Origin of the sequence: Kutzneria chonburiensis (assembly GCF_028622115.1) — a bacterium.
GTDB classification, from domain to species: Bacteria; Actinomycetota; Actinomycetes; order Mycobacteriales; family Pseudonocardiaceae; genus Kutzneria; species Kutzneria chonburiensis.
On the sequence record NZ_CP097263.1, the window covers coordinates 7122437 to 7177200 of the forward strand.

Genomic DNA, 54764 nt, shown 5'->3' on the forward strand with positions numbered 1-54764 from the left:
CCGCCGGGCCGCCTGGCGCGGATCGGGGTGTACCTCGATCAGGGCGTTGACCACGGCCCCGTCCACCACGGAGATCAACTGATCGATCCGCTCGTCGTCCATCCGGAACCCGCCGGCGGTGAGGATGTCCAGCAGCAGCTGGTGCAGCTCCTTGCCCAGCTGCCGCATCAGCGGCCGCAGGTAGGGCCGCCGGCTGGTGCCGACCAGCCGCTCGTAGCGCAGCATCACGGCCTGGCTGTCGGCGTCGCCGACCAGCAGGTCCAGCGCGAACTCGATCACGTCGACCGGCTCGCCGCCGTGCAGCCGGGCCAGCCGCTCCCGACCGGCCACCAGCTCGGCCCGGCCGGCGTGCTCTACGGCGGCCTCGATCAGCTCGTCCAGCGAGTCGAAGTAGTACGTGGTCGAGGCCAGCGGCAGGCCGGCCCGCTCGGCCACGGCCCGGTGCCGGATCGCGTCGAAGCCGCCCTCGGTGAGCAGGGCGGCGGCCGCGGCGACCAGTTCGTGGCGGCGTCGCTCCCCTTGGGGGTGCTGGCGGCGGTCATGCCCAGCGATGGTGCCAGTGGTCAGTAGCGGGCCGCGAGCCGGGCCGCGATGTCGCCGAGCTGGTTCACGTACGGACCGGCGGCCGAGCCGTTGATCGGCAGCGTGGCCAGCGTCAGCGCACCGCCGTTGTGGGTCGTCACGGTGACCGCGCTGCCCTTGGCCACCCGCACCGCCGGCTTGCCGCCGGTGCCCGGGTCATTCGGCACCGACGCCGGCACCAGGACCAGCTCCAGCTTGCCGGAATTGGCCCCGTCGGTGAGCTGGAAGGCCACTGCGGCCGCGCCGACCGGGCAGCTCACGTCGGCGGCCTGCGCCTCGCTGCCCGTGATGATCGGCAGTTCGGTGACCAGCGCGGCGGCCAGGCCCTGGTCGGGCTGGCCGCAGTTGGCGCTGCTGCCGGTGTCCGGGGTGTTGGGCTGGACCTTGGGGCCGCCGCCCTCGTTGGTGTTGAAGCCCGGGTTGAGCGACAGCGGGGAGGTCGCGTTGGGCGCGGCCGCGTCGCCGCCGGCAGACGTCATCGAGCCGTTGCTCTCGCTGAACGGCCTGACCAGCGTCAGTGCGCCGCCGATGAGCACCACGCCGATCGCCACGCCGGCACCGGCCTGCAAACGCTTGCGGGCGCGGGCCGTCGCCCGCTTCGAGGCCACCACGACGTCGTCGGTGTCGAAGGACGGCGGTGGCACGTCGCCGACCGCGTCCCGGAACTTCTCGGCTAGCTGCTTGTCATCCATCCGTTCTTCCACCTCCCCGTCACGGTCACGTCGCCGGCCGCAAGTCGTCCAGGACATCCCCCAGCTCCGTGCGCAGCGCCTCGAGGCCGCGCGCGGTCTGGGACTTCACGGTGCCCTCGGTGCACCGGAGCACCTTCGCCGCCGCGGCGACGTCCAGCCCCTCCAGGAACCGCAGCACCAGCACCGCCCGCTGGCGCGGCGGCACCTTGCGCAACCCGTCCAGCAGCACGTGCCGGGTGGCGACCGCGTCGCCGACCTCGGCCGTCGCCGTCGGGGTGTCGGGCAGCTGGTCGGTGAACCGCTCCCGGCGCCACGGGCGGCGCGACTCGTCGATGACCGCGCGGACCACCGTCCGGCGGACGTAGGCGTCGAGGGCCTCCCTGTCCCTGATCTTGTTCCACTTGCGGTGCAGCGCGACGAACGCGGTCTGGGCGAGATCGTCCGCGCGGTGCCAGTCGCCGCACATCAGGTACGCGGTACGGCGCACGGCATCGCGCCGGGCCGCGAAGTACTCCGCGAACTCCTGCTCGTCGCGCTGGTCCACGCGGGCTCTCTCTACTTCTCGTGTCGACGCCTACCGGACGGAAAGGCCGGCTCCTACGGTTGCATGCCCCACGTGACGTCCGCCATACGGGTGGGTGCAGGCCGGTCGCGGCCGGTGTGGTGTGATCCGACCGTGACCCAGCAGCCGCTGCTCGACTTCCGCTCGGACACCGTGACCAAGCCGGACGAGGCGATGCGCGCCGCGATGGCCTCCGCCGAGGTGGCCGATGACGTGCTCGAACACGACCCCACGATGCGTGCGCTCGAGGAGCGGGTGGCCGGCCTGCTCGGCACCGAGGCCGCGCTGTGGGTGCCCAGCGGCAGCATGGGCAACCTGATCGCGCTGTTCCTGCACCTGCGCCGGGGCGACCGCTTCCTGGCCGCGCACTCCTCGCACGTGCTGGACAACGAGCTCGGCACCGCGGCCTGGATCGCCGGCGGCATGCCGTACGCGATGGACTGGGACGCCGGCCCCGGCCGGATGTCGGCCGCGGCCATCCACGACGTCGCCGGCAGCGAGGCGCCGTACCACGGCCTCAGGACCACGTTGCTGTCGTTGGAGAACAGCCACAACGGCGCCGGCGGCACCGTGATGCCGTTGGGGGAGCACATGCAGCTCGTCGCGGCGGCGCGGGAATGCCGGCTGCGGGTGCATCTGGACGGCGCCCGGCTGTGGAACGCCTCGGTCGCACTCGGTGTCGCCCCGGCCGAGCTGGCCGTCGGCGTCGACACCGTGCAGGTCTGCCTGAGCAAGGGTTTGGGCGCGCCGGTCGGTTCGGTCGTCGCCGGCACCGAGGAGTTCGTCGCCGAGGCGCGACGGGTGCGCAAGATGCTGGGCGGCGGCGTGCGGCAGGGCGGCATCCTGGCCGCGGCGGGGCTGGTCGCGCTGGACCGTATCGACGACCTGGCCGACGACCACGCCAACGCCAAGCTGCTGGCCGAGGGCCTGACCGAGCTCGGCTGGAGCGTGCGGACGCCGGAGACCAACATCGTGCTGGCCGCGGTGCCCGACCTGCGCAACGCCATCAAGATGTTGGGGCGCCTGGGTATTCAGACCGGACCGATGTCGGGCCAGGTCCGCTTCGTCACCCACCGGGACGTCAGCACGGCCGACGTGAAGGACGCCCTGCACCGTGTCGGGAGCGCCAGTTGAGCTGGCTCGTCTTCGACTACGGCGGCGTGATCAGCCTGCACACCAAGGCAATTCCGGCGATGGCCGCCCGCGTCGGCGTCTCGGCGGAGGCTTTCGAACCGGGCTACTGGTCCGAGCGCGACGCCTACGACCGCGGCCTGCCGGACCTCGACTACTGGCAGGCCGTCTGCTCGCACGTGGGCGTCTCCGTGGACGCTGCGCTGTCCGAAGACCTGACGCGGCTGGACATCGAGGGCTGGCTGCCCACCGACGACCGCACCGTGAAGCTGCTCGGCCGGCTGGCCGGCGCCGGCGCCCGGCTGGCGCTGCTGTCCAACGCCCCCAGTTCGTTCGGCCGGGTCGCCGAGCGCCAGCCGTGGGCCGAGCACTTCACGCACCTGGTGTTCTCCGGCGACCTTGGTCTGGCCAAGCCCGACGTCGAGATCTACGCCGCCCTGGTCGGCAAACTGGGGGCCAGGGCGGCGGACTGCCTCTTCGTCGACGACCGTCAGGCCAATGTGGACGGTGCCGTCGCCGCCGGCTGGACCGCCCACCTGTGGACGTCGGCCGACGAGCTGGCCGACACCCTGGTCAGGTTCGCGACTTGTTCTTGATCGCGCCGTAGACCGCGGTGGCGACGAACAGGATCCCCCCGACGATCGCGAGCCAGAACAGGCCCTTGAGCAGCGCGCCGAGCACCGCGATCACGAGCCACGCGATCAGCAGGACACCGATGATTGCGACGAACACCATGACGGACTCCTTCATCAGCTTGCCTTGACCCAAGCCTGCCATCCGCCTGCTGAGAACGGCGGGGTTTCGGCGTCAGATCAGGGACAGATCAGGGTCGCCCTGAGTGGTCCTACGGGAGCCAGTCCCCGAGGCGGGCCAGGGCCCGCTGCATGTCCAGCATGGCGCCGGCGAAGGACAGCCGCACGAAGCGGTCGCCGTGCACCGGGTCGAAGTCGATGCCGGGCACGATGGCCAGCCCGGTCTCGGCCAGCAGACGCTTGCACCAGGCCATCGTGTCGTCGGTCAGGTGCGAGATGTCGGCGTAGACGTAGAACGCGCCGTCGGCCGGGGCCAGCTTGTCGATGCCCAGCTCGGCCAGGCCGCCGATCAGCAGGTCCCGGTTGGCCCGGTAGCGCCGCACGTGCGCGTCCACCTCGGCGTACGACTCGGGGGAGAAGGCCTCTACCGCGGCGTACTGGCTGGGCGCGGGCGGGCACAGCGTGAAGTTGCCGGTGAGCCGATCGACCGGCCGGGTCAGTTCCTGCGGGGCCAGCATCCAGCCCAGCCGCCAGCCGGTCATCGAGAAGTACTTGGAGAAGCTGTTCACCACGATCGCCTCGCGGGAGGTCCGCCAGGCGCAGTCCAGCGGCTCGCCGTAGCTGATGCCGTGGTAGATCTCGTCGCTGACCAGGCGGACGCCGTTCTCCTCGCACCAGGTGGCGATCTCCTTCAGGCGATCGGCCTCGAGGACCGTGCCGGTCGGGTTGGCCGGGCTGGCGATCACCACGCCGTCGATGTCGAGGCCTTGCAGCATCTCGACGCTCGGCTTGAAGTCGACCTCAGGGCCGCAGGGCAGGTCGACGACCTCGCAGCCGAGGGCGGCCAGGATGTTGCGGTAGGCCGGATAGCCCGGCCGGGGCAGCGCCACCCGGTCGCCGGCGTCGAACGCGGCCAGGAACGCCGACAGGAAGGCGCCCGAGGAGCCGGTGGTCACGATCACCGAGTCCGGCGACACGTCCAGGTCGTAGCGGGTCTTGTAGTGGCCGGCGATGGCCTCCCGCAGCTCCGGGATGCCCAGCTGCTCGGTGTAGCCGAACGGCTGCGTCTCCAGGGCGCGGTGCGCCGCCGCCAGCACCGGGGCCGGCGCCGGCGTGGACGGCTGGCCGGCGGCCAGCGACAAGACGTCACCGTGCGTCCGCTGGCGCTCGGCGGCGGCGGACACCACATCCATCACGTGAAACGGCGGCACATCCGCACGCTTGGCGACGACCATGGCAAGAGGCTATCCCGCGCCGACTTCCACAAGTGTGGTCGCCGGATCGCGGAAGTGTTGTCCTGACCGGTTCCGTTTGACATGGTGCGCGCTCCAGCCGCGAGGATGGGGCGGGTCGAGAGGGGCTCGCCATGACATCGCCCGACCGCGCCGTGCGCCGCGGCAGGTTCGATCCCAGCCCCGAGCAGATCGGCTTCGGTCCCCGGTTCGTCACCGCGGTGTCGCTCGGCTCGGTGCTCAACCCGATCAACTCCTCGATCATCGCCATCGCGCTGGTGTCCATCGGTCAGGCCTTCGGTGTCGGCACGGACACCACCGCCTGGCTGGTGTCGGGGCTGTACCTGGCGACCGCGATCGGCCAGCCGACCATGGGCAAGCTGGCCGACCGGCTCGGCCCGCGGCGGATCTACCTGGTCGGCCTGGCGCTGGTCGCGATCGGCGGCGTGCTCGGCTTCCTCGGCAACTCGATCTGGCTGCTGGTCGTCGCGCGGGTGGTCATCGGCGTCGGCACCTCGGCGGCCTATCCGGCGGCGATGGCCATGGTGCGCCGCCAGTCCGCGCGGCTGGACCGGCCGACGCCGGGTGGCGTGCTCGGCGCGCTGGCCATCGCCGGCCAGGCCAGCATGGCGATCGGCCCGCCGCTGGGCGGGCTGCTGATCGCGGTCGGCGGCTGGCCGTGGACCTTCCTGGTCAATCTGCCGCTCGCGCTGGTCGGCCTGGTGTTCGCGCTGCTCTGGCTGCCCCGCGACGAGCCGGGTTTCGACCACGGGCAGGGCGCGGCGTGGCACGCGCTCGACCCGCCCGGGCTCGCGCTGTTCACGGCGGCGATGAGCACCCTGCTGATCTTCCTGATGAGGCCGGCCGTTGCCGATCTGTACCTGCTGGGCATCGCGGTCGTGCTACTGGTCGTGTTGGTGTGGTGGGAACTGCGGGCCCGGCTGCCGTTCATCGACGTGCGGATGCTGGCCCGCAACCGCCCGCTGAGCGTCACCTACCTCCGCTACGCGGTCACCCTGCTCGTCACCTACGGGTTCATCTACGGCTGGACGCAGTGGCTGGAGCAGGCGGCAGGCCAGACCGCAGCGGTCACCGGCGGCGTGCTGACCGCGATGTTCGTGGTGGCCGTGCCGCTGTCGGCGCTCGGCTCCCGGGGCCGACAGGTGTTGCGGCCGTTGGTGATCGGCACCGTCGCCCTGGTCGTGGGCAGCTGCTGGCTGCTGCTGTTCGACGCGCACACGCCGATCTGGGCGTTCGTCGGGGTCAGCGCCGTGTTCGGGGTGTCCAACGGGCTCAACATCGTCGGCAACCAGGCCGCGATGTACGGCCAGGCGCCGGCCGACCAGATCGGCACCGCCGCCGGCCTGCTGCGCACCGCCCAGTATCTCGGCGCGATCCTGTCCACCAGCCTGATCAGCATCAGCTACGGTCAGCGGGCCACGGACGCCGGACTGCACACGCTGGCCGCGGTGCTGGCGGCCGCGTCGGCGCTGCTGCTGGTGGCGACCGTGTTCGACCGCGGCCTGCGACGCGACGGGACGGCATGACTTCGGAGCAAGCGGAGAAACGGGTCACCTGGGCGGAGCTGTTCTTCGACCTGGTGTTCGCCTTTGCCCTGACCGAGGTGTCGGCGCTGCTGCTGCACGACCACTCGCCGGCCGGCATCGGCCGCGCACTGGTCGTCTTCGTGCCGATCTACTGGGCGTGGGTGGGCACCTCGGTGCACGCCAACACGCACGACGTGGACAACCTGGCCGGCCGGCTCGGCATCTTCGCCGTCGGCCTGTGCAGCATGTTCATGGCGCTGGCGGTGCCCGGCGCCTACGGCGAGCGTGGCGCGTACTTCGGCGCCGCCTACTTCGCGCTCCGGATCATCCTGGCCGGCCTGGTGTTCTGGGGCGACCGGACGGTGATCACGCCGTACAGCGTGGCGCTGTACGTGACCGGCCCGCTGATGCTGGTCGGCGGGCTGCTCGACGGCCCGGCCCGGCTGGCGGTGTGGTCGGTCGCCGCCGCGGTGGACCTGGCCACGCCGCTGCTCACCCGCAGGCGGCTGACCGGCGTCCGATTCCACGCCGAGCACCTGCCCGAGCGGTTCGGACTGTTCCTCATCATCGCGCTGGGCGAGTCGATCGTGGCGGTCGGCGTGCCGGCCGCGGCGCAGCCGGACCTGAGCCCGGTCTCGATGGTCGCGGTCGCGGTGGCCTTCGTGCTGGCCTGCTCGCTGTGGTGGGTGTACTTCGTGTTCGCCGCCGACACCATGCGCCACCGGCTGGCGACCACGACCGTGCAGACCGACGTCATCCGGCAGATGCTGTCCTACGGCCACCTGGCGCTGATCGCCTCGATCCTGGCGGTGGCGGTCGGCCTCGAGGAAGTGGTCTCGCACCCGGGCCATGAGCTGTCCACCGGTGCGGCGGCACTGCTGTTCGGCGGTTGCGCGCTGTACCTGGCGACCTTCGGCCTGATCCAGTTCCACATGTCGCCGGGCCGGTCGATGACCCGATCGGCGGCGGCGGTGGTCGTGCTGGCCCTGCTGCCGGTGGCGTGGTCGGCGCCCGCCGTGCTGGCCCCGTGCTTGCTCGTCGTGGTGCTGGTGCCGCTCAACGCGGTGGAACACCTGGTCGACCGGCGGGCGCGGGCGGCTCGGAGTGAGCAGCCGGCGGCCGGCCAGTAGGTGCCCGCGACGCCCCATCTCGACAGTCGCGGGCACCGGGACGTGACTCAGACGGCGACGTGGTGGCCGTCGCCGGTGACCGGGGACAGGAAAAGGTTCCAGTTGGTCATCCCCTCGCCGAAAATGGCCGCGTAGCCCTCGACGACCCGGCCGTTCTCCCACTTGAGCACATCGACGCCCTCGAATCGCATCTGGTCATAGGGCGAGGTGCTGTCCGGCGCGGCGCCTACCCTGGTCGCGTGACAGCGATTCATATCGATCGAGTAACCGTCCTCGTTGACCAGTACGGAAAACATCTCCATCCTGATCGATCCACCAGACAGCTCGACCAGCTTGTTGTGGAACGACATGAACTCGTCGAGACCCTCCCGCCAGCCGGCGTAGGGGTGATTACCGGGAACGAGGAACCGAACGCCAGGATCCCAGTATTTGGCAATCTCGTCCCGATCGCGCGACCGCATGGCGGCCTGGGCCGCCTTCACCAACTCAGGCGTGAGCTGAAAGGTGGTCTGCGTCATGACACGTTTCCCCTATTCTGACGAACGGAGCGGTCGACAACACGATCACCGAGCCGCGGTTCGAGGGTCAACGGAATACGAGGGAGGGCGGCACGGTGCAGCGAGTGCCCCACCATTCCCCGTCAAGTCGGGAACAACACCTACGGCCTTATACCGACGCCACCCGAAGGTGTCAATCCGCCACCGTGGGCTACCCGTTCACAGGCCGGACCGGCCGTTCCTGGTCACCTGATGCGGCGCGACGATCGCCGCGACCGGAACGGGCACATCACATCGTTCCCCGAAGCAAATACCTCTCGACCGGGTAAGACAACGGGCGGCCCGTGATGATTGCCCGAACACAAAACCAGAGGCCTGACGCTTGACTCATCCGATGAGCGACTCCTATCCTGGCCAGGTCTCACCACTGCGAATAATTCAGGCACGGTACGTATCCGACCACTGGGCGGTGAACACCATGGCCACAATGACATTCGTCGTTGGATGCGGCCTTGTGGCGCCGAAACCGACGCCACCCATCGCACCGCAGGCGGATCCGACCGCCATTCAGCCGGGACTCGAGCACGGTCGATCGGCGAAACCGATCCTCGTGCTCTACGAGGCCGATCGACCCGCCCGCAGGGGACTCTGACCGCCGGCCGACTTTCTCCGCGCCAATACCAACGGTCCACAGTAGACCGGAATTGACGCGCGCGCCGGCCGTGACCACGGGGACCGACCGATAGAGAAATCCTTTTCTTCTCGATTCTCCCGCGGCCGCCGCCGCGGGATCCTGCGGAGGAGACTTCATGCCTCGCTGCGCCTGTGGTTCCAGTTGTGCCACCCATTCACCCGCGCTTCCCGTCCGATTGGACCGCTTTGTCGGGCGGGATTCGGAGGTGGCCGAGCTCAGGCGGCTGCTCGGCCGGTCGCGGCTGGTGACGCTGCTCGGCGCGGGCGGTGTCGGCAAGACCCGGCTGGCGGTCGAGCTGGCGCGCCGGCGCGAGGACGCGGTGTACGTCGATCTCGGCTCGGCGACCGATCCGGCGCGGCTGCCGCTGGTGCTCGCCGACGCGCTCTCGATCCGGCTGCCGTCGGCCGACTGCCCGCTCGACACGATCGCCGAGGAGCTGCTGGACCGGCGGGTGCTCATGCTGCTGGACGGCTGCGAACAGCTGGCCCAGCGCTGCGCCGAGATCGTGGACGAGCTGCTGCGGCGGTGCCGCGGCCTGCGGGTGCTGGCCACCAGCCAGGAGTCGCTGCGGGTGCCCGGCGAGATCACCATGGCCGTGTCGCCGTTGCCGGTGCCGGACAGCCACGCCGGCATGCTGCGGTCGGACGCGGTGCGCCTGTTCGTGGAACGGGCGCGTGAGCACGTCCCCGATTTCGAGCCGACCCCGGCCGTCGCCGACATCTGCACCCAGCTGGACGGGGTGCCGCTGGCGATCGAGTTCGCGGCCCGCTGGGTCCGCCTGCTGCCCGCCGATGAACTGCTGGCCCGGCTGGACGACCAGCTCGACCTGCTCACCGCCGGCCCGAGGACGGCGACCGGCCGACACCGCAGCCTGCGGGCCGCGATCACCTGGAGCGTGGGTCTGCTGACCGAGGTCGAACGGCGCGTGCTGCGCCGGCTCGCGGTGTTCGCCGGCGGGTTCGAGGTGGCGGCGGCCACCGCGGTCTGCGCCGACGTGCCGTCGGGTGCGGTGTTGGTGACGCTGGCCAGCCTGGAGGCGAAGTCCCTTGTGGTGCCGGTGAAAGCCCGACTCAGGCTGCTCGAGTCGATCCGCCTTTTCGGCCTCGAGGAGCTGACCGCGGCCGGCGAGCTGGAGGTCACAAGGGACCGGCTCGCGGACTGGCTCTGCGCCCTGGTCGACTCGTTGCCGGAACGGGTCTTCGCCTGCGCGGAGACGGTGCGAAGACTCGAGGACGAGCGGGCGAACCTGGCGCAGGCGATGCGCTGGGTCACCGGCGACCGGTGGGCGCAGCTGGCCACGACGGCGGCCCGGCACCTGTGGGAACGCGGCGAAACCGCGCAGGCGTGCGCGATGGCGGCGCACATCCTGGCCGACGACGATCTCGTGCCGGCCCACCGCAGCGTCGCGTTCCAGCAGGCGGCCTGGTTCGCCTGCTGGGAGGGACGGCACGAGCAGGCGCTGCGGCTGGCCGAGGTCGCCGTCGAACTGGAGCGCTCGCTGGACCGGCCGCTGGTGCTCGGTGAGGCGCTGGGCATTCTCGGCCTGGCCCGGCTCACCCGCGCGGAGTTCGCCGCCGCCGCCGCGTGCTACGAGGAGTGCCTGGTCATCGTGCAGCCGCTCGGCCAGCCGCGGCACATCGCCCGCTGGCTGCACGACCTGGCCTGGGCGACGTTGCGCGCCGGCGATCCGCAGCGGGCGGCCACGCTGCTGGCCGAGGCGCTGAAGGTGATCCGGATCCATGCGATTTCCGCGCTGCTCGCCGGCGCGTTGCACACCGCCGGCGCGCTCGACCTGGAACTGGACCGCACCGACCCGGCCGAGCACCGGTTCCGGGAGGCACTGCGCAGCGGCCGCATCACCCCGTACCTCACGCCGCGGGCGTTGGAGGGACTGGCAATCGTGGCGACCCGACGCGGCCAGCACGAACGGGCGTTGCGTCTGTTCGGGTCGGCCGCGGCGACCCGTCGCAACTTCGCCGAGCCCGACGGGAAGTGGCGGGAGGCTGTCCAGGAGGCCACCGAGCAGGCTCGGGCGCGGCTGCGGCGGCCGTTCGCCGAGTCGGCGCTGGCCGCCGGGCATCGCATGCGGCCAAAGGAGTTCATCCTCTACGCGTTGCACGACACCCCGCCGGCCGGCGCCGGCGGCGGGGTCGCCGAGCACAACCTGACCGACCGCGAATGGGAAGTGGCACGGCTGGTCTCCGGTGGCATGACGAATCGTCAGATCGCCTGTCGGCTCGCGGTGTCCGGCCGCACCGTCGACGCGCACCTCCAGCACGTCCGCGACAAACTCGGTCTGCGGTCACGGACCCAGGTCGCGGTGTGGGCGGCCGAGCACGTCCGTCAGGAGGCGACCAGCGCATCGACGAGTTCGCCGGCGTCGGTGGCCAGGATGAGATTGTCCAGGGATCCCGGCCCCATGAAGCCGTCCGCGATGGCGCGATCGACGTAGCCGAGCAGACCGTCGTAGAAGCCGAGCACGTTGAGCAGCGCGCAGGGCTTGCTGTGCAGGCCTTGTCGCAGCCAGGTCCAGGCCTCGAAGAACTCCTCGAGCGTGCCGATCCCGCCGGGCAGGGCGACGAAGGCGTCCGAGAGGTCGGCCATCATGGCCTTGCGCTCGTGCATGCCGTCGACGATGTGCAGCTGTGACAGGCCGTCGTGTCGGATGTCGTACTCCTGGAGGTATCGGGGCATCACGCCGATCACCTCGCCGAGCGCGCCGTCGGCGACCTCACCCATCAGCCCCACCCGCGCGCCGCCGTAGACCAGCCCGATTCCCTTGGCGGCCAACGCACGCCCCAGTTCCCGGGCGGCGTCACGGTAGGGCGCGGCCGGACCGGGTCGCACGCCGCAGAACACACAGACTCGCATGATCGAAGTCAAGCAGGGCCGAGGCGGCCGTGGCGAGACCGGGATTCTCAGCCGTGCCGGTGCGGACCGGCCAGCCCCTCGGCCACGCGCAGCGCGTGCGCCGACAGCTCGGGAACGTCGCTGGTCCGCGGCTCGGTGAGCCTGGCCATCAGCTGGTCGGCGAACTCCTCGGCGGCCCGCTCCTTGTCCTCGCTGTGACAGCTCCGCCCGGCGAGGATGGCCATCACGCCGCTCGGCAGGTGCGGCACGACCTGCCGCAGCCCGCGGCCGGTGTCCGACGCCACCGGCACGTGCCCGAGCGCGACGTGCGCCAACTCGTGCAACAGGATGCCGAGCCGGTGGTACCAGGACGAGGATTTCGCGCAGTAGACGACATAGCTGCCGTCCCGGTACCGCACGGTGGCACCGCTCAGGCCCGCGTCCCGCATGGAGACGAAGCGCAGCTCCACCGTGGCCTTGAGCAGTTCGCTCATGACCGCGCCCACCTGCCGGCAGGCGTCCCGGTAGGTCGCCTTGTCCGGCAGCGTGAACCGCTCGAACACCTCGGCCTCGTTCATGACTCACCGTCCGGAGCCGGGTAGACCCAGTTCGTCTCGCCGGACTCGACGGCCTGGGTGAAGGCACTGACGGCCTGGCGTCGCATCTCCGGGCTCCAGTGCGGCGCCCGCTCGGCCACCCTGGTGACCAGCTCGACCACGCCGGCCTCCCGGAGCGCGATGAAGTCGTCGAGCTCGGCGTCGAAGGTCGCGGCCACCCGGTCGTCAAGGAAGTACGTCGCCTGCGGGCCGTTGTCGTCGGCCAGGCCGAAGTGGTCGGCCAGGCCGAGCAGGTGCTTGAGCCGCGGGTTGGGCAGCGTGTCCGGCGCCGGGTTGAGCAGTTCTCGCAGATAGCTGGACGAGATCGAGCCGTACGTGCCGCGCTCGCTGACCGCCCGAGCCACTTCTTCCGGCGTGAACGGTCCTCGGCTGACCGGGTACACCTTGTCGAACAGGCGGCGCAGGCGGGCCGGGAACGACCGGCGCGGCCACTCCTGCCCCAGCCGCTCGGTGCGGCCACCGACGAACGCGGCCGGGCACACGTCCAGCGCGGCCGCGAGGTACTCGATCGTCTGGAGCGTGGGGTTGTCCCGAAGTCCCTTGCGCAGATGGGAGATGTAGCTGTTGGTCATGTCGCCGCCGAGCGCCGCGACGGCCTTCGCGAGGTCGGTGTTGGCGATCTTGCGTCGGCCGCAGAGGTCGTCGAGCGTCGCGGCGAAGGACCGCGTCATGGCCACCTCCGTGAGGCTTTACTGCCGTAGAAGCCTAACCGGCCCGCACGTCACACCAGTTGTACCTTACCGCGCCGCCCGCTACGCTGCGGAGAGTTGTACTGATGTGGTGAGAGAGGGGGAAAAATTTACACACAAGTACGAGCCATGGCCGTGGTGCTGGCGTTGCTCGGCACCGCCGCGCCCGTGGCCGCCGACCCCGTTCACCCGCCGGACGTCATCGTCGACACCGACATGAGCTTCGACGACGTGGCGGCCCTGTCCTATCTCGCCGAGGAAGCCTCGCGGCGGCTCGTCACGATCGACGCCGTCACGGTGAGCACCGCCGGGATCGCCTATCCGGGCCGCGGTCTCGGCCATGCCCGCTGCCTGCTGACCAGGTTGGGGCTCGACGTCCCGACCTCCGACGGCGACCTGCCGGCGCGATACCCCGTGCCGGACGCCGTCCGCGGCCCCAGTGACCAGCTCGTCGCCGACGCGCTGGGTGACTGCCCGTCGGCGCGGCCCGAAGGAGGCGCCGCGGATCTGCTGGTCTCCGCGCTGCTGGCCGCACCGGGCGAGGTCCAGCTGATCCTGCTCGGCCCACTGACCGATCTCGTCGAGGCCCTGCAACGAAATCCGGCCGTCGCCGACAAGATCGGCGGCGTTGTCCTGATGGGCGGCAGCACGACCCACGGCAACCTCGACTGGGATCCCGCCTTCGACGGCAGCCAGGAGTTCAACATCTGGGCGGACGCCCCGGCCGCGCAGGCGGCGTTCACGGCACTGTCCGGGCGGATCGCGCTCACCCCGCTCAATGCCACCGACTCGGTGCCCGTCACCGCCTCGTTCCGTGATCGGCTGGCCGGGGACCGCGAGACGGTGGCGGCCGAGATCGTGTACCGGATCGCGGCGGACCTCAGCACCGGCGGTGGGTCCACACCGCTGTACTGGTGGGACCCGCTGGCCGTGGTCGCCGCGACCGTCGACGGCGTGGAAACCTTTGCGCCGGCACAGCTTCGCGTCGTGCAGGGCGGTCGGGCCGACGGGCGCACCGAGGCCTGTTCCGCCGGGGCCACCGTGTGGTTCGGCGTCGCCGCGGCGACCGACCGGTTCGAGGATGCCTTCATCGACGGCCTCAACGGTCGCTTCGACGGTCGTAGGCGCGGGCAACCTGGAGCCACCAGCTGAGTTCGGCCTGGATGTCGGTGCCGTCACGGATGTCGCCGTCGGAGGTCGACGGCGCGGCGGCGCGGACGCCGCGGCGCCAGGCTTCCGCGGCGGCCTTGAGCTGGGCGGCCTCCCGGACCGCGCGCAGCCGCTCACCGGTGGCGCCGTCGGCGGCCGCCTCGGCCATGTCGGCCACCAGGGGGTCGAACAGCGGAGCGAGCAGCCACCGCCAGTCGCCGAGTTCCATCACCATCCGCCGCACCCGATGGTTCGAATCCAAACGAGACTTCCGGGCGACCAGCACGGCGCCGGGATCGATGTCAGCCAGGGCTTGGTGCAACGGCCGCAGGATCCACCAGGCGCGCCAGCGGGACAACCACGTGCGCAGCAGCGGCCAGCGCGGCCCCCAGGCTGGTAGCAGCAGCGCGGCGGCGAGGATGAAGTTCACGGCCAACGCAGCGACCACCGGCGACGCGGTGTCGAGCCCGTTCATGGTGGTGACGCCGAACCAGTTGGCGCACACCACGACGATGCGGAACAGGGTGAAGACGGCGTAGACCGCGCCGCTGAGACCGTAGAGCCGCAGCCCGAGCCGAAGCCATGGCAGCGCAGCGAAATCCGGCCGGCGGGCCCAGCTGAAGCACCACCCGGTGATGACCGCCCAGCCGCCGCCCGCGGACAGCAGCCAGATCAGCACGGTGGCGGCGACCGTCGGCTCCGTCGCGTAGTACGTCACGAAGTCGACCGGGCGCTCGTCCGGCACCGACGACAGCGTGAACAGCACCGTCATGGCGACGATCGCGCTGCCGCAGAAGAGGAAAACGGTGCGCACCCGGGTGCGCACCGCGTCGGCCGGATAACCCCAGTACAGGGCGAGCGTGGTGGCGGATCCGGTGCCGGCGGTGACGACCACGAAGCTCAACAGCGCCGCGAGGTTCGGCGTCGCGGTGACGCGGTCGACCCACGCGTGCGTGGCCGGCGCGATGATCCAGGCGGTCGCGGCGTAGCACAGGATGAACGCGCACAGCGCCCACAGCGACGGCGTTCCCCATGGCCGGGACCGATGCCGGAGCTTGTACACCGCGAGGCTGATCGCGCACACCGTCACGGCCAGATAGATGGCATCGACGGCGGTCATCCGAGCCTCGTCGGCATGAGCGCCTCCTGCCGGCAGCGGAAGGCGTGCGCGAGCTCCTCGATCATGGTCACCGCCCGGTCCACGACGTCGGCGTCGACCGGCAGGTCGGCAAACCTGATCGCGTCGGCCTCCGGATCCGGCTCAAGGCCGGGACGGTCGGCGGTGAGCTTGAGCGTCAGGTACGGCAGCGGGCGACCGAGTTGCCGCTCCGCGACCCGGGCCAACGCGGCGGTGGGCTCGGCGTGGGCCGCGTTCAACGACTTCATCGCGACGATCGTCCAGTACCGCACCACCGGATTCCGGGTGCTGTCGATGTGGTGCGTGGCCACCGCACGCAGATCCCGCCACGGTTCGGTGGCGGCGTCGAGGTAGATGAACTCCAGCATCCGGCTCGGCGACCAACCCAGGGTCTCGTCCAGTTCGAGCGAGGCCCAGTCCACGTAGAACAGGGAACGGCGGTTGACGCCGCTGTCGGCCCGGCCGCCCAGCCGCACGGCCAGCCGGTTGAGCGCTCGCTCCGCGGCGTCGACCGGCCACGGATACGAGATCATGTAGCGGTACAGGGAAATCGAGCCCAGCGTGTCAGTCGCGTTGAACAGCAGCGTCCGGCGGAGCCGCTCGACGATGTCATCGGGCTCTTCGAAGCGCGGCAGGCCCGCCACGGCACGGTGCAGCGCGTCGAGGATCGGCCGCTGCGCCGGGTGGGTCTCGGTCGGGTGGAGCAGGCTGTCACGCGCGGGCGGGTCGACGGCGGGCACCTCGCGCGGCGGCGTCGCGTGCCGAGCGGTGCGCGCCGCGAAACCGCCCTGCGAGACCGTTTCCTGGGCCAGCGTCAGCATCTCGCTGTTCTGCTCGTCGATCAGTTCGAAGACCCGCTCGACCCGCCGCACGGCATCGCGCCGCTGCACGGGGGTGAGCTCAAGGCCGTCGAACGCGTCGTCGTCCACCGCGTGGCCGGTCTCCCGCGCCAGGTGGAACTCCCCCCAGTAGACCAGCCGGCGGCCGGTGCGCCGCTCGTAGCGGCCGGCCGCCTCGGTGGTGTGCCGGAACAGCGCGTTGCCACAGGTCTCGATCGATTCGACGACCGCGTAGCGCACCGCCGGATCGTCGGCCTCGATGACCAGCTTGGCCAACGCGGTGGTGCGCCGTCGCAGCCCCTCGGTGACCTCGCTGGAGAACAGCCAGTGCAGCACTTCGGACGGGCGCCAGTCGAGCAGGTCGTCCCAGCCGAGCGTGGCGAAGTCCCGCATGAACAGCCGGGAATGGGTCATGTCCTCGTCGGCGTGCGCCGAGATGGCCTCCCGGTGGCGGTCGAGACCACGCCGTTCGCCGTACGAGATGTGGTAGAGGTTCATTTCCCGGAAATACATGATAAAATTCGTAAAATAGAGGGCGAACCACAGCCGGTGTTCGGGTGGCAGGTCGTCGTCGGTCGCGAGCCATCGGTGCAGCGGATGGTCCTCGATACGGTTGCGCCATTCGTCCACAACCCGAAGCACGTGTTCCATGTTCGAATAACCTCCTCGTGCCTGGCGGCAGGCCGAATGACGCTTCGGTTTCGAAGTTGGCGGCGGCGGCGGCGACTGTCATCGGTAGAACGCGCAACCCCACCCACATCACTCGTTCGGGTGAGGGGTGTTGCGCATTCGACCGATGCCGCACCGGCCGTCGGCGGTCACTGTCGACCACCATGGAATCCCCAGCTCGGTTCCCGTTCCCGCCCCGCCCCGACGGCGGCCCGCCGGTCGAGTTCGGCCACCGGCACCGCACCGCCCCGCTCGGCGAGGTGGTGCTGCCGACCGGCGACCGGGCCACCATGGCGGTGCGGTACGACGACGTGCGCGGGGTGCTCTCCGACCCGCGGTTCAGCCGCGACCTGCGCTTCCCGGGCGCCCCGAGGCTGACCGAGCCGCCGGACGTCACGGTGGACGACGACAGCGTGCTGATCAACATGGACCCGCCGGAGCACACCCGGTTGCGCCGGATCGTGGCCCGGTCGTTCAGCCGGCGCAACGCGCGGCAGTGGCGGGCCCTGGCCGAGCGAACCGCGACCGGCCTGCTCGACCGGATGCCGGCCGCCGGCGGCACGGCCGACCTGATGGCCGATTACGCGTTCCCGCTGTCGCTGGAGGTCATCTGCGCCGTGCTCGGCGTGCCGGAGGCCGACCGCGGGTGGCTGCGCGCCGGCCCGGACACCTTCCTGCCCTCCGTGCTGATGCCCGGCGAACGGCGACGCATCATGTTGAAGGTGCTGGAGGCGTTCGCGGACAAGCTCATCGCCGACCGCCCCGGCGGCCTGATCGGCCTGCTGGCCGAAGCGCATGAGAACGGGCAGCTGCGGGCGGCGGAGCTCACGACCATGGTGTCCAGCTTGATCACGGTCGGCTACGAGAGCACGGCCGCGACCCTGGGCCGTGGCGTCTTCGCGCTGCTGCGCCACCCGAACCAGTACCGCGCGCTGTGCGCGGATCCCGGGCTGCTGGCCGGGGCGGTCGAGGAGGTGCTGCGCTACGGGTTCCCCACCGACGGCTCGGCGCTGCGGGTCGCGACCGAGGACGTCCCGCTGGCGTCCGGCCTGGTACGCAAGGGCACCTGCGTGCTGCCGAACGTCTATGCGGCCAACCATGATCCGGCCCGCTTCGACCGGCCGGAGCGCTTCGACATCACCCGTCCGAGCGGCCCGCATCTGGCGTTCGGCTACGGGATCCACCGCTGCCTCGGCGCCCACCTGGCCCGGATGGAGCTCGAGGTCGGCCTGGCCGTGCTCGTCGACCGGCTGCCGGGGCTCGCCCTGGCCGTGCCGCCTGAGCAGGTCGAATGGACGACGGGCATGCTGTCGCGCCGGGTGGCCACCCTGCCGGTCGTACTGGCGTAGAAGACTTTTCCGATTCATCGTCACAGCAGTTGAAAGCCGACCCGTTCGGGCCTATACTCATAGTCACGAAGCCGTCACCGACGGAAGGGATGTCGTCGTCCTCTCGTTTCCGCTGGATCGGGACGAGCCGACCTTCCGGCGGACATCGCCGCCGGCACCATGCCGCCACATTTCCACCCTGTCGAGATTTCCGATTGTCACCATGGGGGCGGGCTCGTCGGCGAAGAAAAACAGGCAGGTGATCAGGGTGTTGTTCGACGAGGCCGAATTGGTCGAGTTTTGCCGCCAGGTCTTCGCGTCACTCGCCAGGAGCGACCAACGCAGGTACGCCGAAGTCTATTTGCGCGGTCTTATGCACCCGACCGCGCGCAAGTCGATGCAGCGGATCGCGGCCGAGGTGGCCGGCACCCAGAGCGGGCAGTCGCTGCAGCAGTTCGTCAACCAGAGCCCGTGGGATCCGCAGGCCGTCCGCAGCCGGGCCGCCGGGCTGGTGACCGACCAGGCCGCCGCCGCGGCGTGGGTGATCGACGAGGTCGCGTTCCCCAAGAACGGGCGGTTCTCGGCCGGGGTCGACCGCCAGTACGCCCGGCCGCTCGGCAAGGTCGTCAACTGCCAGGTCGGCCTGACCGCGGCGCTGACGAGCGCGGAGTTCAGCCTGCCGGCGAACTGGACGCTGTGCCTGCCCGAATCCTGGGACCGGGACGAGAAACGGCGGTCGCGGGCGCACATCCCGGCCGACGAGCGGCATCGGGCGCGCTGGCAGCACGCGGTCGAACTGGTTGACGACATGAGCGTGGACTGGGGGCTGCCGGTCGCGCCGATCGTCTGCGACATCAGCCACTGCTACGACCCCGGCGAGTTCCTCGCCGCACTCGACGACCGCAGCCTGGACTACGTGGTCCAGGTCAACAGCGGGTGCCTGGTGCGGGCCAGCCTGACCTGGCAGCGGCCGCGCATGAACACCATCCCCGGCCAGGAGTCGGGCCGGGTCGTGCCGCTGACCGACGTCGCGACGATGGCCGAGCGGGCGACCAGGCAGACCGTGACCTGGGTCGGCGGCCCCGACGGGCAGATGTTCCGGTCCCAGTTCGTGGTGATCCCGGTCGGCCCGGTCGAGGCCGGACCGAGTCCCGACGCGGCCCGGCGACGCCGGCGGCTGCTGGTGGAATGGCCGCTCGGCAAGGCCCATCCGCGGGCGTTCTGGTTCACCAACCTGGTCGACCGGCCGATCGAGGAACTGGTGTCGCTGGCCAAGCTGACCTGGCGGGCCCGTGCGGGCATCACCGAGCTGGCCGACGGATTCGGCCTGTACCACTACGAGGGCCGGTCCTTCCTCGGCTGGCACCACCATGTCACGCTCGCGTCCGCGGCCTACGCGTTCCACCTGCGCGAGCAGCTACGGCGGCGGCGCCCGAGCTCGGCGCCCGAACGGTCGGCGCAGCACGAGCTGAGCGCCATGCCGCTGCCACGGCGGGCCAGCCCGGGCCCGCTATGACCGGGTGCCCGGGATGCGTCTACCAGGGCATCCCGGGCACTCGGTCACCCAAGGGCGGCGCGCCCCTTGTCCTCAGGGCGATCCGCATCTCACACCCGCTCGGGGACGGGCATGTCGGCCGGCACCACGCAGTTCGGGTCGATCCGTGCGCCGGTCAGCGAAGCGCCGGCGCACACCGTGACCTCGTGCCCGATCGCGCTGTAGCCGTCCAGCGTGGTCACGGCGTCCGAAGTGGACTCGACCCGGGCCATGACGCCGACGTGCGCGTGGATCACCCTGGCGTCCGGACCGACCACCGCGCCGTCCAGCACCGCCGAGCCGCGCACCTGGCACCGCGCGTGCAGGTCGACACCGTCGCCGATGTGGGAGTCGGCAACGACCACGCCCGGCTCGATCTCCACCTCACGGCCGATCAGCACGTTCGGGCCGATCCGGACCAGGCCGAACTCCAGCTTCTCGGCCAGCGTCATGCCGGTGATCGCGTCCCGCAGCCGCAGCGACGACTCGTGGATCCACACGTGGTCCCGGTAGCCCGGCCCCATTCGCTTGAGCAGGAAGGGATACTCGCCGGCCAGCGCGTCGGTGAGGGTGTCGAGGTAGTCCCGGGGGTTGCCGAGGTCGCCGATCTTGGCGATGCCCGCGGCCCGCACCGGATAGCCGCGGTCGACCAGCCACGGCAACAGGTCGTGGCCCCAGTCCAGCCGGTCGCGCGCCATCGCGCGCATCGCCGGCGTCCGGGCCACTTCCCGCAGCCGCGCGCAGTCGATCAGGTACAGGCCCGCGTTGATCGGCACCCGGTTCGGGTCGCGGACGAGATCGAGCACACGGTCCAGCGGCGGCTTCTCCACGAACCCGCGCAGCCGGCGGTCGGCGCTGGTCACCACGACCCCGTACTTGCCGGCGACCTCCGCCGCGGTGCGGTCGACGGTGCCGACCGTCACCAGTGCGCCGGCGGCGCGGTGCGCGCGGACCATCTCCCGCAGGTCGAACTCGAACAGCGAGTCGGTCGGGAACACCAGGGCCAGCCCGTCAAGGCCCCAGTGCTCGATGCTGGACAGCGTGGCCTCGCCGGACCCGGTGTTGTGCCGGTCCATCCGCGGCCGCGAGTATCGGACCCGGACCCCGAGGCCCTCCCCGTGCCCGATGGCCTCCTTCACCTGGTACCGGTTCTCCCGGCCGTTGGCGATCACGTAGAAGCTGCCGATGCCCTGCTCCTGCAACGCGATCACCTGCCATTCGACCAACGGCCGGCCCGCGAAGCACATCGCCGCCTTGCTGCGCTGGTACTCGCGGGCCTCCAGGGTCAGCGGCCGGGCACGCACGCCCTGGCCGCCCGCGAGCCCGATGCCGACAACGCCGTCCATGGTGCGACCCCTTTTACAAGTTGGGAGAATCCGGTTGCCACACCGGAACAAGCTGGCGCAGCAGCGCGACCATGGTGATGTCGTCGAACCGCTCCGCGGTGCCCACGTGCCCGCTGATCTCCCGGTCGAACCGGTCGAGCAGGTCCTCGGTCCCCGTGGTGTGCCCGCGGACGAGCGCGAGCATCCGTTCCTCGCTGAAGAACCGGCCGTGCTCGTCGCGGGCGTCGGTGACCCCGTCGGTGTACACGAACAGCAGGTCGCCGTGATCGAGCTGGGTGTGGTCCAGCTCGAACGTCGAGTCCGGCAGCAGGCCCAGCGCCGGGCCGGTCGGTCCCAACAGCTGGTGCGCACCGTCGGCGTTGCGCAGCACCGGCGGGTTGTGGCCGCAGTTGCTGAACACCAGCGCCCCGGTCGCCGGGTCGAGCACGGCGAAGAACAGCGTCGCGAAATACCCGTCACGCAGGTGGTTCGTGGTGAGGTAGTCGTTGGTGGCGTCGATCGCCCGCAGCAGCCAGGCCGTGTCGGACGGCTGCTCGGACTCGAAGGCCGCCGCGGTGTAGCGCAGCAGGCTGCGGATCAGCGCCATGTACAGGGCGGCCCCGATGCCCTTGTCGCAGACGTCGGCGACGACCAGCCCGATCCGCTCCCCGCCCGGCAGCTCGAACACGTCGTAGAAGTCCCCCGAGACCCCGCCGGCCGGCAGGAATCGCGCGTCGAGCTGCCAGCCGGACCGCACCGGCAGCACCTCGGGCAGGAAGCCGGCCTGGCTCTCGCGACCGGTACGGAACTCCCGCCGGTACTTGCGCAGCGCGGTCCGGATGTCGATCTCCCGGACCGCGCCGGGCACCAGGAAGTTCACCGCGGACAACACGTTGGGCTCCTGGCCGGTGACATCGTCGGCGGTGAACGTGACGACCCGGGTGGATCTGTTGGTGCGCAAGGAGATCAGGCAGGCCCATTCCCGCACCAGTCTCACGTCGACCGAGGCGTCGGCGAGCACGAGTCCGGGGCTGTCCCCGATACCGTCCAACCGGCTCGGATCCACCAGCCGGACCGCGACACCGTTGTCGTCCAACAGTTCACGAAGCCGGTCGGTGATCGCCGAGCGCTTGCCGACCACCAGGATCAACTCGATTGCCATGGACCACGCCCCATCGGTTCACACGGCGTGCTGCCGGAGCAGGACCACCGTGGTGCGATTTCGGCCGTCGGCGTAGTCGTAGCTCATCGTGTCGACCACCGATCTGGCCAGGTACAGCCCCAGGCCGCCGGGCGCGCGTTCGGCCAGCGGTCGGTCCAGGTCGGCGGGAGCGGCGGCTCCGGTGGGATCGAACGGCGGCGCGGCATACGCCAGTCGCAGCCACGTGCGGTCCTGCTCGACCCCGCCCGCCAGCTCGATCTCCTTGGTCTCACCGTGGGTGACCACGTTGGCCACCAGTTCCTCCATGGCCAGTCGCAGCCGGTTGAACTGCCGCTCGGACAGGCCGGCCAGGCCGGCGGTGGTCCGGACGTACCGGACCACCGCGTCGAGCGAGTCGAGTTCGGCGACCAACGCGATCGGCTCGACGTGCCGGCTACTCGGGTAACCGGTCACTGAACACCACGCTCTGGTGGAAGCCCACCAACCGGATCGTCTGCTCGACCGCGTCGTTCGCGCCGACCAGCACGATCTGCACCCCGTCGGCCATCTTCTGGCGGGCGAAGACCAGCCCGCGCAGCCCCGCCGAGGACAGGTAGCTCAGCTCGGTCATGTCCAGCACCAGCTGGTCCAGCTCGGCCTCGGCCGCGCGTTCGACCTCTTCGCGGAAGACCCAGGCGGTCAGCGCGTCCAGCTCACCGGTGAGGGTGATCAGCGTGACCCCGCCGTTACGGCTCGAGATTGCGGTGAATGCCATCGTTGCTCTCCTCAGTCCCTGTTCTCCGGTCGACGTCCGACCAGCACAACCGAAGCCCGGCCCGGCACCGTGGCCGACGAGTCGTCGTCGAGCAGCGGTTCCCGGCCGGGGAAGCTCACGTCGTCCGGCGACGCCGCGGAGGTGTCGGCGAACAGGTGCCAGCGGTGGCCGTCGGGCAGCGCCGGCAGCTCCACCGCGTGCCCCTCCCAGTGGGCGTTGGCCGCCACGTACACGAACTCGGGCTCGCCGTCCGGGCCCTGGCCCGTCCGCATCATCGCGAGCAGCCGGCTGGTCGGCGACCAGTCGGGCTGATAGGCCCTGCTTCCGTGCCAGCTCACGTCGGAGCTCTGCGCGCAGGCCACGTAGTCGCCGCACGGCTGGCGGCGGGCCCGCAGCATCGGGTGCGCGGCCCGGAACGCGATGCAGTTGCGCACGAACCGCAGCAGATCGGTGTTGCGGTCGACCAGGTTCCAGTCGAACCACGACAGCGGGCCGTCGTGGCAGTAGCCGTTGTTGTTGCCCAGCTGGGTGCGGCCGACCTCGTCGCCGGCCAGCAGCATCGGGATTCCCTGGCTGAGCAACAACAGCAGCAGCGCGTTGCGCTGCTGCCGGCCCGCAGCGCGAGCACGTCCTGGTCGTCGGTGGGGCCTTCGGCCCCGCAGTTCCAGCTGTTGTTGTCGTTGCCGCCGTCGCGGTTGCCCTCGCCGTTGGCCTCGTTGTGCTTGTCGTTGAAGGAGAACAGGTCGGCCAGGGTGAATCCGTCGTGCGCGGTGACGAAGTTGACCGACGCCAGCGCGCCCCGGTGCCGGTAGAGGTCGGGCGAGCCGACCATCCTGGTGGCCAGCTCGCCCACCGTGCCCTGGTCCCCCTTGAGGAACCGGCGCAGGGTGTCGCGGTACTTGCCGTTCCACTCCGACCAGTGCCTGGAGTTGCTGAAGTTGCCGACCTCGTAGAGGCCGCCGGCGTCCCACGCCTCGGCGATCAGCAGGCAGTCCTTGAGCAGCGGGTCGTAGGCCAGCGCCTCGGGCAGCGGCGGGTTGGTCAGCGGGGCGCCGTCGGGGCCACGGTCCAAAATGGACGCGAGGTCGAAGCGGAAGCCGTCGATGTGGTACTCGCCGGCCCAGTACCGCAGGCAGGACAGCACGAAGTCGCGGACGACCGGGTTGTTGCAGTTGAACGTGTTGCCGGTGCCGCTGAAGTTGTAGTAGTACCCCTCGGCCGTGAGCATGTAGTAGGTGCGGTTGTCCAGGCCGCGGAAGTGGATCGTGGGACCGTGCTCGTTGCCCTCCGCGGTGTGGTTGAACACCACGTCCAGCACCACCGCGATATCGGCGGCGTGCAGCTGCTTGACCAGGTTCTTGAACTCGTCGCACTGCATGCCGAACCGACCGGTCGCGGCGTAGCCCGCCTTCGGCGCGAAGAACCCGACCGTGGAGTAGCCCCAGTAGTTGTACAGCCGCTCGCCGGTCTCCGGGTTGAGCCGGCCGTTCTCGAACTCGTCGAACTCGAACACCGGCATCAGCTCGACGCAGTTGACGCCGAGCGCCTTGAGATAGGGGATCTTCTCGGCCAGCCCGGCGTAGGTGCCCGGCTGGTCCACCCCGGACGACGGGTCCCGGGTGAATCCGCGCACGTGCAGCTCGTAGACCACCAGGTCCTCGACCGGGATCCGGACCGGCTGGTCGCCCTCCCAGTCGAAGTCGTCGAACGTCAACCGGGACCGGTACATGTACTGGTCGTCCCAGTCCGGCTCGACGCCCCACACCGCCCGGCCCGACATCGACCGCGCGTACGGGTCGGCCAGGATCTTGGTGGCGTCGAACCGGTCGCCGACCCGTGGCTGGGCCGGCCCCTGGATCCGGTAGCCGTACTCGACGTCCTCGTACTCGAGGTCGAACACGGTCATCGACCACACCCCGCCGACCCGGAACTCGTCGGGAAAGGGCAGCTCCGCCATGGGATCGCGCTCGCCGCGACGGAACAGCACCAGCGAGACCGCCTCCGCGCCGCGGGAGTACACCGAGAAGTTCACGCCGCCCGGCACGAACGTGGCACCGAAGGGCAGCGCGTGCCCAGGGCGGACGCCGTAGCCGTCGATCTGGTGCGTCGGGAACGAGTCGATCCGGTCCCGGATGACGTGACGGGGGGCGCTCATGCCACACCACTGCGTTCCTGGCCGGCCGCGCTCAGCGCGCGCACGCCGTCGGCGAGGTTGTCCGCGATCACGAAGAACCGCAGGAAACCCGTGACGGACAACACCCAGCGCAGTTCCTCGGACAGCCCGACCAACGCCACCGAGCTGTTCACGCACTGCGCCTGCCGGTAGATCAGCAGCAGGATCCGCAGACCCGCGCTGGACACGTAGGTCACCCCGACCAGGTCGAACAGAATCCGCTGCCGGATCGGCAGCAGCGGCAGGATCTTGTCCTTGGCGGCCGCCGCCGCGTGGCCGTCGAGCTCACCGACCAGGCTGATGACCGTCACCGAGGCGACCGTGCGCTTCCTGATCTCCATTGTCTGCTCCAAACTCCCCCACTGGCGCCGGCGGCCGCGACGGTGCGGCCCCGGCATGGCCTCAGCTCGTCGGCACCAGGCGGACCCGGACCGACAGCGACTCCGTCGACTTCGGCAGCTCCACGGTCATCGCCCGCGCGTCGAACACCTCGTGCGGCTTGCCGTCCACGCTGACCTCCGCCAGCACGACACTGCCCGGCGGCAACAGGTCCGGCGCGACGCGCAGGGTGCGCGACGCGTCCGGACGCGGCTTGAAGTACAGGTCGAGCGGCTGCTTGGTGATGAGCAGGTTGGTGTACACGGCGGCCAGGTAACACAGCTCGGCCGAGTGGTACATGCTCATCGAGTGGCTGCCCTTGAGCCGCTCGGTGCCGAGCAGGTAGGGCATGCCGTCGGCCAGCACGTTGAAGTACACGCCGCCCTCGTCGTGGTCGAGGAAGAAGGTGTTGTAGAAGGCGGCGGCCTGCCGGCCCTGCTGGCGGTACTGGTCGCCGCCGAGCGAGCCGTAGAGGATCAGGTAGGCCAGGATCGCCTGTTCCTGCTGCCACCACGCCTTCCGGTCGTGCCAGGCGAACCGGTGCCAGTCCTGGCCGGGCGCCAGTATCCGCTCGACCACGTCGTACCAGCCGCCGCGCTGCTGGTCGCTGCCGACCGCGGGCATGATGGCCGCGATGTGCTCGGCCAGCCCCTGGTAGGACTGCTTCGGCTGCTGGGCGTGCATCCGCATCAGGTTCCAGGCGATCTTCAGGTTGTGCCCGACCACCGCCCGGTTCTGCTGCCAGCTGTGCCCGTGGTCGGGGTTCCAGTCGGTGTCGAACCGCTCGTTGACGAACGGGCTGCGGTCGTAGTCGGGGAACCGCCCCACGATCGTGTCGAAGGTGCGGGCCAGCATGTCGGCGTGCCGCTGCTCGCCGGTGGCCAGGAACAGGTTGATCAGGTACGCCGGCGCGTGGTCGCCGACCGAGTTCCAGTTCTTGCAGGACTTGTTGGGCCCCAACGACTCGTGGTGCGGGTCGAACGAGATCGGGTCGATGTGCGAGTAGTAGCCGCCGCCGTCGTGGTCGCGGAAGTGCTTCTCGAACAGGCGGAGCGTGGCGTCGGTGTCCGAGGCGATCCGGCGGTCCCCGGTGACGCGGAAGGTCTGCGTCGGGCCGGCCAGCGCGTAGATCTGCTCGTACATCGGGACCGCGTCGTAGTCGTCGGCGAACTCCGAGGTGAACAGCTTCTTCTCGGCGCCGTCGTTGACCTCGATGCCGTGGTACCAGAACACCACGTCGTCGTCCGGGTCCACGCAGCGCATGTGGTCGCGCAGGTAGAGCGTGCCCCGCTCGGCCACGTCCAGGTAGTCGTCGTTGCCGGTCAGCAGGTAGGCCGACGCCATGCCGTAGACCATCCGGGAGATGGTGTCGGTCTCCTGGACGTGGCTGGTGGTCTTGCCGCCGCCCAGCCGGATCAGCGTGCGGTAGTCGCGGTAGTCGACCGCCCCGTCGCCGAACTGCGCGTGGCGGTAGAACCGGGCCAGCGAGTCGATCTGCCGGATCCACCAGTCGGGCTGCTCGAAGTTGTACTCGCCGACGGCGGCCCCGGGCAGCACAACGCGCTTGGCCTCGAACCGGTGCTGGCCGGCCTCCGGATAGAAGATGCCGGACACGAACAGGTGCCGGCCGGGCGTGAGCGCGCCGGCCAGGTCCGCGCCCTGGTACGGCTCGTCCAGGTTGCGCAGCAGCTCCGCGGCCACATCGCTGCCCAGCGTGATGTCGAACCGCCGGCCGTCGATGGTCTCCAACTCGAAGTCGCGGCCGTCCGACGGACCCGCGGTGATCACGCCGGCGATGGTGTCGGAGAACGGGAAGTGCATCGCCTCAGACATGCTGGACCTCCCGGTCCGGGTTGGTCAGGCGGTCGATGATGGTGTGGGCGAACAGGTGGCACTCGTGCACGGTGCGGCCGGTGATCAGGTTCCCGTCGATGACGACGTCCTGGTCGACGTACTCCGCGCCCATGTTGCGCAGGTCGCCGATCAGGTTGGCGTGCGCGACCACGTGCCGGCCCTTGATCAGGTCGGTCGCCGTCGACATCAGCCACATGCCGTGGCAGATGATGCCGACGGTGATCGACGGCTCCGCGAACGCGCGGCGCAGGAACGCCGTCGCGGGCGCCAGCTGGTAGGCGTACTCGGTGTAGCGCAGGCGATCCGAGACCATGCCGGCCGGCACGATCACCGCGGAGTAGCCGCGCAGCTCGGCGTCGGACATGCCTTCGAAACTGCGGTCCACCGTGAACGGCGCCCGCAACTCGTGCCCGGTGAAGGTCAGCGACGGGTTGCCGTAGAGCCGGGTCATGAAGTGGACCTCGGCGCCCTCCTCGGCGAACCGGCGCTCGTAGTAGAAGATCTCCTGCTCGACGTAGTCGCTCTCCATGAGCACGGCGATCTTGTGACCGACCAGCGGTCCCGTCGTGCTCGCAGCGATGTCAGACATGGCCGTCCCCTAGTTGGTCACGAGGTCGATGAGGAAGGGACCGTCGTGGGCCAGCATCTGCTCGACGGCCGGCTCGACCTCGCCGGGCTTGTCCACCCGCACGGCGGCGACGCCGTGGCCGCGGGCGATGTCGACGAAGCCGATCTCCGGGTGCGACAGGTCGAACGATCGCGGGAAGCCATGCCTCGTGATCTCACGTTCCCGCCAGTACTGCGCGATGTTCTCGTTGAGCAGTCCGTAGCTGTGGTTGTTGCACACCACGAACTTCGCGTCGATGCCGTGCCGAACGGCGGTGGCCAGCGCCTGGATCGTGTACATGCTGCCGCCGTCGCCGGTGAAGCCGATCACGGTCTTGTCCGGCATGGCCAGCTTGATGCCGACCGCGCCGGGAATGCCGACCCCGAGCGAGCCGCCGCGGGTGGCGAACCAGCGCCGTGGCCGGGCCGCCCGCAGGTACTCGCCGATCGCCGGCGACGAGGTGAGCGCCTCGTCGAAGACGATCATGTCCGCCGGCCCGCGCTCGGCCAGCGTGCGGGCGAACGTCGCCAGCATCGAGCCGTCGTCGGGCGCGGGCGTGGTCTCGGCGGCCCGCTGCCGCAGCCGGTCCACGGCGGCGATGCGGTCGTCCTCGGTGAGCACCCGGTCCAGCTCGCCGGCCAAGGCGTCCAATGTGGACTTCGGATCGGCCACCAGCCCGAGTGCCACCGGATGGTTCTTGGCGATCTCGTAGGCGTCCAGGTCGATGTGCACGATCCGGGCGTCCCGGCGGAACGGGTTCTCCAGCGCGGGGAACACCTCAGGGAACAGGTACGTGCCCACCACCAGCACCGCGTCGGCTTCGCGCACCGCCGCCGTGCTGACCTCGCCGAACATGTGCCCCAGCTGGCCGCGCCAGAGCGGGTGGCGGGTGTCGAAGTCCGCCTCCGCGAACTCGACGCCCCACACGTCCGCGCCGAGCAGTTCGGCCACCCGGGTCAGCTCCGGCTGCGCCTCCGACACCGACACGCCGTCGCCGATCAGCACGATCGGCCGCCGTGCGCCGGCCAGCAGCTCGCCCGCGCGCTTGACCAGACGGGGCACCGGCACCGTCTGGGTGTGCGGGAAATGCGTCGGCACAACGGGTTCGGTGTTCGGCGCGTCGAGCACGTCCATCGGCAGCGCGACGAACACCGGACCGCGCGGCGGCGTCATCGCGATCTTCAGGGCCCGCCGCAGCACCCGCAGCACCGAGTTCGGATCGGTGACCCTGGTCGCGTACTTCGTCACCGGACGGGCCATGGCCACCAGGTCGGCCGCCATCTGGGCGTCCATCGCCTCGTACCGCACGCCCGACTCGCCGGCGACCACCACCAGCGGGGTGTGGCCGCGCTTGGACTGGTAGAGCATGCCGATGGCGTTGCCGAGCCCGACGCCGCTGTGCAGCTGGAGCAGCGCGGGGCCGCCGGTCGCCCGGGCGTAGCCGTCCGCGATGCCCGCGGCGACGGTCTCCTGGAGGGCCAGGATGTAGTGGAAGCCGTCGAACTTCTCCAATTCGTCGAGAAAACCCTGCTCGACCGTTCCCGGATTGCCGAACATGTAGCTCAGCCCGTCGGCGAGGAACTGTTCGATGATCGCCGTCTTGCCCAGTCTGGCCACGGCCCGTCCTCCCTGTTCGCGGTGACGCCGGTTACCAGCCGAAGCGGCGCAGGCCGTTCTCCAGGACCTCGATGACCTTCTGCCCGGTCAGCACGGAGTCCGGCGTGGAACGGCCCGTGATGAACGGGTAGTCCACGATGACCGACGTCTCCTTGCCGAAGTTGCCGATATAGCGGCCGTCCGGACCGGTGGCGTCGCGCAGGATGTACTCCAGCGGGTACGGCGGCGGCCCCATGTTGAAGTCGACCACCCCGACGAATCCGGTGCCGTCCTTGTAGTCGTACTCCTTGCAGTGCCCGGTCACGCGTTTGCCGCGGATCAGGCTCTCCCTCGTCTCCCAGTCGCGGGCGAAGGCGAGGCAGGCCACGCCGTAGCACTCGGCCGCCACCGGCTTGTCCGACCGGAGGAAGGCCATGATCAGCGCGTGCACCCGCTCGTTGTTGGCCAGGTCGACGATCGGTCCGGAGCCACCGACGATCAGCAGCGCGTCGTACTCGGCGATGTCGGTGAGGACCTTGTCCAGCTCCCGGTGGTAGGACTCCAGGTGCCGCAGGTAGTTCTCGTCGGCGGTGTACGGGCGCTCCGGCAGCCACGCGGCCAGGCTGATCGGGGTGGCCAGCCGGGCGGACTCGTCGACGTCGCGGACCAGCTGGGCCATCTCCGCGGTGGTGACGGAGCGGCCGAGCGGCGGGTCGATGTAGTCCGGGTCCATGCTCGGCGGTAACGCGCGCGGCTGTTTGCCACTCGGGGTGGCGAACACGACGCGGTATCCCCGGTCGTCGAACTGGACCAGCGGGCCGACCAGTTCCTCACCCCAGTACCCGTATTCGGAAAGGACCACGAGGACCTGTTTTGTCACGACAACTCCCGGGAGAAGTAGGGCGGTGTGAACAATGAATCGCGCCTCGAACGGCCGGATTTCGTCACGGCGTTTCCGGGCCGATGACCCAGTCCTCGCGGGCGACAAGGGAGAACACGTACTTCGGGTCGACCAGCTCGTCCAGCGCGGGCTTCACCCGCGTGGTGAAGTACGGCCCGGTCAGCGCCGCGCGCAGCGCCTCGACGTCGTCGAACCACAGCTGCTCGACGCTGTCGAAGGGCGCCTCGCCGAAAACGTATGCGCCGTCCCTGGTGTGGCACTGGAGGTAACGGCGCAGGCCGGGCAACCTGCTCGCGTTCGCCGAATAGGTGCCGAGAAGTCGCTGCCGGTACTCGGCCAGCGCCAGGCCGGGCCGGCGCTTGAGCAGCATCGTCAGCTTGACCCAGTCCGGGTGCCGGTCGTTGCGTGGCGGCCCGGCGAACACGGTGTGGGCGGTGGTGTCCAGCACGATGCTGGACCAGAACGCGGCCCAGTTCGGCTCGTCGGCCCTGGCGCCCTGTAGGAACTCCTCGGTCTGCAACGAGGCCAGCTGCTCCTGCTCGTTCTCCAGCCAGATCTCGGCGACGCCCTGGTGCGGCAGCACCGGGTCGCCCATGTCCCCCTCGTACGGTATGCGGGAGTCGATCAGGTACCGCTTGATCTGCGGGATCTTGCTCGCGTACTTCACGGCGTGCACGTTGAGCCAGTAGTCCTGGAACTCCTCGGCGGTCCACCCCGGTTTCGGGGCGCCGAAGATGAACTGGTGGATCATCGCGTGCTCTCCCCGTTACGGATGAAGTCGGCCGCCCGCTCACCGATCATGACGACGGTGGTGTGCGGGTTGGCCGACACGATCGACGGCATGACCGAGGCGTCGGCCACCCGAAGTCCTTCCACACCACGGACCCTGAGCTGGGGATCGACCACGGCGAGGTGGTCGACACCCATCCGGCAGGAGCCGGCGAAGTGGTAGTACGAGCCGGTGTTGGCTCGCACCCATGCCTTGAGTTCCTTGCGGGACTTGACGTCCGGCCCCGGCGCGAGCTCCTGGAGGTCGTAGCGCTCGCGGAAGGCCTTGCTGGCGTAGATGTCCCGTGCGACCTGCACCATCGTGGTGGCGGCCTCGAGGTCGACGGGCTCGGCGTAGTAGTTGGCACTGATCCTCGGGTGCACGGTCGGATCGTCCTTGGCCAGCCGCACCCAGCCCCGCGACAGCGGGCGCACCAGCCCGGGCAGGCTCAGGATCACCCGGGGATCGACCAGGTCGGTGACGTCCTGGAGCGGCTGGCCGGTCTGCACGCGCTTGATCACGTTGGCGAAGAAGTTCTCCCCGAACGGCGCGCGGTGCACCATGCAGATCTCCATGTCCGGCACGGCAAGCCCGGGCACCGAGCCCCAGAACAGCGCCGCCTCGGTGACGTTGCCGAGCGGATCCGGCGGCGGCTCCGACAGGTAGCCGATCGGCCCGATGATCAACGGGTGGTCGTGGAAGTTCTCGCCGACGCCGGGCAGCGCCACCCGGACCGGGATGCCGATCTCGGCCAGGTGGTCGGGATTGCCGATGCCCGAGAGCATCAGCAGCTTGGGCGACTGGATGGCGCCGGCGCTGACGATCACCTCCCGCGCGGCCCTGACCGTGATGGTCTGCCCGCCCCGCAGGTACTCCACGCCGACGCAGCGCCGGTTCTCCAGCACCAGCCGGCCGACGAGCGCGCCGGCCAGCAGGGTCAGGTTGGACCGGCGCAGCGCCGGTTCGAGATAGCCGGCCCTTGCCCCGCAACGACGTCCGTCCGCGATGTCGACGTGCTGCCAGCCCGCGCCGAACATGTCCACGTTGAAATCGTCGACCGTCGGATAGCCCAGCTCCGCGCAGGCGTCGAGAAACACCTGGGACACGGGGTTTCCGGTGTGCTTGGCGCTGATCACGTTGATCGGGCCGTCGTGGCCGGCGGTCGGGTTGGTGTCGTCCCGCTGGTTCTCCAGCCGTTGCAGGAACGGCAGCACCTCGTCGGCCGACCAGCCGGTGGCGCCGCCGTAGGCCCACGAGTCGTAGTCGGCGCGGCGGCCCCGGGTGTGGATCATGTGGTACACGTTCGACGTGCCGCCGGGGCCCCGGCCGGCGGCCGAGTACACCTGGGAACCGCGCAGGCCGGGCTGAGGCTCGCTCATGTATGCCCAGTCCAACTCGGTCAGCAGCACCTCGTTCCACCGGGTCGGATCGGTGACGGTGTCGCCGATGCGCGGGTCGCCCTCCTCCAGCACCAGCACGGTGACGTCGGGGTCCTCGGTGAGCCGGTTGGCGATGACCGAACCGGCCGTGCCACCGCCCACGATGATGTAGTCGAATGTTTCGGTCATGGTTGGCCGGCCTCTCAGTCGCGGCCCGCGCTGATCATGTCCGCGGCTTTCTCGGCGATCATGATGGTCGCGGCGTTGGTGTTGCCACTGGTGATCGTGGGCATGATCGAGGCGTCCGCGACGCGCAACCCGGCGACGCCGTGCACCCGCAGGGCGGAATCCACCACCGCCTCGCGATCCTTGCCCATCTTGCAGGTGCCGACGGGATGCCAGACGGTCGATGCGCTCTCCCGCACATAGCGCACGAGCCCGGCCCGGTCCCGCACCTCGTCGCCCGGCGCGAGCTCGCGGCCGCGGAACGGGGCGAAGGCCTTGGCGCCGACCAGTTCCCGCGCCAGCGAAATCGCGTCGACCAGCACGTCGAGGTCGGCCGAGCACTCCAGGTAGTGCGGGTCGACCACGACCAGGTCGGCCGGGTCCTTCGAGCGCAGCGTCACCGTGCCCCGGCTCTGCGGGCGGGCCAGGATCGGCGCGAAGGTGAACGCCGGCCCGTCGATCCGGTACGTCTCGTCGACGTACTGGATGGGGCCGAAGAAGAACTGGAGGTCCGGCGACGCGGCTTCGCACCGCGGCCTGGTATGCGTGAACAGGCCCGCCTCCGCGAGCAGCTGTGGGAACTTCTGCTCGCGCCTGCTCTCGTAGCCGACCCCGAACAGCAGGTGGTCCTGGAGGTTGCGGCCGACGCCGGGCAGGTCGACCACGGCCCGGATGTTGTTGTCCCGCAGGTGCTCCACCGGACCGATGCCGGAAAGCATCAGCAGCTGGGGCGACGCGAACGCGCCGCAGGCGAGTATCACCTCACCGTCCACTGTGGCCCGTTGCAGCAGGCCGTCGCGGACGTACTCGACGCCGAACGCCCGCCCGCCCTCGATCAACACCCGGCAGGCCCGCGCGCCGGTCAGCACGGTCAGGTTCGGGTTGGCCAGCACCGGCCGCAGGTAGGCATCCGCCGTGCTGCACCGGCGATCGCGGTCGTACCGCGCCGACTGGTAGAAGAACGCGCCCTCGTCCTGCCACGCGCCGTTGTAGTCCTGGCCGGCGGCCCCGAACCCGAGTTCCTCGGCCGCGGCGACGAACGCCTGCGACACCTCGGACGGCTCCGGGTAGGAGATCACCCGCAGCGGGCCGCCGACGCCACGGTACTCGGAGGCGCCGCCGTCGAAGTCCTCGGAACTCCTGAAGTACGGCACCACATCCCGGTGGGACCAGCCCTCGTTGCCCAGGTAGTTCCAGTGGTCGAAGTCCAGCCGGTTGCCCCGGACGTGCATCATGGCGTTGACGGAGCTGCCGCCGCCGAGCACCTTGCCCTGCGGGACGGGAATGGTCCGTCCGTTCAGGTTCGGCTGCGGCGTGGTGACGTGCGGCCAGGTCACGTCCGCGTTGCCCCACAACGAGGTCATCGATCCGATGTCGGTACGGTGCACCGCGTCGGCGTAGTCGGGACCGCCGGCCTCCAGTACCAGGACCCGGCAGTCCGACCCGTCGACCAGGCGTCGCGCGAGGACGGACCCGGCAGTGCCCGCGCCGACGACGACGTAGTCGTAGGCGCCGTGGTTGTCCATCATGCATCCCTTCGGAACTCTCGGCCGTGCGGCGGCCGCGGCCCCACCACCGCGACCGCCAGGTATGCGCTCAGATCAGGTTCTTCTCCTCGAGGCTCGGGATGAGGTCGACCACCACGTACTCCAGGTAGGTCTTGCCCCACATCACGTGCCAGAGCGGGAACGTCGAGTCGAACTGCTCGCCGCGCTCCTGCGCGAGCCGCATCTCCAGGTCCCAGACCAGCGTGTTGAAGTCGTTCTCGCTGAACGGAAGCCCGAATCCGGCGGCCGCCGCGAGGACCTCGTGCTTGCTCCGGGCCTTGAGGCTGTCCAGCACCCCCGGCCGGCCCGCGACCGTGCGCAGGAACTCGATCACGTTGTCGGTCATGCCGCCGCCAGCCGCAGCAGTGACCGGATCTCCTTGTCGGTGTGACGCGCGATCACGTGCCCGACGACGTAGTCGAGGTAGGGCCGGCCCCACATGTCGCGCCACAGGCTGCTGTTGCCGTCCACCGCCTCGCCGTCCTTGGCCACGATGATGTTGATCTCCAGCTGGCCGACCACCGCGGTCACGTCCTCGGCGGTGAAGTCGAAGCCGTCGTTCTTGGCGTGGAACAACAGCTGTCCGAGATCGCGCCGGCCGTAGCGGGCCGACATCGCGGCATCGGAGCGCACCGCGGTCAGGAAGGCCAGGAAGCTCTCCGCCGACATGCCCGCTACCGCATCGGGTTCTTGGCGAAGAAGGCCTGCACGGCCTCGCCGACCGCGAACGGGTTCATGATCTGCATGCCGTGACTGGCGCCGATGATGCCGGCCCGCTCCGCCTGCGGCAGCCAGTCCAGCAGGAACCGCTGGGTCTCCCGGAAGCCGGGCATCGCGGCCTCGCTGTCCTGGCCCATCACGGCCAGCACCGGCATGGTCGGCTTGTTCTTCACCATCGCGTCGGCCTCGGACATCCGGAACGACCAGCCGCCCAGCGCCGGGAAGTCCACGCCGAAGGTCACGTCGGCGCACTGCTCGACCTTCTCCCAGGTGTCCAGTGGGCAGGTCGTGTCGACCGACGCGAGGTAGCTCGGGCCGCAGACGTCGGCCATGAACTGGGTCGCGGCCGCCCGCTTGTCACCCTTCTTGTACAGCTCGAACGCGCTGGTGATGGCGTCCATGTTGGCCTTGACGCCGGCCTCGCTCTCGCGCGGCAGGTACGGCTCCAGCAGCACGGCGGTGTGCGCGCGCTCCGGGTAGGACAGGAGGAACTGGAAACCGACGACGCCGCCGAAGGAGTAGGCGATCACATGCGCCTTGTCGATGCCGAGGTGGTCGAGCACCTGCTTGGCGTGCTCGGCGCTCTCCTCGATGCTCAGGCTGTCCTTCTCCAGCGTGCTGCCGCTGTAGCCGGCCCGGTGGTAGCTGATGAACTGGTAGCGCTCCAGCAGCTCCGGGTAGAAGCGGAGCAGCGGCGTGACCAGGCCGTCGGCGATGGACGTGCAGTGGATCAGGAGGACCGGCTCCCCCTTGCCCAGCACGGTGTACTCCAGCTCAGCATTGTTGACCTTGACCCGCTTGTCGTGCTCGATCTTCCATTCGCGGCCGAGATAAAGCGTGTTGCTGGTCATTTCACAGCCTTTCGCGTGACCGACGGAATAGTCCGACACGATCCGGACGTGAAACGAGCATCCGCACCGGCGGGCCGACCGGTCAACGCCTCGTCCGCGCTTGCCATCCGGGTGACCACCTCAACCGGCGGTCTTTGTCAAGTACGGGCCGTACTTCCCGGACCTGACCGAGGGTGGCTCCCGACCTGGCCATCGGCGACGAGAACGGCGCGCATACGCTCAGGTCACGCCTACTCTCGGTGCATGACAGCCGTTGACGCGGTGAAACGGGTGAGTTGGGCCGAGCTGTTCTACGACCTCGTGTTTGTATTCGCCGTCATGCAGGTTGCGATTATTCTGGCCGATGACGTCTCGGTGGCCGGGATGCTCCGCGCATGGGTGTTGTTCACCCCGTTCTGGTGGGCCTGGGTCGGCACCGGAATTCTGTCCAACTTCACCGACCTCGACCGGGTCAAGGACCGGCTGAGGCTGTTCGGTATCGGATTGTTCACCTTTCTGATGACCGTGGCCGCGCCGTCCGCCTTCGGTGTTCACTCGGTGTTCTTCGCGGCGATGTTCGTGGTGCTGCGGCTGCTGCTGCTCTGGTGGTCGGTGGACCGGTTCGGCCGCATCGGGCTGACGCCGTTCAGCACGTCGGCGGTGGTCACCGGCCCGCTGCTGCTGGCGACGTCGTTGCTGGCCCCCGAAACCCGGCTGGTCGCGTGGACCCTGCTGATGGTCGCGGAGCTGTCGACGACGTGGGTGCTGCGCGATCGGCTCAAGGACCTGCGGGTCGACGCCGCACACCTGCCGGAGCGGTTCGGCCTGGTGGTCATGATCGCGCTCGGCGAGTCGCTGGTGTCCACCGGCGGCGCGGTGTCGCACGGGTTCGGCGGCATCGAGGCGCTGTCGCTGGCCGCCTGCTTCGCGCTGACGTGTGGCCTGTGGTGGCTCTACTTCCACCGCTCGTACGACGCGCTGGTGCAGCTGCTGCGCAGCGAGCGGAACCAGAGCAGGGTGATCCGCGATCTGCTCGCGTACGGCCACTACGGGCTGATCTGCGCCATCGTGGCCATCGCGGTCGGCATGAAGTTCGTCGTCAAGCATCCGGGCGACCGTCCACAGCAGACGGTGGACTGGCTGCTCTGCCTTGGCACCGCGTTGTTTCTGGTGGTGTTCATCTGGACGCGGTGGTGGGTCTTCCGCCTGCTGGCCGCGGTCCGCGTGCCGGCCGTCGGGCTGTGCGTCGCCGTCGGACTGGTCGGCCCGCTGATGCCCGCCGCCGCGCTGGCGGCGCTGCTGGCCGCGCTGCTGATCATCGTGGCGCTCGTGGAGACCGGGTACGTGCGGCGGGCCCGCGCCCGGCAGCAGACGTGATCGCGGCTCGTCCGGTCAGCGTGCGGTCAGCTTCTCCGACAGGACCCACAGCCGCTCGGCGTGGTCGGGATCCACCGCGTACGGCAGGTAGTGGCCGTTGGGCGGGTCGCCGTCCTTGGTCCACGGCTCGGCGATCGCGCAGTTGTCCAGGTACTTGCCGCCGACGCCGGCCAGCTCCGGCGCGACCGCCGCCCACACCGAGGTGGCCGCACCCTGCTCGGGTGTCTTCCAACCGGGTTTGTTCCGCACCAGCCCGTTCTCGTCGGCCCAGCCCATCTCCACCAGCCGCTCGTGCGGGAGGTGCCGCTGGAGGTCGGTCATGATCGCGCCCGGCATCACCGAGTTGGCGGTGATGCCGTCAGCCTCGTGGCGGTGGCTGAAGCCCACCGCGAACAACGCGACCGCGGTCTTGGACTGGCCGTACGCCTGCCACGGATCGTAGGCCCGCCGGCGATAGTTGGGATCGTCGAAGTAGATGTCGCCCCTGCGGTGCGCCCGCGAGGACAGTGCCACCACACGGGCGTCGCCGGCCGCCCGCAGCGCCGGCAGCAGGCCGGTGGTGAGGGCGAAGTGGCCGAGGTGGTTGGTGCCGAACTGCGTCTCGAACCCGTCGTCGGTGTAGGCCAACGGGCACGCCATCACACCGGCGTTGTTCACCAGGATGTGCAGCGGCCGCCCGGTGGCCAGGAAGTCCCGCACGAACACCGCCACCGAGGCCAGGGAACCCAGGTCCAGCGCCCCGAACTCGATCGCGCCGTTGCCGGTGGCCGCCCGCAGCTCCGCGGCCTTCGCCGCACCCTTGACCTCGTTACGGCCGGCCAACACCAGCTGCGCCCCGGCACTGGCCAGGGCACGGGTGGTCGCGGCGCCAAGGCCCGACGCGCCGCCGGTGACCACCGCGACCTTGTCCCGCAGATCGTGCCCGTCGATCACGTCCATCGCGGTCGAACCCTCGTCGAAGCTCATCGCTCCACCTTCGTGGTGATCGCCGTTTTGTTGCAGGCAGCGACGTTCCTGGTAGTCACACGGCTACCCACCGGCACCGTCGGACTGCCACACTCGAAGTATGGGGGCGTCGAACGAACTCGGGGAGTTCCTCCGGGCCCGCCGGGCCCGGCTGCTGCCCGGCGACGTCGGCCTGCCGTCGGGGACCGGGCTGCGGCGCATTCCCGGCCTGCGGCGCGAGGAGGTCGCCGCACTCGCCGGCATCAGCATCGACTACTACATCCGGCTGGAGCAGGGCAAGGAAACCAACCCCAGCACGGCGGTCCTGGACGCGCTGACCAGCGCGCTGCGACTGAACGAGGACGAGCACTCGCACCTGTGCGCGCTGGCCACCTACCTGGCCCAGCGGCCGTCGCACCGGCCGGCCCGGCGCAGCCGAACCGTGCGGCCGGGCATCCGGCAACTGCTGGAGACGCTGCGCCCCTGTCCCGCGTACGTGCTGAACGCGACCAGCGACATCCTCGCCGCCAACCCGGAGGGCCTCGCGCTGCTGGCCGGAATCACCGACTGGCCGGCGGATCGGCGCAACACCACCCGGTACACGTTCCTGCATCCAGGCGCCCGCACGCTGTTCGCCGACTGGGACAAGGCCGCCGTCGGCAGCGTCGCCCAGCTGCGCACCGCCGTTGCCGCCGATCCCGAGGCCCCCGAGCTGCTGGCGCTGGTCGAGGAGCTCACCGCCGGCAGCCCGGAGTTCGCCGGCCTGTGGCACCGGTACGACGTGCGGCACCGGCGCAGCGAGCAGAAGACCTTCCACCATCCACAGGTCGGCGAGGTGACCTTCGCCTACGAGGTGGTCGGCCTTGACGAGGACGGCCAGCGCATGACCATCTACCAGGCGGCGCCGGGCAGCGGCGACCACGACGCGATGACCCTGCTGTCGCTGGCTGTTTCCGAGTAGTCCTCAGTAGCCCTGGTAGGCGCCGCCGTGCGACATGGCCCGGATGCCCGGCACGTTGGACACCGAGCCGTAGCGGGCGATCGAGTAGCGGACGCCGGCGATGATGTTGTCCACCGGGTTGTAGATGTCGTCGTGGCCGGGCAGCTTGTTCGACTGGAACGTGCCGTCGATGCACTGCATCAGACCCTTGGACGGGTGGCCGGCCTTGGCGTTGGAGTCCCACAGGTTGATCGCGTGCGGGTTGCCGCCGGACTCGTGCTGGATGATCGCCCAGATGTCGTTCTCGCTCATCTTCGAGGTGTCGACACCGTTCTCCTGGAGGATCTTCATCGCCTCCTCGATCCACTCCTTGACCTGGCCCTGCGGCGCGGGGCCGCCGCCGCCCTCGGGCGGGCCGCCGCTGGGGCCGAGGCCGCCGCCACCGCCGCCGCCATCACCGCCACCGCCGTAGCTGCCGCCTCCGCCGCCACCGCCTCCCCCGCCGCTCGAATGCTGGCTCTCGGTGGAGGTGGTGGTCGGATTGGGGTCGGGGTTGGCCTTCCAGTCGATGGTGCGGCCGGGGCCGGGCACGAAGGTCTGCTCGCCCGGGGCGGGCAGCACGGAGAACTTGGAGCCGATGAAGGTCGCGCTCTTGAGCTGGTTGAGAGCATTGCTCAGCTCGTTGTTGGCCGCGTCCACCGACTTCTGCACGTCACCCTTGGCCGCGTTGCACAGCCGCTCGATCGCCGCCTCACGCTCGCCGTCCTTGGGCTGCGGATGGGCCGCGTCCCAGCTGCGGACCTCGCCCAGCAGCCCTTCGCAGCGACTGTCCACCGCGGACTTGGCCTGCTCAACGGTGTTCGCCGCCGACTCCAGCGCCGCCGCGCCGTTGTTCAGCGCCTCCGACATCGAGCCGCCGGCCTTGGTGAAGTTGCCCATGTAGGCCGTGAACGAGTCGGCCGAGCCGCCGGACCAGGCGCCGTCCAGGGCGTTCACCGCCGACGTGACGGCCTTGCCCTGGTTGTCGCATTTGGACGCGCTGTCCCGCCAGTGCTTGGCCACGTCCCGGATCGCCTGGGGCTGGGCCTTCTCCACCTTGCGGGCGATCTCGGCGACCGCGCCGCCACCGGGCAGGGCCGCGACGTCGTCGACCGCACTCATGTCGCCGTCAGTCCCCTCGCGTTGGCCTTCTCCTGGTCCTGCAGCGTCGTCTCGATCGAGTCCAGCGAGGACTCCACCTTGCGCAGCAGGCTTTCCGCCGCCTGGAGCTCACCGTGCAGGGCACTCTGGAAGCCGTCGATCGCGCTCGCGAAGCCCGCCGAGGCGTCCAGCTGGCCGAACACGTCCGCGCTGGTCGTCCCGCCCTGGAAGCCGTCGCCGACGCCGCCGTACTGGCCGGCCTGGGTGCTCATCGCGCCGCGGCAGGCGTCGATCGCGTCGAAGTTGTACTTCGTTGCCGTCACGGTGCCCCCTTCTCGCTTCACTCTGACGGGCGTCGGCCGCCGGCGGTTCCGATTTCAGCCCGACGGGTGATCAGGCCTCGTCCAGCAGCTCCCGCACGCTCGTCGCCAGCAGCCGGTTGTCCGCCGGGGTGATCGTGCTCCACTCCGTGCGGTCCGCGCTGGGTTTCACCAGATGCAGATAGCGTCCGTTGGGCGTGTCGTGGAAGGCCACCACCCGGCTCGCCCGCGTCGGCCGCTCCGCGCCCTGCGCCGTCTCCACGCCGAACTGGCCGCGGGTCGTCATGCCCGCCACCATGCCGACCAGCACTTGGGCCTGGCCCAGCGGCACGTTCTCGTCCGACAACTCCAGGACCAGGCGCTGCGGGTCGCCATTGGCCCGGGCATCCGCGCTGGTCAGCAGCGCCGTCGGCAGGCTGACCGACTGCCCAGGTCCCGGCCTCGCCTCACCTGCCACCGACACCGCCGCGTCCGCGATCGACTCGGTTTTGATCAGCCACACCTCATCGCCGTCCACCACACCCATCAGCGCACTGCCGCCGTTCGACGCCGCCAGCAGCGAGATCTTGCGGTCCGGCGCCCAGATGAAGCCGTACACCGCCTGCCTCGGGTAGGCCAGCAGCGCCAGATCATCCGCCAGATCCGGCGCCGCCCGCCCGCGTTCGGCCAGGCCCCTCTGCTCCAGCGAGCGCCACGTCTCCTGGACCAGGCGGGCCCGCTCCGTGTGCGTCTCACCCGGGCTCGGCACAGTCAACGCCACGTGGCGGCGGGGGAAGCGTTCGTTCTCCCACAGGACGTCGAAGTCCAGGCGGGACAGCACCGTCGGCTGCATCGGCTAGGCGTCCGGGTCTTCGCCGAGCACCGTCGGCGCGACGCGGCGGTGGTCCCCGAACAGGTCCTCTTCCACCGTGTACTTCCGCTCGTGCTCGCTGTCTTCTTCCTTCTTGCCCCCGCGGCCCGCCGCCCCCGCTTGGCCGCCGGCGCCCGGTGCCCCCGCCTTCCCCGGCGCAATCCGCTCCGCCGCCCGGGCCTGCGCCGCCTTCTCTTCGTCGATCGCCCCCGCCGTCGCACTAGCCCGGCTCGGCGTGTTCGCCTTCTCTCCCGGCTGGGCGCTCGTTCCGCCGCCCCGCACCATCGCGTTCGGGTTACCGCTCCTGGCCCCGGCAGCCACCGCCCCAGCACCGCCGGCCAGCGCCGCTCCCAGCCCCACTTCTTCCGCCAGCAGCCCACTCGCCGCTGCCGCTGCCGGCGGCATCGCCCCCGGCAGCCTTCCCGTGCCCGGTCCGATCCCCGTCACGCCACCCGGTCCCGGCACCCCGCCGCCCGGCACCCCTCCTGGCGGCGTGAAGCCACCCCCGCCACCACTTCCGCCCGGGTACCCCGCGTAGCCCCCACCGCTGCCCCCCGGGCCGCCGTAGCTGCCCGCCGTGGTTCCGTAGCCGCCCATCCCCGTCATCGAGGTCCCTTGCACCGGCTGCGCCGTCAGCCCGATCGTCGGCGGCGCACTCATCGGGGTCGTGCTGGCAATGGCATCCTGCGAGTTCGACTGATAGGCATTCAGCTGCGCGATGGCCTGCTCCCGATCGGCCTGCGCCTGCTCCACCTCTTTGGCGTGATCCGTCTGATACCCGAAGAACCCGGCCACGTTGTCGCCGAAGTTCTTGTTGGTGTCAGTGGACGGCGCCGGCGCACTCTGCGCCACCGTGTGCGAGTCGCTCTGCGTCGTCAGCGCATTGTTCGCGCCGGTGATGTTGTACTGAGCGTCATCGCCGTAGTTCACGTTGGACGACATGATGTTGCTCGCCCCCTGCCCAGCCACACTGTGCCAGTCCACCCCGAGCTTCGCCAGCTGCGTGGTCAACAGCTGGTTCGTCGAGGTCAGGTCCTGGGCGACACTGTGCAGCGTGTCGATCGCCGGCTGCAGCGCCCTCGACCCCGCCCCAGACTTGATCTTGTTGACCTGGTCCGCGAGGTCGCCGTTGCTGTACCCGTCGAACCGGAAGTCACCGAGTTGGTCCGCCATTGGTCGCCCTCCGCCTCTACTGGTTCGCCAACAACGTGGTCATGGCAAGATCGGCCAGCTGCTTCGACAGATCGCACAGCTGAGCCGTGGTGAGGCCCTTTTTCAAATCCTGTAGGGCACCCGCGTGCAACTCTTGCCCGGCCGCTGTGCTCACGAGCGTCTGACAACCGCCGGCATTGGGATCCGAAAACTTCTCAGCGAGCAGCAGGGTCTGCGCCGCCGGGTAGGACTGGACCGAGAGCTTCCGCAGATCCTGCCCCTCGTACTTGCCGCCCAGCCAGTCCTCAACACCGAGCTTGGAGTCAAGTGCGATGTTCATCGAGTATGGGATCGGCTTGAGCACCGTGTAGGAGCAACTCGACGGCGATCCGCTATCGGCGGAACCTGGTCCCGGTCCGGTATGAGTGACTTTCAACTGCGTCTTTTGCGCATCCGTGAGCAGTGAACACGGGTCCACGTTGGCGATTTTCAGGTCCTTCGGGCGCGACAGCTTCGGGTTGGCCGAACTCGAACTGGACGTGGTCGACGTCGGATCCGCGTGCCCGGGATCGGTGGTCGTCGAGCAGGCGGCCAGCGCGACCGCCGCCAGTGCGATCGTCGCGCCGAATCGGATCCGAAAGGTCACCCTGCCGCTCCAAACGCGTCCGTGATCTGCTCTTCGGTGTAGCCATACTGCTGAGCGGCCGTTCTGAGATTGTCGGCCAGAGCCTTCAGACCGTCGATGTACTGGAAGATCCGGTTGTAGTACGAGTCGTCATTGGTCACCAGTACGGCGTTCCACGCCGTAGTTGCCGCCGCGCTGACCTTGTCGTCACCGATCTTGTTGACATTCAGGTGGAACAGCTTCGGCTTGGTGACGTCGGTCAACTGCTGCCACTGGTCGTGGATGATCTTGCCGACCTGGAGGACGGTGTCGTGGTTGACCGTGATCTGGCCGCCGCTCACCGCGGCGTACTCGTCAGCCACCCCGGCCAGTGGGTTCAGGATGGCGCCGATGGCGCCGAGGTCGGCGCCGACCTGTTTTGCCATGTCCATGAAGACCGCCCCCGCACGCTTCGTGACTACTCGGACCCGGTTCGCAGGCTACCAACGTTGGCGTGTGCCGTGCCTGAGTTCGACGGAGGCGGGGGCGGGACGGTTCCTACGGGATGTGGACGTCGCCCTGGACGGCCCGCAGGGCGATGTCGGAGCGGTGGTGGGAGCCGGTGAGCTCGACGAGGGAGACGAGACGGTAGGCCTCCTCGCGGGCGGCCGCCAAAGAGGGGCCGGTGCCGACGACGGAGAGGACACGGCCGCCGGCGGAGACGACGGCGCCGTCGTCACGGCGACGGGTGCCGGCGTGGAGGACGCCGTCGAGCTCGGCGCCGGTGATGACGTCGCCGGTACGGGGCCGGCCGGGGTAGCCCTCGGCGGCGATGACGACGGTGACGGCGGCGCCGTCCTCCCACTCGAGGGGCGGATGGGCGGCGAGGCGACCCTCGGCGGCGGCGAGGAAGAGGCCGGCGAGGGGAGTGCGGAGCAGGGCCAGCACTGCCTGGGTCTCGGGGTCGCCGAAGCGGCAGTTGAACTCGATCACCTGGGGGCCGTCGGAGGTCAACGCGAGACCGCAGTAGAGCAGGCCGGAGAAGGTGGCGCCACGGGCGGCGAGCTCGTCGACGACGGGCTGCACGATGTTGGCGACGACATCGTCGACGAGGCCCTCGGGGGCCCAGGACAACGGGGTGTAAGCGCCCATGCCGCCGGTGTTGGGGCCGGCGTCGTTGTCGCCGACCCGCTTGAAGTCCTGGGCGGGCAGCAGCGGCACGACGGTGGTGCCGTCGACGACGCAGAACAGCGAGGCCTCGGGACCGTCGAGGAAGGACTCGAGCAGCACGGGATGCCCACCGTCGAGCAGGTGCATGGCGTGGGCCCGCGCCACGTCGTAGTCCTTGGTGACGACGACGCCCTTGCCGGCGGCCAGCCCGTCGTCCTTGACGACCCAGGTGGGACCGAACCGGTGCAGGGCGGCGTCGAGCCGAGCGGGGGTGTCGACGATCTCGCTACGCGCGGTGGGCACACCGGCGACCTGCATGACGTCCTTGGCGAAGGCCTTGGAGCCCTCGATCCGGGCGGCCTCCTTGGACGGCCCGAAGCACGGGATGCCCGCATCGCGGACCGGGTCGGCGGCCCCGGCGACCAGCGGCACCTCGGGCCCGATCACCACCAGGTCCGCGTTCCACTCCTTGGCCAACGCGGCCACCGAGCCGGGGTCGGCGAGATCGACGCCGTAGGTCTCGGACACGGCGGACGTGCCGGCGTTGCCGGGGGCGCAGGCCAACGCGGTCACGGCGGGGTCTTTGGACAACGCCAGCAACAGGGCATGCTCCCGGGCACCAGACCCGATGACGAGGACGCGCACGACCGAACAGCCTACAGGTGCGGTTTCAGACGAGTTGGTCGTCCACGAAACACCACCGCCAGGACTCCCGGGGCTCGAGGGAGCGCATCACCGGATGCCCGCTGGAGCGGTAGTGCGCGGAGGCGTGCCGGCCGACGCTGGAGTCGCAGCAGCCGACGTGTCCACAGGTCAGGCACAGTCGCAGGTGGACCCAGCGCTGGCCGGCGGCGATGCAGTCCTGGCAGCCGGCCGAGCTCTGCGGGACCGCGACCTCGGTAGGCACGTGAACACAGGTCATCTTGCATATCCTTTCCGCTCGTGCAGGGCGTCGAGATTCTCTTGTTGCTGGCCGGCTCGCTCGCGGTGACGGCGCTGGCCCGCCGCCTGGACTGGCCGGCCCCGCTGCTGCTGGTCGGGGTCGGTCTGGCCGCGTCGTTCGTGCCGGGCATGCCGGATTTCCGGCTGGAGCCGGAGCTGGTGCTGGTGCTCGTGCTGCCGCCGCTGCTCTACACCTCCGCCCTGGAGTCCTCGTACGTCAACATCCGCCGCAACATCCGGGCGATCGGGCTGCTGGCGATCGGCCTGGTGCTGGCGACAACGCTAGGCGTCGGGCTGGTGGCGCACCTGCTGATTCCCACGCTTCCGTTGCCCGCGTCACTGGTACTTGGTGCAATCGTGGCCCCGCCGGACGCGGTGGCGGCGGTGGCGATCGGCCGCAAGCTGGGCCTGCCGCGCCGGATCATGACGGTGCTGACGGGCGAGAGCCTGGTCAACGACGCGACGGCGCTGACGGCGTACAAGGTGGCGGTCGCGGCGGCCGCGGGCACGGCGATGTCCTGGGGCACCGGCATCGTGACGTTCCTGGAGGCCTCGGTCGGCGGCGCGCTGATCGGCTACGTGATCGGCGTGATCGTGCACTGGATCCGCCAGCGCCTGCACGACAACGTGCTGGAGAGCGGCCTTGGCATGCTGGTGCCGTTCGGCGCCTATCTGATCGGCGAGTCGCGGGGCACCTCGGGCGTGCTGGCGGTGGTGGTGGCCGGCCTGTACCTGGGCCACAAGGCGCCGCAGGCGGGCTACGCGACGCGGCTTCAGGAGACGGCGGTCTGGGCCGCGATGGACCTGCTGCTGGAGTCGTGGGTGTTCGGCCTGATCGGCCTGCAGCTGCGGTTCGTGCTGGCCGAAAGCGGCGCGACCTGGCCGCTGTTCGGGGCGGCGCTGCTGGTGTTGCTGGCGGCCATGGTGATCCGCGTGCTGTGGGTCTACCCGGGCACGTATCTGCCGCGCCTGCTGTCACGCAAGATCCGCGCCCGCGAGCCGATGCCGCCGCCGCGCTGGGTGTTCATCGTGGCCTGGACGGGCATGCGCGGCGTGGTGTCGCTGGCGGCGGCCTTCGGCCTGCCGCTGAACCTGCCCGGCCGCGAGGTGATCATCCTCTGCACGTTCGTCGTCACGGTCGGAACCCTGATGGTGCAAGGACTCACGCTGCCGTGGTTGATCCGGCTGCTCCGCATCAGGAGCACCGACGAGCACACCGACACGCTGGCCGAGGCCCAGGTGAAATACCACGCGGCCAAGGTGTCGGTTGAGCGTCTTGACACGGTGGCCGACGACGAGACCCCGGAGCACGTGGTGACGAGGTTGAAGCTGCTGGCCGAGCACCGCGGCAACGCCGCGTGGGAGCGCCTCGGCCGTGACGAGAAGGAGGTCGGCGAGATGCCGGCGGCCCGCTGGCAGCGGCTGCGTCTGACGATGTTGACGGCCGAGCGCGAGGTGTTTCTCGCGGCCCGGAACGACGGGCAGATCGACGACGAGGTTTTCCGCCGGGTGCAACGGGAACTGGACCTGGAGGAGGCCGCGCTCATCCGCGAGTGAGCGCGGCCCCGCGGACTACAGCGCCGGCACCAGGGCCCGTGGCGCGGCCTTGGGCAGCTCGGCGGAGATCAGGCCGCGGCGCACGAGCTCCGGACGCACGCCCTCGCCGAACCAGTAGGCCTCCTCGAGGTGCGGGTAGCCGGAGAAGATGAACTCCTCGATGCCCAGCGAGTGGTACTCCTCGATCCGGTCGGCGACCTCCTGGTGGCTGCCGACCAGCGCGGTGCCGGCGCCGCCGCGGACGAGCCCGATGCCGGCCCACAGGTTGGGGTAGATCTCCAGCTTGTCCAGCCGCCCGCCGTGCAGGGCGACCATGCGCTGCTGCCCGACGGACTGGCTGGTCCCCAGCTGGGCCTGGGCCTTGGCCAGCGACGCGGGGTCGATGGCCGCGATCAGCTTGTCGGCTTCGGCCCAGGCCTCACGGGAGCTGTCCCGGCTGATGGTGTGCAGCCGGATGCCGAAGCGCAACGTGCGTCCCTGGGCCTCGGCCAACGCCCGCACCCGGGCGATCTTCTCCGCGACCTGGGCCGGCGGCTCGCCCCAGGTCAGGTACACGTCCACGTGCCGCGCGGCGACCGGCAGAGCGGCGTCGGAGGAGCCGCCGAAGTAGATCTGCGGCAACGGATCCGGCGGCACGGGGACCAGCCCGCCGGCGATGCGAAGGTGCTGACCGGCGAAGTCGACCGGCACACCGGACCACAGCTTGCGCACGATGCTCAGGAATTCATCGGTACGGGCGTAGCGCTGGTCGTGCTCCAGCCAGTCCCCGAACCGCTGCTGCTCGATGGCATCCCCGCCGGTGACCACGTTGAGCAGCAGGCGACCGCGCGAGATGCGCTGGTACGTGGCGGCCATCTGCGCGGCCAGCGTCGGCGAGATGGTGCCCGGTCGGAAGGCGACGAGGAACTTCAGCCGCTCGGTCTGGGCGATCAGCGCGGCCGTGGTCAGCCAGGCGTCCTCGCACCAGGTCCCGGTCGGCGTGAGCACACCGACGAAGCCCAGCTGCTCGGCGGCGCGGGCGATCTGCGCCAGGTAGTCGATGTCCGGACCGCGCTGGGCCGGCGCACCGGCCTCCTGGGAGCCGTGGAAGCGGTCGACGATGGTGCGCCCGTCGCCCGAGGTGGGCAGGAACCAGTGCAGGACAACGCTCATCGTCAGCTCCCGGTGCTCTCGTACTGCTTGTCGACGAAGTTCGCGAACGTCAACCGGCCCGGGATCACCTTGGCCGTGGCGAAGGCGTCGGCCAGCTGCTGCTCGGAGGCGATCACCTTGTCATCCAACGGGATCGGCAGCGTCGCCCCGTCGTTGACGGACGCCTTGGCCACCGCCGGGTCCAGCCCGGTGACCTTGGACCACGCGGCCGCCCACTCGTCCTTGTGCGTGTCGGACCACTTCTGCGCCTTGGCGATGCGGGCCAGGTAGTCCTTGATCGCGGCGGCCTTGGCCGTGTCGGCCAAGGCCCTGGACGCCGCCACCTGGAACGAGTAGCCGTTGGCGGTGCCGCTGCTGCCGTTGACGATCGACCGGGCATGGGCCTGCAACAACGCCTGCGAGGTATAGGGATCCCAGATCGACCAGGCGTCGATGCGGTGCTGGGTGAAGGCGGCGTAGGCGTCCGACGGCTGCAGATAGTTGATCTTCACGTCGGACACCGCGATGCCGTACTTGTTCAACACCGACAACAGCTGGCCGTGCGCCGAGCTGCCCTGCGCCACGCCGATGGTCTTGCCCTTGAGCTGATCAGGCTGCTGGATCGGCGAGTCGCCCGGCACCAGGATCGCGTCGCCCGGGCCCTTGTGCTGCCCGGCCTGCACGACGGTGATCTTGGCGTTGGCCGCGGCCGAGAAGATCGGCGGCGTGTTGCCGACGCCGCCGATGTCGATCGCGCCGGCGTTGGCCGCCTCCAGCAGCGGCGGCCCGGACGTGAAGGTCGACCACTCGATCTTGTACGGGGTGCCGTCCAGCAACCCGGCGGCCTGCAACAACGCCTGCGAGCCGCCCTTCTGGTCACCGACCTTGAGCACCACCGGCCCGGACGCGGCGGAGGCGCCGCCGCAGCCGGCCAACGCCAGCGTGGCCACGGCCAGCACGGCTAACAGGTTAGGCAGCTTCATCGACGGTCACTCCCAGGTCGGCGAGCACGCGGGCTCGCAGTTCGGTCAAGTCGGCCGGCCGGCGCGGCCGGGAAACGGGCGGGGTGTGCTCGGCAACGATCCGGCCCTCGTCCAGCACGAGCACCCGGTCGGCCAGGGTCAACGCCTCGTCGACGTCGTGGGTGACCAGCAGCACCGACGGCTTGTGCCGCTGCCAGAGGTCGTCGACCAGCCGGTGCATGGCGAGCCGGGTCAACGCGTCCAGCGCGCCGAACGGCTCGTCGAGCAGCAGCAGGTCGGGTTCACGGACCAGCGCACGGGCCAGGGAGACGCGCTGCGCCTCGCCACCGGACAACGTCAGCGGCCACGCCTGGGCATGATCGGTGAGCTGCACTTCGGCCAGCGCCTTCTCGGCCACCGACCGCCCGTCGACCCCATGCAGGCCAAGGGAAACGTTGCGCCAGACCCGTCGCCACGGCAGCAGTCGCGGCTGCTGGAAGGCGACGGACACCGTGCCGTTGACGGCGATCTCGCCGTCGCCGTCACGGTCGATGCCGGCGAGAATCCGCAGCAGCGTCGACTTGCCGGAGCCGCTGCGCCCCAGCAGTGCGACGAATTCTCCTTGCCGTACAACGAGATCCAGGTCGTCGAGCACGCGGCGGGGCCCGAACTGACGGACCAGGCCGCGCACGGTCACCGTGTGCTGCGCCATCTGAGCGCCTTCCTCTCCAGCGCGCGGACCAGCGCGTCGGTGGCCAGCCCCAGCCCCGCGTAGACCACGAGGCCGACCACGACCTGGTCCGTACGCAGGAAGTCGCGGGCGTTGTTGATCAGGTAGCCGAGGCCGGCGTCGGCGTTGATCTGCTCACCGACGATCAGCGACAGCCAGGCCACGCCGAGCCCCTGCCGCAGCCCGACCAGGGCCTGCGGCAACGCCGCCGGCAGCACCACGTGCAGCAGCCGCTCCCAGCGGGTGAAGCCGAGCACCGCCGTCGCCTCCAGCAGCTGCGGGTCGGTGTCGCGGATGCCGGCGTACACGTTGAGGTACAAGGGAAAGGCGAAGCCCAGCGCGACCAGCGCGATCTTGGGCTCCTCGCCGATGCCGAACCAGATGATGAACAACGGGATCAGGCCGAGGAACGGCAGCGTCCGCAGCATTTGCACGGGCGGGTCGACGAGCACCGCGCCCCACCGGGACAGGCCGGCGGTGAGGCCCAGCGCCAGCGCGATCACCGCCCCGACGGCGACGCCGAGCAGCACCCGGGTCAACGACACCGCAAAGGCGTCGCCGAGCTGCCCGGAGTCGGCCAGGTCGACACCGGCCGCCAGCACGCGAAGCGGGGACGCCAGCTTGTCCTCGGGCAGGATGCCGGTGCCGCTGGCGACCTGCCAGACCAGCAGCAGGGTGACCGGGCTGAGCCAGCGCCAGGCCCCGGACAGCGGGCGGCGGCGGCGTTTACGGGGTGGGGCGACCGAAGCCGGAAGGGCGCGGTCGGCCAGGACGGGAATCGCCACGATTCCTCCGAGGCGTGAATGGCGCGCGAAGGTGAGAGGTTCTCAGCTGGTGGGAGGAAATCAGCGAACCGGACAGACCGCGCTGGCCTGCCGGCGCAGGTCCACGTGGATCCGTGCGACCAGTCGTTCACCCATGCGTGGGAGTCTTGGCGAGCCGTCGAGGGTGTGTCAACGCTGGTCGGCGGCGCTCCCGGATCCTGGGAGTCTGTCGTACAGGGAGGTTTTCGGATGCACGGAGCCCAGTTGCTGCTCCTGGTCGTCGGCTCGATCGCGGTCACGGCGGCGGCCCGCCGCTGGGATCTGCCCGCGCCGCTCCTGCTGGTCGTGGTCGGCTTGGCGATCTCGTTCCTGCCCGGGGCCGACGACTATCAGCTGGATCCGCACATCCTGTTGGGCGTCGTGCTGCCACCGCTGCTGTACTCGGCCTCGCTGGACAGCTCGTACCTGAGTTTCAAGGCCGTGGCCGATCCGATCATCCAGCTCGGCGTGGTGCTGGTGGTGATCACCGCCTTCGCCGTCGGGCTGCTGGCACACCTGTTGATTCCCGAGCTGCCCTGGGAGGTCGCGCTGCTGCTGGGGGCGGTCGTCGCGCCGCCGGACGCGGTCGCCGCGGTGGCCATCGGCCGCAAGCTGGGCCTGCCGCGGGGCGCGATGACCGTGCTCACCGGCGAGTCCCTGGTCAACGACGCCTCCGCGCTGACCCTGTACAAGGTCGCGTTGGCTGGTGTCGCCGGGGCCAGCACCGGCCTGTTCGCCCAGCTGTCGACGTTCGTCATCGCGGTCGTGGTGGGCATCGCCGTCGGTCTGGTGATCGGCGTCGCCGCCCATTTCGCCCGGACCCATCTGGACGACACGGTGCTGGAATCCGTGCTGGGACTGGTGGTTCCGTTCGCCTGCTACCTGGTGGCCGAGGAGCTGTACGGCTCCGGCGTGCTGGCCGTCGTCGCCGCCGGCCTCTATCTCGGGCACAACTCCCCGAAGGCCGGCTACGCTACCCGGCTCCAGGAGCAGTCGGTCTGGACCACTGTGGACGTTCTGCTGGAGTCGTTGGTGTTCGGCCTGATCGGCCTGGAACTCCCGTTCGTGCTCAAGGGCATCAGCGACTTCAGCATTCTGCCCATCGCACTGGCCCTGCTCGGCGCGGTGATCCTGGTACGGGTCGCTTTCGTGTTCGGCCGCAACGTGTTGCTGCGCATGGTCCGCCGGCGGCGCCGGCCGTCCTGGAAGATCAGCACCGTGCTGTCGTGGACCGGCATGCGCGGCGTGGTCACACTGGCCGCGGCGGCCGCCATCCCCGAGAACACGCCCGGCTGGGCCTACATCCAGTTCGTCGCGTTCGTGATCACGGTCGGAACCCTGCTGTCGCAAGGGATCTCGCTGCCGTGGCTGATCCGTGCGCTGAAGATCCAGCAGCCCGAGGACCACACACAGGAGCGGCGGGCCCGCAAGGCCGCCGCCAAGGCGGCCAAGGCCATGCTGTCCGACCTCGTGCCGGCCGAGATCCCGGTCGAGCAGCGCAAGCTGTTCGGCCAGCGGATGCACCAGATGATGCAGATGCGCGACCGGATGATCGAGCAGGACCCGTCGCAGGAAGGCGCGATCACCCGTGTGCGCCGGGAAATGCTGGCCAGGCAACGGGAAGTGCTGGTGGCCGAACGCTCGGCCGGCCGGCTGGACGACGCGGTGATGCGCAAGGTCATGCGCGAGCTGGACCTGGAGGAGGCCATGCTCGCCGGCACGTGGAGGTCACGCCTCTGACCTCCACGTGCCGCTGAGCTCAGTTCACGAACTGGTGCCGGACGATGGTCTGCTCACGGCCGGGGCCGACGCCGATGGCCGAGATCCGCGCGCCGGAGATCGACTCGAGGTACTCGACGTAGGCCCGGGCGTTGGCCGGCAGCTCCTCGAAGGTGCGGCAGTGGCTGATGTCCTCGAACCAGCCGGGCAGCTCCTCGTACACCGGCACGGCGTGGTGCACGTCGGTCTGGGTCATGGGCATCTCGTCGACCCGCTGACCGTCCACTTCGTACGCAACGCAGACCGGCACGGTCTCGTGGCCCGACAACACGTCCAGCTTGGTCAGGAAGTAGTCGGTGATGCCGTTGACCCGCGCCGCGTAGCGGGCGATGACGGCGTCGAACCAGCCGGTGCGGCGGGACCGCCCGGTGGTGACGCCGAACTCGCCGCCGGTCTTGCGCAGCCGCTCGCCCATCTCGTCGTTGAGCTCGGTCGGGAACGGACCGGAGCCGACGCGGGTGGTGTACGCCTTGAGGATGCCGATCACCGTGGTGATCCGCGTCGGCCCGATGCCGGAGCCGGCCGAGGCGCCGCCGGAGGTCGGGTTGGACGACGTGACGAACGGATACGTGCCGTGGTCGACGTCGAGCAGCGTGCCCTGCGAGCCCTCCAGCAGCACGTTCTCGCCGCGGTCGAGCGCCTGGTTGAGCAGCAGCCGGGTGTCGGCGATGCGGTGCCCGAACGCCTCGGCGTGCTTGAGCACGTCGTCCACGACCTGCTCGGGGTCGATGGCCTTGCGGTTGTACACCTTGACCAGCAGCTGGTTCTTGAAGTCCAGCGCGGCCTCGACCTTCTGCCGCAGGATCTTCTCGTCCAGCAGGTCCTGCACCCGGACGCCGACCCGGGACACCTTGTCCTGGTAGGCCGGGCCGATGCCGCGGCCGGTGGTGCCGATCTTGGCCTTGCCCAGGTAGCGCTCGCTGACCTTATCGATGGCCACGTGGTACGGCATGATCAGATGCGCGTCGGCGGAGATCAGCAGCTTGCTGGTGTCCACGCCGCGGGCCTCCAGCCCGGCCAGCTCCTCGAGCAGCACGCCGGGGTCGACCACGACGCCGTTGCCGATGACGTTGTGCACGCCGGGCGTGAGGATGCCGGAGGGGATCAGGTGCAGCGCGAAGTTCTGGCCGTCGGGGAGCACGACGGTGTGGCCGGCGTTGTTGCCACCCTGGTAGCGGACGACCCACTGGATGCGGTCTCCGAGCAGGTCGGTGGCCTTGCCCTTGCCTTCGTCGCCCCACTGGGCGCCGATGAGGACGATGGCAGGCATGTGAGACTCCCCGTGCTAGTCGACTAAAGGCCGAATGCCGGTGCACGACTGTAGACCAGGAGGTGGCGATGGGTGCACTAGTGCTGGCCTGCGGAAAGAACGCGGGTCACGCTCAGTCACAAGCCTTTGCCGACCGTGACGACATTGAGCTGCGCCCGGTTCCGGAGCGCCCCGGCAAGGACGATGTCGATCACCTGGTCAAGGGCCTGGACGGACGCCGCCTCGTGGTGGTCGGCGGCGACGCCGACCTGGCCGCGGTGGTGCTCCGGCTGGTGCGCAAGGACCTGCTCCGGGACGTGACGGTCGGTTTCGTGCCGACCGAGGCCGACTCGACCGTGGCCTCGCTGTGGGATCTGCCACTCGACACCGGCCGGGCGGTCGACGTGGCGCTGACCGCGGACTCCGACTCGGTGCCGCTGATCCGCGACGACAGCGGCGGTGTGCTGGTCGGCCGAGGCGAGATCGGGCCGGTTCGGGGAATGGCCTACTGCGACGAGACCGTGGTCCTGCGGGGCCAGGCCAGCCGCATTACGGTCAGTCCGGACCCGGACCGCGGCGCCGGCCTGCTCGTCCATGTGACGAAGCGGGCGCTGGTGGTCAAGCGCGTCAGCACGGCGCTGGGCCGGGCCTGCCAGATCGGCTGCGTGCCGGCGATCGTGCGGCTGGACGGCGTGCCGCACCCGCGCCCGGTGACCAAGTGGACCTGGTACCGCAACTCCGACGACCTGAGGTTGGCGAGGGGCTTGCTGTGACGCTCACTTCCCTGTTCAAGGCCGGGCCCGGCGGCGTGATGACCGACGACGTCGGCGTGATCACCGGCGACCTGGAGCTGCGCACCACGCTGGCCGACGACGGCGCGGTGACCGTCGAGGTCCGCTACGAGGGCGCGGACGAGTGGTACCGCCTGTCGGCCGCCGACTGCCAGCTGGCCGACCCCAAGGACCACGAGCCCCTGCACAACGCCCTACACGGCGTGCTGAACCGCCCGGAAGGCTGACATCAAAGCGCCATTCCCAAACTCCGAGTTGAGGAATGGTCCGTTCCGAACTTCACGCTAGAGCGGGGGAGGGCGGAGAGGGCGTCGGAGCGGGTCACGCCGGCGGCCACAAGCAGGTCGACGACTATGGAGCGGAGCTGGGCGACCATTACCCGGACCGAGAAGTCGTCGACGGCCAGAAGGGAGTCCATTTCGGCGGCGGATGTGCGCAGCAGGGCCCGAGTGCGGACCGGATCGACGCCA

General features: G+C 70.1%; 58 protein-coding genes (2 of these 58 running past the window's edge). 14 read left to right on the forward strand and 44 right to left on the reverse strand.

Annotated features, from left to right (window positions below; translation table 11 throughout):
• The 3 genes in view from M3Q35_RS32670 to M3Q35_RS32680 are tightly spaced (at most 25 nt apart) and all read right to left on the reverse strand, a layout consistent with a single transcriptional unit that may run on beyond the window.
• Positions 1-567, reverse strand: partial view of a TetR/AcrR family transcriptional regulator gene (locus M3Q35_RS32670; protein ID WP_420704781.1) — the 5' portion only. It extends 39 nt beyond the left edge of the window; only the first 567 of its 606 coding nucleotides appear in the window; it begins with the start codon at positions 565-567; the stop codon falls past the left edge of the window.
• Entirely contained in the window at positions 564-1274 is a 711-nt protein-coding gene (locus M3Q35_RS32675) for a hypothetical protein (RefSeq protein ID WP_273936384.1), read from the reverse strand. Before M3Q35_RS32675 ends, M3Q35_RS32670 begins: the two co-directional genes overlap by 4 nt.
• A gap of 25 nt (positions 1275-1299) precedes the next feature.
• Positions 1300-1818 carry a SigE family RNA polymerase sigma factor gene (locus tag M3Q35_RS32680; RefSeq protein WP_273936385.1) on the reverse strand — a complete coding sequence of 173 codons (519 nt, stop codon included), beginning with the start codon at positions 1816-1818 and terminating at the stop codon, positions 1300-1302.
• Between the two features lie 132 nt (positions 1819-1950).
• Between M3Q35_RS32680 and M3Q35_RS32685 the strand changes: the two genes are divergently transcribed.
• Positions 1951-2970 (forward strand): threonine aldolase family protein, encoded by a 1020-nt coding sequence (locus M3Q35_RS32685; RefSeq protein ID WP_273936386.1) that lies wholly within the window; start codon positions 1951-1953, stop codon positions 2968-2970.
• Positions 2967-3563, forward strand: coding sequence for an HAD family hydrolase (locus M3Q35_RS32690; RefSeq protein ID WP_273936387.1), 597 nt, complete (start codon positions 2967-2969; stop codon positions 3561-3563). The genes M3Q35_RS32685 and M3Q35_RS32690 overlap by 4 nt, the downstream gene beginning before the upstream one ends.
• Here the strand turns inward: M3Q35_RS32690 and M3Q35_RS32695 are convergent.
• Complete coding sequence (locus M3Q35_RS32695; RefSeq protein WP_273936388.1) at positions 3541-3702, reverse strand: hypothetical protein; 162 nt, start codon at positions 3700-3702, stop codon at positions 3541-3543. The two genes, M3Q35_RS32690 and M3Q35_RS32695, sit on opposite strands and share 23 nt — an antisense overlap.
• Positions 3703-3811: 109 nt before the next feature.
• Positions 3812-4954: a pyridoxal phosphate-dependent aminotransferase gene (locus M3Q35_RS32700; protein ID WP_273936389.1), complete on the reverse strand. Its 1143-nt coding sequence runs from the start codon at positions 4952-4954 to the stop codon at positions 3812-3814.
• Between the two features lie 131 nt (positions 4955-5085).
• Between M3Q35_RS32700 and M3Q35_RS32705 the strand changes: the two genes are divergently transcribed.
• Positions 5086-6498, forward strand: coding sequence for an MFS transporter (locus M3Q35_RS32705; protein WP_273936390.1), 1413 nt, complete (start codon positions 5086-5088; stop codon positions 6496-6498).
• The gene (locus tag M3Q35_RS32710) at positions 6495-7628 is read left to right on the forward strand and encodes a low temperature requirement protein A (RefSeq protein WP_273936391.1); all 1134 of its coding nucleotides are present in this window, start codon (positions 6495-6497) and stop codon (positions 7626-7628) included. Before M3Q35_RS32705 ends, M3Q35_RS32710 begins: the two co-directional genes overlap by 4 nt.
• A gap of 47 nt (positions 7629-7675) precedes the next feature.
• Here M3Q35_RS32710 and M3Q35_RS32715 read toward each other — a convergent pair whose 3' ends face one another.
• Complete coding sequence (locus M3Q35_RS32715) at positions 7676-8146, reverse strand: nuclear transport factor 2 family protein (RefSeq protein WP_273936392.1); 471 nt, start codon at positions 8144-8146, stop codon at positions 7676-7678.
• Between the two features lie 878 nt (positions 8147-9024).
• Between M3Q35_RS32715 and M3Q35_RS32720 the strand changes: the two genes are divergently transcribed.
• On the forward strand, positions 9025-11271 hold the full coding sequence (locus M3Q35_RS32720; RefSeq protein WP_273936393.1) for an ATP-binding protein: 2247 nt from the start codon (positions 9025-9027) through the stop codon (positions 11269-11271).
• Here M3Q35_RS32720 and M3Q35_RS32725 read toward each other — a convergent pair.
• Genes M3Q35_RS32725 through M3Q35_RS32735 form a run of 3 tightly spaced genes read right to left on the reverse strand, consistent with a single transcriptional unit; the run spans position 11163 to position 12957 of the window.
• Complete coding sequence (locus M3Q35_RS32725; RefSeq protein ID WP_273936394.1) at positions 11163-11690, reverse strand: LOG family protein; 528 nt, start codon at positions 11688-11690, stop codon at positions 11163-11165. The genes M3Q35_RS32720 and M3Q35_RS32725 overlap by 109 nt on opposite strands.
• A gap of 47 nt (positions 11691-11737) precedes the next feature.
• The gene (locus M3Q35_RS32730) at positions 11738-12247 is read right to left on the reverse strand and encodes a hypothetical protein (protein ID WP_273936395.1); all 510 of its coding nucleotides are present in this window, start codon (positions 12245-12247) and stop codon (positions 11738-11740) included.
• Positions 12244-12957, reverse strand: a complete 714-nt coding sequence (locus M3Q35_RS32735) for a helix-turn-helix domain-containing protein (RefSeq protein WP_273936396.1) — start codon at positions 12955-12957, stop codon at positions 12244-12246. Before M3Q35_RS32735 ends, M3Q35_RS32730 begins: the two co-directional genes overlap by 4 nt.
• Positions 12958-13104: 147 nt before the next feature.
• On the opposite strand from M3Q35_RS32735, the gene M3Q35_RS32740 reads away from it, so the two are divergent.
• Complete coding sequence (locus M3Q35_RS32740; RefSeq protein ID WP_273936397.1) at positions 13105-14127, forward strand: nucleoside hydrolase; 1023 nt, start codon at positions 13105-13107, stop codon at positions 14125-14127.
• On the opposite strand, the gene M3Q35_RS32745 is transcribed toward M3Q35_RS32740, so the two are convergent.
• Positions 14075-15244 (reverse strand): MAB_1171c family putative transporter, encoded by a 1170-nt coding sequence (locus M3Q35_RS32745; protein WP_273936398.1) that lies wholly within the window; start codon positions 15242-15244, stop codon positions 14075-14077. The genes M3Q35_RS32740 and M3Q35_RS32745 overlap by 53 nt on opposite strands.
• Positions 15241-16752, reverse strand: a complete 1512-nt coding sequence (locus tag M3Q35_RS32750) for a hypothetical protein (protein WP_273936399.1) — start codon at positions 16750-16752, stop codon at positions 15241-15243. The genes M3Q35_RS32745 and M3Q35_RS32750 overlap by 4 nt, the downstream gene beginning before the upstream one ends.
• Positions 16753-16934: 182 nt before the next feature.
• Between M3Q35_RS32750 and M3Q35_RS32755 the strand changes: the two genes are divergently transcribed.
• Together M3Q35_RS32755 and M3Q35_RS32760 are read left to right on the forward strand one after the other, a co-directional pair.
• Positions 16935-18119 carry a cytochrome P450 gene (locus M3Q35_RS32755; RefSeq protein WP_273936400.1) on the forward strand — a complete coding sequence of 395 codons (1185 nt, stop codon included), beginning with the start codon at positions 16935-16937 and terminating at the stop codon, positions 18117-18119.
• A 202-nt stretch (positions 18120-18321) separates the two neighbouring features.
• Entirely contained in the window at positions 18322-19614 is a 1293-nt protein-coding gene (locus M3Q35_RS32760; protein ID WP_273936401.1) for an IS701 family transposase, read from the forward strand.
• Positions 19615-19703: 89 nt separating this feature from the next.
• On the opposite strand, the gene M3Q35_RS32765 is transcribed toward M3Q35_RS32760, so the two are convergent.
• The 17 genes from M3Q35_RS32765 to M3Q35_RS32845 form a co-directional block, all read right to left on the reverse strand.
• Entirely contained in the window at positions 19704-20978 is a 1275-nt protein-coding gene (locus tag M3Q35_RS32765) for an NDP-sugar synthase (RefSeq protein ID WP_273936402.1), read from the reverse strand.
• A 13-nt stretch (positions 20979-20991) separates the two neighbouring features.
• Positions 20992-22119, reverse strand: a complete 1128-nt coding sequence (locus M3Q35_RS32770; protein ID WP_273936403.1) for a PP2C family protein-serine/threonine phosphatase — start codon at positions 22117-22119, stop codon at positions 20992-20994.
• A gap of 18 nt (positions 22120-22137) precedes the next feature.
• Positions 22138-22572, reverse strand: coding sequence for an ATP-binding protein (locus M3Q35_RS32775; RefSeq protein WP_273936404.1), 435 nt, complete (start codon positions 22570-22572; stop codon positions 22138-22140).
• The gene (locus M3Q35_RS32780) at positions 22553-22873 is read right to left on the reverse strand and encodes an STAS domain-containing protein (RefSeq protein ID WP_273936405.1); all 321 of its coding nucleotides are present in this window, start codon (positions 22871-22873) and stop codon (positions 22553-22555) included. The genes M3Q35_RS32775 and M3Q35_RS32780 overlap by 20 nt, the downstream gene beginning before the upstream one ends.
• Positions 22874-22884: 11 nt before the next feature.
• The gene (locus M3Q35_RS32785; RefSeq protein ID WP_273936406.1) at positions 22885-23211 is read right to left on the reverse strand and encodes a hypothetical protein; all 327 of its coding nucleotides are present in this window, start codon (positions 23209-23211) and stop codon (positions 22885-22887) included.
• Positions 23208-25028 carry a glycogen debranching protein gene (locus M3Q35_RS32790; RefSeq protein WP_273936407.1) on the reverse strand — a complete coding sequence of 607 codons (1821 nt, stop codon included), beginning with the start codon at positions 25026-25028 and terminating at the stop codon, positions 23208-23210. The genes M3Q35_RS32785 and M3Q35_RS32790 overlap by 4 nt, the downstream gene beginning before the upstream one ends.
• A complete protein-coding gene (locus M3Q35_RS32795) occupies positions 25025-25387 on the reverse strand; it encodes an anti-sigma factor antagonist (protein ID WP_273936408.1) in 363 nt (120 codons plus the stop codon). The genes M3Q35_RS32790 and M3Q35_RS32795 overlap by 4 nt, the downstream gene beginning before the upstream one ends.
• 61 nt (positions 25388-25448) lie before the next feature.
• Positions 25449-27257 (reverse strand): AGE family epimerase/isomerase, encoded by a 1809-nt coding sequence (locus tag M3Q35_RS32800; RefSeq protein WP_273936409.1) that lies wholly within the window; start codon positions 27255-27257, stop codon positions 25449-25451.
• Complete coding sequence (locus M3Q35_RS32805; protein ID WP_273936410.1) at positions 27250-27867, reverse strand: DJ-1/PfpI family protein; 618 nt, start codon at positions 27865-27867, stop codon at positions 27250-27252. The genes M3Q35_RS32800 and M3Q35_RS32805 overlap by 8 nt, the downstream gene beginning before the upstream one ends.
• A 9-nt stretch (positions 27868-27876) precedes the next feature.
• Complete coding sequence (locus tag M3Q35_RS32810; RefSeq protein WP_273936411.1) at positions 27877-29502, reverse strand: thiamine pyrophosphate-binding protein; 1626 nt, start codon at positions 29500-29502, stop codon at positions 27877-27879.
• Positions 29503-29533: 31 nt separating this feature from the next.
• Positions 29534-30361, reverse strand: a complete 828-nt coding sequence (locus tag M3Q35_RS32815) for a type 1 glutamine amidotransferase domain-containing protein (protein WP_273936412.1) — start codon at positions 30359-30361, stop codon at positions 29534-29536.
• A 64-nt stretch (positions 30362-30425) separates the two neighbouring features.
• On the reverse strand, positions 30426-31133 hold the full coding sequence (locus tag M3Q35_RS32820; RefSeq protein ID WP_273936414.1) for an EthD domain-containing protein: 708 nt from the start codon (positions 31131-31133) through the stop codon (positions 30426-30428).
• Positions 31130-32719, reverse strand: coding sequence for a GMC family oxidoreductase (locus M3Q35_RS32825; protein WP_273936415.1), 1590 nt, complete (start codon positions 32717-32719; stop codon positions 31130-31132). The genes M3Q35_RS32820 and M3Q35_RS32825 overlap by 4 nt, the downstream gene beginning before the upstream one ends.
• 14 nt (positions 32720-32733) lie before the next feature.
• On the reverse strand, positions 32734-34284 hold the full coding sequence (locus M3Q35_RS32830) for a GMC family oxidoreductase (protein ID WP_273936416.1): 1551 nt from the start codon (positions 34282-34284) through the stop codon (positions 32734-32736).
• Between the two features lie 67 nt (positions 34285-34351).
• Positions 34352-34648, reverse strand: a complete 297-nt coding sequence (locus tag M3Q35_RS32835; RefSeq protein ID WP_273936417.1) for a Nif11-like leader peptide family natural product precursor — start codon at positions 34646-34648, stop codon at positions 34352-34354.
• The gene (locus tag M3Q35_RS32840; protein ID WP_273936418.1) at positions 34645-34971 is read right to left on the reverse strand and encodes a Nif11-like leader peptide family natural product precursor; all 327 of its coding nucleotides are present in this window, start codon (positions 34969-34971) and stop codon (positions 34645-34647) included. The genes M3Q35_RS32835 and M3Q35_RS32840 overlap by 4 nt, the downstream gene beginning before the upstream one ends.
• Before the next feature lie 5 nt (positions 34972-34976).
• Positions 34977-35873 (reverse strand): alpha/beta fold hydrolase, encoded by an 897-nt coding sequence (locus M3Q35_RS32845; RefSeq protein ID WP_273936419.1) that lies wholly within the window; start codon positions 35871-35873, stop codon positions 34977-34979.
• Positions 35874-36116: 243 nt separating this feature from the next.
• Between M3Q35_RS32845 and M3Q35_RS32850 the strand changes: the two genes are divergently transcribed.
• Positions 36117-37229, forward strand: coding sequence for a low temperature requirement protein A (locus M3Q35_RS32850; RefSeq protein WP_273936420.1), 1113 nt, complete (start codon positions 36117-36119; stop codon positions 37227-37229).
• Between the two features lie 15 nt (positions 37230-37244).
• On the opposite strand, the gene M3Q35_RS32855 is transcribed toward M3Q35_RS32850, so the two are convergent.
• Positions 37245-38195 carry an SDR family NAD(P)-dependent oxidoreductase gene (locus tag M3Q35_RS32855; protein WP_273936421.1) on the reverse strand — a complete coding sequence of 317 codons (951 nt, stop codon included), beginning with the start codon at positions 38193-38195 and terminating at the stop codon, positions 37245-37247.
• 100 nt (positions 38196-38295) lie between these two features.
• On the opposite strand from M3Q35_RS32855, the gene M3Q35_RS32860 reads away from it, so the two are divergent.
• Positions 38296-39135 carry a helix-turn-helix transcriptional regulator gene (locus tag M3Q35_RS32860; protein ID WP_273936422.1) on the forward strand — a complete coding sequence of 280 codons (840 nt, stop codon included), beginning with the start codon at positions 38296-38298 and terminating at the stop codon, positions 39133-39135.
• A 3-nt stretch (positions 39136-39138) separates the two neighbouring features.
• On the opposite strand, the gene M3Q35_RS32865 is transcribed toward M3Q35_RS32860, so the two are convergent.
• The 8 genes from M3Q35_RS32865 to M3Q35_RS32900 form a co-directional block, all read right to left on the reverse strand.
• Complete coding sequence (locus M3Q35_RS32865; protein ID WP_273936423.1) at positions 39139-40275, reverse strand: WXG100 family type VII secretion target; 1137 nt, start codon at positions 40273-40275, stop codon at positions 39139-39141.
• Complete coding sequence (locus M3Q35_RS32870; protein WP_273936424.1) at positions 40272-40577, reverse strand: hypothetical protein; 306 nt, start codon at positions 40575-40577, stop codon at positions 40272-40274. Before M3Q35_RS32870 ends, M3Q35_RS32865 begins: the two co-directional genes overlap by 4 nt.
• A 70-nt stretch (positions 40578-40647) precedes the next feature.
• On the reverse strand, positions 40648-41406 hold the full coding sequence (locus M3Q35_RS32875; protein WP_273936426.1) for an ESX secretion-associated protein EspG: 759 nt from the start codon (positions 41404-41406) through the stop codon (positions 40648-40650).
• A 3-nt stretch (positions 41407-41409) separates the two neighbouring features.
• Positions 41410-42597, reverse strand: coding sequence for a hypothetical protein (locus M3Q35_RS32880; protein WP_273936427.1), 1188 nt, complete (start codon positions 42595-42597; stop codon positions 41410-41412).
• A gap of 16 nt (positions 42598-42613) precedes the next feature.
• Positions 42614-43222: a DUF3558 domain-containing protein gene (locus M3Q35_RS32885; protein WP_273936428.1), complete on the reverse strand. Its 609-nt coding sequence runs from the start codon at positions 43220-43222 to the stop codon at positions 42614-42616.
• Positions 43219-43632: a hypothetical protein gene (locus M3Q35_RS32890; RefSeq protein WP_273936429.1), complete on the reverse strand. Its 414-nt coding sequence runs from the start codon at positions 43630-43632 to the stop codon at positions 43219-43221. Before M3Q35_RS32890 ends, M3Q35_RS32885 begins: the two co-directional genes overlap by 4 nt.
• A gap of 106 nt (positions 43633-43738) precedes the next feature.
• Positions 43739-44995 carry a phosphoribosylamine--glycine ligase gene (purD, locus tag M3Q35_RS32895; RefSeq protein ID WP_273936430.1) on the reverse strand — a complete coding sequence of 419 codons (1257 nt, stop codon included), beginning with the start codon at positions 44993-44995 and terminating at the stop codon, positions 43739-43741.
• Positions 44996-45020: 25 nt separating this feature from the next.
• Positions 45021-45272: a UBP-type zinc finger domain-containing protein gene (locus M3Q35_RS32900; RefSeq protein ID WP_273936431.1), complete on the reverse strand. Its 252-nt coding sequence runs from the start codon at positions 45270-45272 to the stop codon at positions 45021-45023.
• 20 nt (positions 45273-45292) lie between these two features.
• On the opposite strand from M3Q35_RS32900, the gene M3Q35_RS32905 reads away from it, so the two are divergent.
• Complete coding sequence (locus M3Q35_RS32905; protein ID WP_273936432.1) at positions 45293-46849, forward strand: Na+/H+ antiporter; 1557 nt, start codon at positions 45293-45295, stop codon at positions 46847-46849.
• A 15-nt stretch (positions 46850-46864) separates the two neighbouring features.
• Here M3Q35_RS32905 and M3Q35_RS32910 read toward each other — a convergent pair whose 3' ends face one another.
• Genes M3Q35_RS32910 through M3Q35_RS48985 form a run of 5 tightly spaced genes read right to left on the reverse strand, consistent with a single transcriptional unit; the run spans position 46865 to position 50592 of the window.
• Entirely contained in the window at positions 46865-48001 is a 1137-nt protein-coding gene (locus M3Q35_RS32910; protein ID WP_273936433.1) for an LLM class flavin-dependent oxidoreductase, read from the reverse strand.
• A 2-nt stretch (positions 48002-48003) separates the two neighbouring features.
• Positions 48004-48963 (reverse strand): ABC transporter substrate-binding protein, encoded by a 960-nt coding sequence (locus M3Q35_RS32915; RefSeq protein ID WP_273936434.1) that lies wholly within the window; start codon positions 48961-48963, stop codon positions 48004-48006.
• Positions 48950-49654, reverse strand: a complete 705-nt coding sequence (locus M3Q35_RS32920) for an ABC transporter ATP-binding protein (RefSeq protein ID WP_273936435.1) — start codon at positions 49652-49654, stop codon at positions 48950-48952. The genes M3Q35_RS32915 and M3Q35_RS32920 overlap by 14 nt, the downstream gene beginning before the upstream one ends.
• Positions 49636-50460, reverse strand: coding sequence for an ABC transporter permease (locus tag M3Q35_RS32925; RefSeq protein WP_446685276.1), 825 nt, complete (start codon positions 50458-50460; stop codon positions 49636-49638). Before M3Q35_RS32925 ends, M3Q35_RS32920 begins: the two co-directional genes overlap by 19 nt.
• Positions 50461-50517: 57 nt before the next feature.
• Positions 50518-50592: a putative leader peptide gene (locus M3Q35_RS48985; protein WP_376776002.1), complete on the reverse strand. Its 75-nt coding sequence runs from the start codon at positions 50590-50592 to the stop codon at positions 50518-50520.
• A 93-nt stretch (positions 50593-50685) separates the two neighbouring features.
• Between M3Q35_RS48985 and M3Q35_RS32930 the strand changes: the two genes are divergently transcribed.
• Positions 50686-52215: a Na+/H+ antiporter gene (locus tag M3Q35_RS32930; RefSeq protein WP_273936436.1), complete on the forward strand. Its 1530-nt coding sequence runs from the start codon at positions 50686-50688 to the stop codon at positions 52213-52215.
• A 19-nt stretch (positions 52216-52234) separates the two neighbouring features.
• On the opposite strand, the gene M3Q35_RS32935 is transcribed toward M3Q35_RS32930, so the two are convergent.
• A complete protein-coding gene (locus M3Q35_RS32935; protein WP_273936437.1) occupies positions 52235-53524 on the reverse strand; it encodes an adenylosuccinate synthase in 1290 nt (429 codons plus the stop codon).
• Positions 53525-53592: 68 nt separating this feature from the next.
• Here M3Q35_RS32935 and M3Q35_RS32940 point away from each other — a divergent pair, with 68 nt between their 5' ends.
• Positions 53593-54276, forward strand: coding sequence for a hypothetical protein (locus tag M3Q35_RS32940; RefSeq protein WP_273936438.1), 684 nt, complete (start codon positions 53593-53595; stop codon positions 54274-54276).
• Positions 54273-54521 (forward strand): hypothetical protein, encoded by a 249-nt coding sequence (locus tag M3Q35_RS32945; protein ID WP_273936439.1) that lies wholly within the window; start codon positions 54273-54275, stop codon positions 54519-54521. Before M3Q35_RS32940 ends, M3Q35_RS32945 begins: the two co-directional genes overlap by 4 nt.
• A 2-nt stretch (positions 54522-54523) precedes the next feature.
• Here M3Q35_RS32945 and M3Q35_RS32950 read toward each other — a convergent pair whose 3' ends face one another.
• On the reverse strand, positions 54524-54764 hold the end of the coding sequence (locus M3Q35_RS32950; protein WP_273936440.1) for an FUSC family protein. 887 nt of this gene lie beyond the right edge of the window; 241 of the gene's 1128 nt are visible here — the last part of the coding sequence; its start codon lies off the right edge, out of view — the gene reads right to left on this strand; its stop codon occupies positions 54524-54526.

Bases quoted from the DNA above. Each gene is read 5' to 3' on its own strand.
- M3Q35_RS32675 (WP_273936384.1), bottom strand. From the start codon at position 1,274: ATGGATGACAAGCAGCTAGCCGAGAAGTTCCGGGACGCGGTCGGCGAC.
- M3Q35_RS32695 (WP_273936388.1), bottom strand. From the start codon at position 3,702: ATGGTGTTCGTCGCAATCATCGGTGTCCTGCTGATCGCGTGGCTCGTG.
- M3Q35_RS32700 (WP_273936389.1), bottom strand. From the start codon at position 4,954: ATGGTCGTCGCCAAGCGTGCGGATGTGCCGCCGTTTCACGTGATGGAT.
- M3Q35_RS32705 (WP_273936390.1), top strand. From the start codon at position 5,086: ATGACATCGCCCGACCGCGCCGTGCGCCGCGGCAGGTTCGATCCCAGC.
- M3Q35_RS32710 (WP_273936391.1), top strand. From the start codon at position 6,495: ATGACTTCGGAGCAAGCGGAGAAACGGGTCACCTGGGCGGAGCTGTTC.
- M3Q35_RS32715 (WP_273936392.1), bottom strand. From the start codon at position 8,146: ATGACGCAGACCACCTTTCAGCTCACGCCTGAGTTGGTGAAGGCGGCC.
- M3Q35_RS32725 (WP_273936394.1), bottom strand. From the start codon at position 11,690: ATGCGAGTCTGTGTGTTCTGCGGCGTGCGACCCGGTCCGGCCGCGCCC.
- M3Q35_RS32730 (WP_273936395.1), bottom strand. From the start codon at position 12,247: ATGAACGAGGCCGAGGTGTTCGAGCGGTTCACGCTGCCGGACAAGGCG.
- M3Q35_RS32735 (WP_273936396.1), bottom strand. From the start codon at position 12,957: ATGACGCGGTCCTTCGCCGCGACGCTCGACGACCTCTGCGGCCGACGC.
- M3Q35_RS32740 (WP_273936397.1), top strand. From the start codon at position 13,105: ATGGCCGTGGTGCTGGCGTTGCTCGGCACCGCCGCGCCCGTGGCCGCC.
- M3Q35_RS32745 (WP_273936398.1), bottom strand. From the start codon at position 15,244: ATGACCGCCGTCGATGCCATCTATCTGGCCGTGACGGTGTGCGCGATC.
- M3Q35_RS32750 (WP_273936399.1), bottom strand. From the start codon at position 16,752: ATGGAACACGTGCTTCGGGTTGTGGACGAATGGCGCAACCGTATCGAG.
- M3Q35_RS32755 (WP_273936400.1), top strand. From the start codon at position 16,935: ATGGAATCCCCAGCTCGGTTCCCGTTCCCGCCCCGCCCCGACGGCGGC.
- M3Q35_RS32760 (WP_273936401.1), top strand. From the start codon at position 18,322: ATGGGGGCGGGCTCGTCGGCGAAGAAAAACAGGCAGGTGATCAGGGTG.
- M3Q35_RS32765 (WP_273936402.1), bottom strand. From the start codon at position 20,978: ATGGACGGCGTTGTCGGCATCGGGCTCGCGGGCGGCCAGGGCGTGCGT.
- M3Q35_RS32770 (WP_273936403.1), bottom strand. From the start codon at position 22,119: ATGGCAATCGAGTTGATCCTGGTGGTCGGCAAGCGCTCGGCGATCACC.
- M3Q35_RS32780 (WP_273936405.1), bottom strand. From the start codon at position 22,873: ATGGCATTCACCGCAATCTCGAGCCGTAACGGCGGGGTCACGCTGATC.
- M3Q35_RS32790 (WP_273936407.1), bottom strand. From the start codon at position 25,028: ATGAGCGCCCCCCGTCACGTCATCCGGGACCGGATCGACTCGTTCCCG.
- M3Q35_RS32795 (WP_273936408.1), bottom strand. From the start codon at position 25,387: ATGGAGATCAGGAAGCGCACGGTCGCCTCGGTGACGGTCATCAGCCTG.
- M3Q35_RS32800 (WP_273936409.1), bottom strand. From the start codon at position 27,257: ATGTCTGAGGCGATGCACTTCCCGTTCTCCGACACCATCGCCGGCGTG.
- M3Q35_RS32805 (WP_273936410.1), bottom strand. From the start codon at position 27,867: ATGTCTGACATCGCTGCGAGCACGACGGGACCGCTGGTCGGTCACAAG.
- M3Q35_RS32820 (WP_273936414.1), bottom strand. From the start codon at position 31,133: ATGATCCACCAGTTCATCTTCGGCGCCCCGAAACCGGGGTGGACCGCC.
- M3Q35_RS32825 (WP_273936415.1), bottom strand. From the start codon at position 32,719: ATGACCGAAACATTCGACTACATCATCGTGGGCGGTGGCACGGCCGGT.
- M3Q35_RS32830 (WP_273936416.1), bottom strand. From the start codon at position 34,284: ATGATGGACAACCACGGCGCCTACGACTACGTCGTCGTCGGCGCGGGC.
- M3Q35_RS32835 (WP_273936417.1), bottom strand. From the start codon at position 34,648: ATGACCGACAACGTGATCGAGTTCCTGCGCACGGTCGCGGGCCGGCCG.
- M3Q35_RS32840 (WP_273936418.1), bottom strand. From the start codon at position 34,971: ATGTCGGCGGAGAGCTTCCTGGCCTTCCTGACCGCGGTGCGCTCCGAT.
- M3Q35_RS32845 (WP_273936419.1), bottom strand. From the start codon at position 35,873: ATGACCAGCAACACGCTTTATCTCGGCCGCGAATGGAAGATCGAGCAC.
- M3Q35_RS32850 (WP_273936420.1), top strand. From the start codon at position 36,117: ATGACAGCCGTTGACGCGGTGAAACGGGTGAGTTGGGCCGAGCTGTTC.
- M3Q35_RS32855 (WP_273936421.1), bottom strand. From the start codon at position 38,195: ATGAGCTTCGACGAGGGTTCGACCGCGATGGACGTGATCGACGGGCAC.
- M3Q35_RS32860 (WP_273936422.1), top strand. From the start codon at position 38,296: ATGGGGGCGTCGAACGAACTCGGGGAGTTCCTCCGGGCCCGCCGGGCC.
- M3Q35_RS32865 (WP_273936423.1), bottom strand. From the start codon at position 40,275: ATGAGTGCGGTCGACGACGTCGCGGCCCTGCCCGGTGGCGGCGCGGTC.
- M3Q35_RS32875 (WP_273936426.1), bottom strand. From the start codon at position 41,406: ATGCAGCCGACGGTGCTGTCCCGCCTGGACTTCGACGTCCTGTGGGAG.
- M3Q35_RS32880 (WP_273936427.1), bottom strand. From the start codon at position 42,597: ATGGCGGACCAACTCGGTGACTTCCGGTTCGACGGGTACAGCAACGGC.
- M3Q35_RS32890 (WP_273936429.1), bottom strand. From the start codon at position 43,632: ATGGACATGGCAAAACAGGTCGGCGCCGACCTCGGCGCCATCGGCGCC.
- M3Q35_RS32900 (WP_273936431.1), bottom strand. From the start codon at position 45,272: ATGACCTGTGTTCACGTGCCTACCGAGGTCGCGGTCCCGCAGAGCTCG.
- M3Q35_RS32910 (WP_273936433.1), bottom strand. From the start codon at position 48,001: ATGAGCGTTGTCCTGCACTGGTTCCTGCCCACCTCGGGCGACGGGCGC.
- M3Q35_RS32915 (WP_273936434.1), bottom strand. From the start codon at position 48,963: ATGAAGCTGCCTAACCTGTTAGCCGTGCTGGCCGTGGCCACGCTGGCG.
- M3Q35_RS32920 (WP_273936435.1), bottom strand. From the start codon at position 49,654: ATGGCGCAGCACACGGTGACCGTGCGCGGCCTGGTCCGTCAGTTCGGG.
- M3Q35_RS32930 (WP_273936436.1), top strand. From the start codon at position 50,686: ATGCACGGAGCCCAGTTGCTGCTCCTGGTCGTCGGCTCGATCGCGGTC.
- M3Q35_RS32935 (WP_273936437.1), bottom strand. From the start codon at position 53,524: ATGCCTGCCATCGTCCTCATCGGCGCCCAGTGGGGCGACGAAGGCAAG.
- M3Q35_RS32940 (WP_273936438.1), top strand. From the start codon at position 53,593: ATGGGTGCACTAGTGCTGGCCTGCGGAAAGAACGCGGGTCACGCTCAG.